This is a genomic window from Stecheria intestinalis, assembly GCF_009696165.1.
GTDB lineage: Bacteria > Bacillota_I > Bacilli_A > Erysipelotrichales > Erysipelotrichaceae > Bulleidia > Bulleidia intestinalis.
In genome coordinates this window covers 1-57,671 of the sequence record NZ_VUMN01000001.1, presented here as the reverse complement: position 1 = coordinate 57,671, position 57,671 = coordinate 1, and the positions used below count along the sequence as shown (strand labels likewise).

The 57,671-nt window shown below is 51.6% G+C and carries 53 protein-coding genes, 1 tRNA gene and 2 other annotated features (1 of these 56 running past the window's edge); of the genes, 8 read left to right on the top strand and 46 right to left on the bottom strand.

Annotated features, from left to right (window positions below; genetic code table 11):
- The 3 genes in view from rlmN to priA are tightly spaced (at most 9 nt apart) and all read right to left on the bottom strand, a layout consistent with a single transcriptional unit that may run on beyond the window.
- Positions 1 to 567: the 5' portion of a 23S rRNA (adenine(2503)-C(2))-methyltransferase RlmN gene (gene rlmN, locus FYJ51_RS00270; protein WP_154502016.1), read on the bottom strand. 477 nt of this gene lie to the left of the window's left edge; only the first 567 of its 1,044 coding nucleotides appear in the window; its start codon is at positions 565 to 567; the stop codon falls past the left edge of the window.
- 9 nt (positions 568 to 576) lie between these two features.
- Positions 577 to 1,821: a 16S rRNA (cytosine(967)-C(5))-methyltransferase RsmB gene (gene rsmB, locus FYJ51_RS00265; protein WP_154502013.1), complete on the bottom strand. Its 1,245-nt coding sequence runs from the start codon at positions 1,819 to 1,821 to the stop codon at positions 577 to 579.
- A 1-nt stretch (position 1,822) separates the two neighbouring features.
- Complete coding sequence (gene priA / locus FYJ51_RS00260; RefSeq protein ID WP_105303609.1) at positions 1,823 to 3,988, bottom strand: replication restart helicase PriA; 2,166 nt, start codon at positions 3,986 to 3,988, stop codon at positions 1,823 to 1,825.
- 84 nt (positions 3,989 to 4,072) lie between these two features.
- Here priA and proC point away from each other — a divergent pair, with 84 nt between their 5' ends.
- Both proC and asnB read left to right on the top strand, forming a co-directional pair.
- Positions 4,073 to 4,885 (top strand): pyrroline-5-carboxylate reductase, encoded by an 813-nt coding sequence (gene proC, locus FYJ51_RS00255; RefSeq protein ID WP_105303608.1) that lies wholly within the window; start codon positions 4,073 to 4,075, stop codon positions 4,883 to 4,885.
- Positions 4,886 to 4,940: 55 nt separating this feature from the next.
- Positions 4,941 to 5,186: a binding site (T-box leader), on the top strand.
- A gap of 41 nt (positions 5,187 to 5,227) precedes the next feature.
- Positions 5,228 to 6,814: an asparagine synthase B gene (gene asnB / locus FYJ51_RS00250; RefSeq protein WP_154502010.1), complete on the top strand. Its 1,587-nt coding sequence runs from the start codon at positions 5,228 to 5,230 to the stop codon at positions 6,812 to 6,814.
- 80 nt (positions 6,815 to 6,894) lie between these two features.
- On the opposite strand, the gene FYJ51_RS00245 is transcribed toward asnB, so the two are convergent.
- From FYJ51_RS00245 to sufC, 10 genes are all read right to left on the bottom strand, one after another.
- Complete coding sequence (locus FYJ51_RS00245) at positions 6,895 to 7,053, bottom strand: hypothetical protein (protein ID WP_154502007.1); 159 nt, start codon at positions 7,051 to 7,053, stop codon at positions 6,895 to 6,897.
- A gap of 94 nt (positions 7,054 to 7,147) precedes the next feature.
- Positions 7,148 to 7,921, bottom strand: a complete 774-nt coding sequence (locus FYJ51_RS00240; protein WP_154502004.1) for an HpcH/HpaI aldolase family protein — start codon at positions 7,919 to 7,921, stop codon at positions 7,148 to 7,150.
- Complete coding sequence (locus FYJ51_RS00235; RefSeq protein WP_105303606.1) at positions 7,918 to 8,166, bottom strand: hypothetical protein; 249 nt, start codon at positions 8,164 to 8,166, stop codon at positions 7,918 to 7,920. Before FYJ51_RS00235 ends, FYJ51_RS00240 begins: the two co-directional genes overlap by 4 nt.
- 100 nt (positions 8,167 to 8,266) lie before the next feature.
- Positions 8,267 to 8,341, bottom strand: a tRNA-Val gene (locus tag FYJ51_RS00230).
- Between the two features lie 46 nt (positions 8,342 to 8,387).
- Complete coding sequence (locus FYJ51_RS00225; RefSeq protein ID WP_154502001.1) at positions 8,388 to 8,924, bottom strand: 5-formyltetrahydrofolate cyclo-ligase; 537 nt, start codon at positions 8,922 to 8,924, stop codon at positions 8,388 to 8,390.
- Positions 8,917 to 10,341, bottom strand: a complete 1,425-nt coding sequence (gene sufB, locus FYJ51_RS00220; RefSeq protein ID WP_154501998.1) for a Fe-S cluster assembly protein SufB — start codon at positions 10,339 to 10,341, stop codon at positions 8,917 to 8,919. The genes FYJ51_RS00225 and sufB overlap by 8 nt, the downstream gene beginning before the upstream one ends.
- Entirely contained in the window at positions 10,338 to 10,802 is a 465-nt protein-coding gene (sufU, locus tag FYJ51_RS00215; protein WP_420808596.1) for a Fe-S cluster assembly sulfur transfer protein SufU, read from the bottom strand. The genes sufB and sufU overlap by 4 nt, the downstream gene beginning before the upstream one ends.
- Before the next feature lie 10 nt (positions 10,803 to 10,812).
- Entirely contained in the window at positions 10,813 to 12,033 is a 1,221-nt protein-coding gene (locus FYJ51_RS00210) for an aminotransferase class V-fold PLP-dependent enzyme (RefSeq protein ID WP_105303603.1), read from the bottom strand.
- A complete protein-coding gene (locus tag FYJ51_RS00205; protein ID WP_154501995.1) occupies positions 12,027 to 12,827 on the bottom strand; it encodes a SufD family Fe-S cluster assembly protein in 801 nt (266 codons plus the stop codon). The genes FYJ51_RS00210 and FYJ51_RS00205 overlap by 7 nt, the downstream gene beginning before the upstream one ends.
- Positions 12,824 to 13,672: a Fe-S cluster assembly ATPase SufC gene (gene sufC, locus FYJ51_RS00200; protein ID WP_105303601.1), complete on the bottom strand. Its 849-nt coding sequence runs from the start codon at positions 13,670 to 13,672 to the stop codon at positions 12,824 to 12,826. Before sufC ends, FYJ51_RS00205 begins: the two co-directional genes overlap by 4 nt.
- A gap of 172 nt (positions 13,673 to 13,844) precedes the next feature.
- On the opposite strand from sufC, the gene FYJ51_RS00195 reads away from it, so the two are divergent.
- The 3 genes from FYJ51_RS00195 (at position 13,845) to FYJ51_RS00185 (ending at position 16,551) form a co-directional block, all read left to right on the top strand.
- On the top strand, positions 13,845 to 15,098 hold the full coding sequence (locus tag FYJ51_RS00195) for a peptidylprolyl isomerase (RefSeq protein WP_154501992.1): 1,254 nt from the start codon (positions 13,845 to 13,847) through the stop codon (positions 15,096 to 15,098).
- 15 nt (positions 15,099 to 15,113) lie between these two features.
- Positions 15,114 to 16,076, top strand: a complete 963-nt coding sequence (locus tag FYJ51_RS00190) for a peptidylprolyl isomerase (protein ID WP_154501989.1) — start codon at positions 15,114 to 15,116, stop codon at positions 16,074 to 16,076.
- Between the two features lie 79 nt (positions 16,077 to 16,155).
- A complete protein-coding gene (locus tag FYJ51_RS00185) occupies positions 16,156 to 16,551 on the top strand; it encodes an HIT family protein (protein WP_105303598.1) in 396 nt (131 codons plus the stop codon).
- Between the two features lie 13 nt (positions 16,552 to 16,564).
- Here the strand turns inward: FYJ51_RS00185 and FYJ51_RS00180 are convergent, their stop codons facing one another.
- The 8 genes from FYJ51_RS00180 to FYJ51_RS00145 all read right to left on the bottom strand — a co-directional run bounded on the left by FYJ51_RS00180 (position 16,565) and on the right by FYJ51_RS00145 (position 27,794).
- On the bottom strand, positions 16,565 to 17,311 hold the full coding sequence (locus tag FYJ51_RS00180) for a type 1 glutamine amidotransferase (RefSeq protein ID WP_154501986.1): 747 nt from the start codon (positions 17,309 to 17,311) through the stop codon (positions 16,565 to 16,567).
- The gene (locus FYJ51_RS00175) at positions 17,301 to 18,626 is read right to left on the bottom strand and encodes a Mur ligase family protein (protein ID WP_105303596.1); all 1,326 of its coding nucleotides are present in this window, start codon (positions 18,624 to 18,626) and stop codon (positions 17,301 to 17,303) included. The genes FYJ51_RS00180 and FYJ51_RS00175 overlap by 11 nt, the downstream gene beginning before the upstream one ends.
- Before the next feature lie 3 nt (positions 18,627 to 18,629).
- Positions 18,630 to 19,571, bottom strand: coding sequence for a 3'-5' exoribonuclease YhaM family protein (locus tag FYJ51_RS00170; protein ID WP_154501983.1), 942 nt, complete (start codon positions 19,569 to 19,571; stop codon positions 18,630 to 18,632).
- A gap of 3 nt (positions 19,572 to 19,574) precedes the next feature.
- Positions 19,575 to 21,563: a glycosyltransferase gene (locus FYJ51_RS00165; protein WP_154501980.1), complete on the bottom strand. Its 1,989-nt coding sequence runs from the start codon at positions 21,561 to 21,563 to the stop codon at positions 19,575 to 19,577.
- 90 nt (positions 21,564 to 21,653) lie between these two features.
- On the bottom strand, positions 21,654 to 22,631 hold the full coding sequence (locus tag FYJ51_RS00160; protein WP_154501977.1) for a lysylphosphatidylglycerol synthase transmembrane domain-containing protein: 978 nt from the start codon (positions 22,629 to 22,631) through the stop codon (positions 21,654 to 21,656).
- Between the two features lie 16 nt (positions 22,632 to 22,647).
- Complete coding sequence (locus FYJ51_RS00155) at positions 22,648 to 23,685, bottom strand: glycosyltransferase family 4 protein (protein WP_105303592.1); 1,038 nt, start codon at positions 23,683 to 23,685, stop codon at positions 22,648 to 22,650.
- Between the two features lie 174 nt (positions 23,686 to 23,859).
- Complete coding sequence (nifJ, locus tag FYJ51_RS00150) at positions 23,860 to 27,411, bottom strand: pyruvate:ferredoxin (flavodoxin) oxidoreductase (protein WP_154501974.1); 3,552 nt, start codon at positions 27,409 to 27,411, stop codon at positions 23,860 to 23,862.
- A 167-nt stretch (positions 27,412 to 27,578) separates the two neighbouring features.
- Positions 27,579 to 27,794, bottom strand: a complete 216-nt coding sequence (locus tag FYJ51_RS00145; RefSeq protein WP_105303590.1) for a YneF family protein — start codon at positions 27,792 to 27,794, stop codon at positions 27,579 to 27,581.
- A 109-nt stretch (positions 27,795 to 27,903) separates the two neighbouring features.
- Here FYJ51_RS00145 and FYJ51_RS00140 point away from each other — a divergent pair, with 109 nt between their 5' ends.
- On the top strand, positions 27,904 to 29,235 hold the full coding sequence (locus FYJ51_RS00140) for a D-alanyl-D-alanine carboxypeptidase family protein (protein WP_205946078.1): 1,332 nt from the start codon (positions 27,904 to 27,906) through the stop codon (positions 29,233 to 29,235).
- Positions 29,236 to 29,290: 55 nt separating this feature from the next.
- Here FYJ51_RS00140 and FYJ51_RS00135 read toward each other — a convergent pair whose 3' ends face one another.
- The 23 genes from FYJ51_RS00135 to FYJ51_RS00025 form a co-directional block, all read right to left on the bottom strand.
- Positions 29,291 to 30,226, bottom strand: coding sequence for a DUF4097 family beta strand repeat-containing protein (locus tag FYJ51_RS00135; RefSeq protein WP_205946077.1), 936 nt, complete (start codon positions 30,224 to 30,226; stop codon positions 29,291 to 29,293).
- 22 nt (positions 30,227 to 30,248) lie between these two features.
- A complete protein-coding gene (locus FYJ51_RS00130) occupies positions 30,249 to 30,590 on the bottom strand; it encodes a PadR family transcriptional regulator (RefSeq protein ID WP_105303587.1) in 342 nt (113 codons plus the stop codon).
- Positions 30,590 to 30,730 carry a hypothetical protein gene (locus FYJ51_RS00125; protein ID WP_154501967.1) on the bottom strand — a complete coding sequence of 47 codons (141 nt, stop codon included), beginning with the start codon at positions 30,728 to 30,730 and terminating at the stop codon, positions 30,590 to 30,592. The genes FYJ51_RS00130 and FYJ51_RS00125 overlap by 1 nt, the downstream gene beginning before the upstream one ends.
- A gap of 733 nt (positions 30,731 to 31,463) precedes the next feature.
- Positions 31,464 to 33,215: an aspartate--tRNA ligase gene (gene aspS / locus FYJ51_RS00120; protein WP_154501965.1), complete on the bottom strand. Its 1,752-nt coding sequence runs from the start codon at positions 33,213 to 33,215 to the stop codon at positions 31,464 to 31,466.
- Between the two features lie 4 nt (positions 33,216 to 33,219).
- Positions 33,220 to 34,485, bottom strand: a complete 1,266-nt coding sequence (gene hisS / locus FYJ51_RS00115) for a histidine--tRNA ligase (RefSeq protein WP_154501962.1) — start codon at positions 34,483 to 34,485, stop codon at positions 33,220 to 33,222.
- 39 nt (positions 34,486 to 34,524) lie between these two features.
- Positions 34,525 to 34,735: a binding site (T-box leader), on the bottom strand.
- Between the two features lie 43 nt (positions 34,736 to 34,778).
- Positions 34,779 to 36,989, bottom strand: a complete 2,211-nt coding sequence (locus tag FYJ51_RS00110; RefSeq protein WP_154501960.1) for a RelA/SpoT family protein — start codon at positions 36,987 to 36,989, stop codon at positions 34,779 to 34,781.
- Between the two features lie 77 nt (positions 36,990 to 37,066).
- Entirely contained in the window at positions 37,067 to 37,588 is a 522-nt protein-coding gene (locus tag FYJ51_RS00105; protein WP_167836617.1) for an adenine phosphoribosyltransferase, read from the bottom strand.
- A gap of 76 nt (positions 37,589 to 37,664) precedes the next feature.
- On the bottom strand, positions 37,665 to 39,257 hold the full coding sequence (locus tag FYJ51_RS00100; protein ID WP_205946076.1) for a single-stranded-DNA-specific exonuclease RecJ: 1,593 nt from the start codon (positions 39,255 to 39,257) through the stop codon (positions 37,665 to 37,667).
- The gene (gene murD / locus FYJ51_RS00095; RefSeq protein WP_154501956.1) at positions 39,247 to 40,554 is read right to left on the bottom strand and encodes a UDP-N-acetylmuramoyl-L-alanine--D-glutamate ligase; all 1,308 of its coding nucleotides are present in this window, start codon (positions 40,552 to 40,554) and stop codon (positions 39,247 to 39,249) included. Before murD ends, FYJ51_RS00100 begins: the two co-directional genes overlap by 11 nt.
- Complete coding sequence (locus FYJ51_RS00090; protein ID WP_154501954.1) at positions 40,545 to 41,921, bottom strand: hypothetical protein; 1,377 nt, start codon at positions 41,919 to 41,921, stop codon at positions 40,545 to 40,547. Before FYJ51_RS00090 ends, murD begins: the two co-directional genes overlap by 10 nt.
- Positions 41,922 to 41,948: 27 nt before the next feature.
- Positions 41,949 to 42,638: an HAD family hydrolase gene (locus tag FYJ51_RS00085; protein WP_154501951.1), complete on the bottom strand. Its 690-nt coding sequence runs from the start codon at positions 42,636 to 42,638 to the stop codon at positions 41,949 to 41,951.
- A gap of 57 nt (positions 42,639 to 42,695) precedes the next feature.
- Complete coding sequence (gene secD / locus FYJ51_RS00080; RefSeq protein ID WP_154501948.1) at positions 42,696 to 44,984, bottom strand: protein translocase subunit SecD; 2,289 nt, start codon at positions 44,982 to 44,984, stop codon at positions 42,696 to 42,698.
- A 2-nt stretch (positions 44,985 to 44,986) separates the two neighbouring features.
- Positions 44,987 to 45,277 (bottom strand): post-transcriptional regulator, encoded by a 291-nt coding sequence (locus FYJ51_RS13415; RefSeq protein ID WP_105303576.1) that lies wholly within the window; start codon positions 45,275 to 45,277, stop codon positions 44,987 to 44,989.
- Between the two features lie 157 nt (positions 45,278 to 45,434).
- On the bottom strand, positions 45,435 to 46,109 hold the full coding sequence (locus tag FYJ51_RS00070) for an ABC transporter ATP-binding protein (RefSeq protein WP_105303575.1): 675 nt from the start codon (positions 46,107 to 46,109) through the stop codon (positions 45,435 to 45,437).
- A gap of 10 nt (positions 46,110 to 46,119) precedes the next feature.
- Entirely contained in the window at positions 46,120 to 47,685 is a 1,566-nt protein-coding gene (locus tag FYJ51_RS00065) for an ABC transporter permease (protein ID WP_154501942.1), read from the bottom strand.
- A 238-nt stretch (positions 47,686 to 47,923) separates the two neighbouring features.
- Positions 47,924 to 48,889, bottom strand: a complete 966-nt coding sequence (gene mraY / locus FYJ51_RS00060) for a phospho-N-acetylmuramoyl-pentapeptide-transferase (RefSeq protein WP_154501939.1) — start codon at positions 48,887 to 48,889, stop codon at positions 47,924 to 47,926.
- 63 nt (positions 48,890 to 48,952) lie between these two features.
- Positions 48,953 to 51,136: a penicillin-binding protein gene (locus tag FYJ51_RS00055; RefSeq protein ID WP_154501936.1), complete on the bottom strand. Its 2,184-nt coding sequence runs from the start codon at positions 51,134 to 51,136 to the stop codon at positions 48,953 to 48,955.
- Between the two features lie 3 nt (positions 51,137 to 51,139).
- Positions 51,140 to 51,451, bottom strand: a complete 312-nt coding sequence (gene ftsL / locus FYJ51_RS00050) for a cell division protein FtsL (RefSeq protein WP_105303572.1) — start codon at positions 51,449 to 51,451, stop codon at positions 51,140 to 51,142.
- Positions 51,452 to 51,458: 7 nt separating this feature from the next.
- On the bottom strand, positions 51,459 to 52,394 hold the full coding sequence (rsmH, locus tag FYJ51_RS00045) for a 16S rRNA (cytosine(1402)-N(4))-methyltransferase RsmH (protein ID WP_154501933.1): 936 nt from the start codon (positions 52,392 to 52,394) through the stop codon (positions 51,459 to 51,461).
- Positions 52,394 to 52,825, bottom strand: coding sequence for a division/cell wall cluster transcriptional repressor MraZ (mraZ, locus tag FYJ51_RS00040; protein WP_154501930.1), 432 nt, complete (start codon positions 52,823 to 52,825; stop codon positions 52,394 to 52,396). Before mraZ ends, rsmH begins: the two co-directional genes overlap by 1 nt.
- Before the next feature lie 158 nt (positions 52,826 to 52,983).
- A complete protein-coding gene (gene rpmF / locus FYJ51_RS00035; protein ID WP_105303569.1) occupies positions 52,984 to 53,175 on the bottom strand; it encodes a 50S ribosomal protein L32 in 192 nt (63 codons plus the stop codon).
- Between the two features lie 17 nt (positions 53,176 to 53,192).
- On the bottom strand, positions 53,193 to 53,699 hold the full coding sequence (locus tag FYJ51_RS13840) for a YceD family protein (RefSeq protein ID WP_135358182.1): 507 nt from the start codon (positions 53,697 to 53,699) through the stop codon (positions 53,193 to 53,195).
- 75 nt (positions 53,700 to 53,774) lie between these two features.
- Positions 53,775 to 54,647, bottom strand: coding sequence for an alpha/beta fold hydrolase (locus FYJ51_RS00025; protein WP_167836502.1), 873 nt, complete (start codon positions 54,645 to 54,647; stop codon positions 53,775 to 53,777).
- Positions 54,648 to 54,713: 66 nt separating this feature from the next.
- Here FYJ51_RS00025 and FYJ51_RS00020 point away from each other — a divergent pair, with 66 nt between their 5' ends.
- Positions 54,714 to 55,829, top strand: a complete 1,116-nt coding sequence (locus FYJ51_RS00020) for a tRNA(Met) cytidine acetate ligase (RefSeq protein WP_205946075.1) — start codon at positions 54,714 to 54,716, stop codon at positions 55,827 to 55,829.
- Here FYJ51_RS00020 and tagD read toward each other — a convergent pair whose 3' ends face one another.
- On the bottom strand, positions 55,830 to 56,231 hold the full coding sequence (tagD, locus tag FYJ51_RS00015; RefSeq protein ID WP_105303564.1) for a glycerol-3-phosphate cytidylyltransferase: 402 nt from the start codon (positions 56,229 to 56,231) through the stop codon (positions 55,830 to 55,832). It lies immediately after the preceding gene.
- 117 nt (positions 56,232 to 56,348) lie between these two features.
- Positions 56,349 to 57,074 carry a YebC/PmpR family DNA-binding transcriptional regulator gene (locus FYJ51_RS00010; protein ID WP_105303563.1) on the bottom strand — a complete coding sequence of 242 codons (726 nt, stop codon included), beginning with the start codon at positions 57,072 to 57,074 and terminating at the stop codon, positions 56,349 to 56,351.
- Positions 57,075 to 57,295: 221 nt separating this feature from the next.
- Here FYJ51_RS00010 and FYJ51_RS13895 point away from each other — a divergent pair.
- Positions 57,296 to 57,671: helix-turn-helix domain-containing protein (locus FYJ51_RS13895; RefSeq protein ID WP_154501924.1), on the top strand; the 376-nt coding region annotated here is incomplete at its 3' end.

Sequence of the window (57,671 nt, the reverse complement as noted above, 5' to 3'; positions counted from 1 at the left end):
GATATGTCTGGCGCCGATGGCAAGGCCATGGTCGCTGTTGATGATGCTGCAGAAATCCATGATATTGTCATAGTTGTCAAATGGCTCGCCGGTTCCCATCAGCACGACATTGTCAACCCGCTTTTCTTCGGCATCCAGTTCTTTCTGGATATACATGATCTCCCCGGTGATTTCGCCAGCGGTCAGATTGCGCTGCTTCTTCAGAAGACCAGATGCGCAGAATGCACAGCCCATGCTGCAGCCGACTTCCGTGCTCACGCATACGCTTTCACCGAACACGAAATGCATCAGGACGGTCTCGATCGTCGAGCCATCCTGAAGTTCAAACAGATATTTCGCTGTGCCGTCCTTGGCAGTCTGCTTCTCCAGCAGCTTCACCGGCATGATGCAGTAGCGCTCTTTCAGCGTCTCAATCAGAGATGCCGGCAGATCCGTCATCTCGGAAAAATCTTCTGCCCGCTTGCGGTAAAGCCAGGTATACAGCTGTTTTGCCCGATATGGTTTCTGGCCCAGTTCCTTCAGCATTACCGTCATCTGGTCCGGTGTCAAATCATAGATAGTCTGCATAAGTGTTATTTATTTTACCATAGCACTCCCCGTTTTGGTGAGGACTGCCGCATAGAAGCCATCACTTTCCAGTTCATACGGAAACCAGGTTTTTTCTGAGATCCTCTCGAATTCCGGATGCCGTTTCAGAAACGTATTCACCTGGTTCTCATTCTCCTTGCGATTCAGCGTGCACGTGCTGTACACCATTCTGCCGCCCTTCTTCAGATACGCAGCCGCATTCTCGAGAATCGAAGCCTGCAGCTTCGTCAGCTCATCCAGGCTCTCCGGCGTGACATGCATGCGGATCTCCGGCTTATGCGAAAGATCGCCAAGCCCCGAACATGGCGCATCGACGAGAATCCGGTCCATGGATTCCGGCTCCATTCCCATAATCGGCTTCGAGGCATCCGCTGCTCGGCAGGAAACGATCGAGACTCCGGTCTTCACCATAAGCTGTTCAATCAGCTTCACCCGCTCTTCATGGAGATCCAGGGCTGTGATCATTCCCTGGTTCTTCATCTCAGAGGCAATCTCCTGGGTCTTGGTGCCAGGGGCTGCACAGGCATCCAGCACGCACATGCCTGGTTCCGCTTCCAGCAGCCGTCCGACTGCCTGCGAGGCCCGATCCTGGATGAGCACCTTCCCTTCATCAAACCACGAAGTTTCCGTCAGGATGCCGTCATACGTAAAGCAGTCTGCTTCCAGAAAATGAACCTTCCGGTCTGAGAACAGTTCTTCCCGGCTGATCTTCAGCGGATTGCGGCGGCCGTAGACAATTGGCCTCTGCTGATCTGCTTCGGCAATCTTCACTGCATTCTCCATCCCGTAATGCGCGCTCCACAGCTTCAATAACCAGAGCGGATGAGAAGTCTCAAATGCCATCCGTTCCAGTTCATCATGAAACTCCGGGGCGATCATGCCCCGCTTCTGCACCTTATGAAGTACGGCATTGACGAATCCCTTCTCTTTTTCTGAAACCAGAGAACACGCCTCATTGATCACAGCATAATCCGGAATGCGGTCGAGAAAGAACAGCTGGTACACACTCATATTCAGAAGTACTGCCGTCTTCTGCTTCACATGCGAAGCAAGGTCTTCCCATTGATAGCTGAGTCTTGTGTAATTGCGCAGCGTTCCGTAGACGATCTCGCTGATCAGCGAACGGTCTTCTCTGGAATAGCCCTCCATTCCTCTCAGGATCAGACTTGCATAGCCATGTTCCAGAACGATGCGGTTCAATGCCTTCCAGGCATAAGCTCTTGCACTTTCCATATCAGTCCAGGGTCATCGGATTCACATCGATCCGGATGTCCTTTGCCTTTCTGTATTCCTCCGTACGGAATAATGCCCGTACGTCTTTTCTCATCTCTTCAAGATCTCTGCCCTTCAGAAGAATCCGGAACCGGAAGCGATCCTGGATTTTCAGAAGCGTGATCACGCCGATCGTCTTGTAAGTCCCGTGCAGAGAATTCTTCAGCCAGAGCGCGGTGCGGTTTCCGGCAGCCTCATCTGCATCAGATACCGTGATTGCGATCAGATACGTATACGGCGGATACATGCCCGCATGGCGGAACTGCATCTCTTTGGCAAAGAAGGTGTCATAGTCCTGATGAGCAGCACACTGCACGGCATAGTGATCGGGGTCGAACACCTGCAGGACCACTTCGCCCGGTTCTTCGCTTCTGCCGCTGCGGCCGGATGCCTGCATCAGGAGATCAAACGTCAGCTCACAGCTGCGATAGTCCGTATGGCTGAGGCCTTCGTCTCCATTCAGGATGCCGACCAGCGTCACATCCGGATAGTCCAGTCCTTTGGCAATCATCTGGGTTCCGAGCAGAATATCTGCCTCATGCCGGCCGAAGGCATTCAGGATCTTCGCATGGGCATTCTTCCTGCCGGTCGTATCTGCATCCATGCGCAGAATCGAAGCTTCAGGAAAAGCAGCCTGCACTTCCTGCTCGAGTTTCTCCGTGCCGAAGCCGTAGGCAGAATAGCCTTCCCGGGCTCCGCAGGATGGGCAGACAGCGGGAACCCGCATCTGATAGCCGCAGGTATGGCATTTGAGCAGATGCTCCTGACGATGATAAGACAATGCAAGATCGCAATGCGGGCACATCAGAACTTCCTGACATGCGCAGCAGCGCAGCGAAGTGCTGTAGCCTCTGCGGTTCAATAGGAGAATCACCTGCTGATGGCGGGCAAGCCGTTCCTGGATCTTCTGCTTCAGTTCATTGCTGAGGATATACGACTCCCCTCTTTTCATAGCTTCTTTCAGAGGGATAATCGTGACTTCCGGCAGGGTATCGTTGATCCGATGATCCAGCGTGACCAGATGATAGACATGCTTCAGGGCTCTGGCATAGCTTTCCAGAGCCGGTGTCGCTGAGCCGAGGACGACTTTGCAATGATGATAGGCACCGCGGTGAATGGCGATATCGCGGCAATGATAAGCCGGCTGATTTTCCTGTTTGTAAGACGTATCCTGCTCTTCGTCCATCACAATGAGTCCGAGATTCTGAAATGGCAGAAATACCGAAGATCTCGTGCCGACCACGACTCTGGCGCGGCCGGAGCGGACCATGCGGTACTGCTCATATTTCTCCTGGGGGTTGAGGCCGCTGTGGTAGATGGCAAGCTCTGTCCCGAAGCGGCTGCTGACGCGTTCAATCATCTGCGGGGTCAGGCTGATCTCCGGCACGAGAATCAGCACCTGCCTGCCTTCTGAAAGCGCGTCTTCCGCCAGGTGCAGATAGACCTCGGTCTTGCCGCTGCCAGTAACTCCGCGCAGCAGGAAAACCATATCCGGACTCGTTCTGATCTCATCATAGACACTTTGCTGGTCTTTCGTCAGAGGCAGCGGCTCTGAAGGATGTTCCGAAACAGTTTCTGCTGCTTCTTTTTCTTTTGTCTCGAGATGAATGGCACCCTTTTCGATCAGCGCTCTGGCCTGGTTCGGATACTGCTTTCTGAGATCGCTGTAGCGAAGCGGCTGATGGTTTTTCACATACTGAAAAGCCTCCAGCTGCTTCGGAGTCAGACTGAACTCTCCCTCGGAAAGCACTGCCCAGTGTTCCATGACGACCCTGGCATTGCTGGTGATGGGCTTGATCTTTCCCGGCAGCATTGCCTGGAAGCAAGATATCGTCGTCGAAAGCGTCGTGTTCTTCATCCATAAAGCAAGGTCATGGAGTTCCGGAGTGATCAGGCTTTCCTGATCGAGAACAGACAGCACCGGTTTCAGACGGCAGTGCAGCCTGGCCTCGGCCTGCTCAAGAGTTTCATCGGTTTCTTCGCACGATTCCACAAATCCTGTCACTTCGCGGTGAGCAAAGTTCACGCGAACGCGCATACCGCATTCTGCAGGTTCGTCTGAAGTATATGTAAATGGCTGATCGATCTGCCGGACAGGATGTTCAATCCAGCAGGAAATGAGATACATAGGCGTCCTCCGGAACTATTCTAGCGTAATTGCATCACGCCTGCATTCCGTTTTATACTTAGGCATTATCGGAGGTATTCTCTTATGGAACAGAAACGCAGATTCACGATCGGGTTTATCGGTCTTGGACATATGGGGCTTGCCATTGCCAGAGGAGCTGCAACCAAAGAGTACGTGGAACGCTATGAGATTGCGGTCTATGACCCCTCTGTCCGCACGGCGAAGCTCTGTCAGGAAGAAAGCTTCACGCAGCTGAACAGCGAGAAAGAAGTGGCAGAGAGCTGCCATATCGTACTGCTGGCAGTCACTCCTCAGCATATTGAAGAAGTGCTGGATCATCTGAAAGGGGCAGACATCCAGTGCCTGCTTTCCATCGTGACCGGCGTATCCATCGGCCATCTGCAGGAGAAACTCGGCAAGGTTCCGGTGATCCGGGCAATGCCGAATACGCCGCTGCAGATCGGGGAAGGGGCTACCGCTCTCTGCATGTCAGAGAACTGCCCGGCAGATGATTATGACTTCGTATTCAAGCTGTTTTCCAGCATGGGGCTTGCCCGCACGCTGAAGGAATCGCAGCTGACCGAAGCAGTAGCGCTCAATGGCAGCACCCCTGCTTATTTCTACTATGTGGTGCAGTGTCTGATGGAAGATGCGGTAGAACGCGGCATTGATGAAGAAGCTGCCCGGGCGCTGATCGTGCAGACGATGATCGGTTCCGGAAAGCTGCTGCAGGAGAACAGAACAAAGCCGCTGGCAGATATGATCGATGAAGTATGCACGAAAGGCGGCACGACGATTGAGGCAATTCAGTCTCTGAAAGACCAGAACCTGAAGAACGTATTCCATGAAGCGGATGAGAAGTGCATTCATCGGGCAGAAGAACTTGGAAATCACTGAGCGAAATTTTTTCAGAAAATGCTTGACATGTTTCTGAAAAATAATTATAACAAACGCAACAGCAATGATGAGGAAAAGTATCCAGCTGAAGCAGCAAAGTGAGCAGCGGAACAGTGAGAACCCTGCCTGCTGACCTGGTGAAAGAACCCCTCGGAGCTTCGGCTCGAACGAGTGCATGCTCTAGTAGAACCCGACGGAGGCAGCCCGTTAGCAAACTGCTTGGCTATGGTAGTAGGCAAAAAGTGATCGGCATTGCCGGTAATCTGGGTGGCACCGCGGAGTACAGTCCTTCGTCCCAAGTATCAGGGATGAAGGACTGTTTGTTTTTTCCGGAGGTCAGATATGTGCGGAATACTGGTAACAACCGATCCGAAAACGGATCAGAAAGCATTTGAAAAAGGATTGGCAGAACTGAAGGACCGCGGCCCGGATATGGGCAGGATCATAGTTCTGAAAGGAAAAGGCATTCTCGGATTCCAGCGACTTTCCATCATGGGACTGGATGAAACCGGAATGCAGCCATTTGAGAAAGATGGTTCGTATGTCGTATGCAATGGCGAGCTGTACGGATTCAGACCAGTCAGGAAAGAACTGGAAGCGGAAGGATACGCCTTCCGTTCGGACAGCGACTGTGAGATCATTCTTCCTCTTTATGAGAAATACGGAACTGGCATGTTCAATCATCTGGACAGCGAATATGCCATGGTCATCTATGACGCGAAGAAGGACTCCTTCATCGCGAGTCGCGATCCGATCGGAATCCGGCCGATGTTCTACGGCTATACCGAGAACGGAAAGATCTGCTTCGGCAGCACGCCGGCAAGTCTGATGCCGATTGCGCATGACATTCATGCATTCCCTCCGGGAACGTATTATGAAGATGGCAGATTCATTCCTTATACGACCATCTGGCATGCGGAAGAGACTTCTTCCGATGATCTGGAGACCGCATGCAAGAAGATTCATGACAAGCTCACGGATGGGGTTCTGAAGCGTCTGGATGCGGATGCCCCGATCGGGTTCCTGCTCTCCGGCGGTCTTGACAGCTCGCTGGTCTGCGCAATTGCGCAGAAAGCCTGCAGCAAGCCGATCAGAACCTTTGCGATCGGCATGGATGTTGATGCGATCGACCTGAAGTATGCAAGAGAAGTCTCTGAATATATCGGCAGCGATCATACCGAGATCACGATGACGAAGCAGGAAGTTCTGGATGCCCTGCCGGAAGTGATCAGGGTTCTGGGAACCTGGGATATCACGACGATCCGGGCCAGCATGGGCATGTACCTGCTCTGCAAGAAGATTCATGAAACCACGGATGTGCATGTGCTCTATACCGGAGAGATCAGCGATGAGCTCTTCGGATACAAATATACGGATTTTGCGCCAGATGCAGAATCATTCCAGCTGGAAGCGGAAAAGCGCATCCGGGAGCTGCATTACTATGATGTGCTTCGTGCAGACCGCTGCATTTCCAGCAATTCCATGGAAGGACGTGTCCCCTTCGGAGATCTGGCGTTTGTCCGCTATGTCATGAGCATCGATCCGGAGCTGAAGCGCAACCATTACCATATGGGCAAGTATCTGCTGAGACATGCATTCGAAAAAGATGAGATTCTTCCGAAAGATATCCTCTTCCGCGACAAAGCTGCCTTCAGTGATGCAGTCGGTCATTCCCTCGCAGATGATCTCAAAGAGTTCGCGGAACAGAAATACAGCGATCAGGCCTTTGAAGAAGGATGCCGGAAATACTCGTGGTGCCCTCCTTATACCAAGGAATCCCTGATGTACCGTGATATCTTCGAATCATTCTATCCAGGCATGGATGATATGATTCCTGCTTACTGGCTTCCGAACCAGACCTGGAAAGGATGCCAGGTTACCGATCCGAGTGCCCGCTATCTTTCTAACTACGGTGCTTCCGGAATCTGATCAGTCCGCCTTCCCTCGAAAAGACTCCGGAGAAATAATCCGGAGCCTTTTTTCTGATTCTGTTCCTGAAAAATCAATCCCTATTTCCGGATCGATGCCTCATATTCATCCAGCAGGTTCTGAGCTTCTGAAAGGTTCCGCAGGTATTCTGAGCCGATTGTCATCAGCTGATCGCCCATTCTGACGCAATGATGCCTGGCAATCCGGATCATCGCCCCCGCAGGCAGATCAGGCTTCATAGCCGCCAAAAAGCGGAATGATCAGCTGCTCATTTAAAAAAGCTGATCCATACAAAAGATCAGCTTTCATTAATTCTGCCCATGACAGCCAAAGCTAATGCTTCTCAAGAATCGCATCATAGCTTCTTCTGCAVCCTGCAAAGCTTTCCTGCCAGAGATGCGTCTCGATCGCAGAGACCATCAGATTCAGACTGCCGGCAAATTGTGCAAGCAGTGAAGTGCTGCCGATGATGCCGAATCCTTTCCCGTATTTCCGGCAGAGATCCGCAACCTTCCGGATCCCCTCAATCTCATCTTCACTCTGAATCACATCCGGATGTCCAGATGAAATCGCAAGATCTGCCGGACCGATGATGGCTGCATCAATTCCTTCCGTTTTCAGAATAGCTTCTGCATTCCGGATCCCTTCCACCGTCTCAATCTGCGCAATTGCAATGGTCCGCTGGTTGTCTTCCTGCATATGGAAAGAGTGGTTTCCGGAACTGGCATAGCCAGTATGTGCACCGCCGGAATAGCTTCTTCTTCCAAGCGGCGGATACTTCGCCCAATCGGCCAGTTTCCTTGCCTGTTCTGCACTTTCCATCATCGGCACCATAACGCCCGATGCCCCGAAGTCCAGGATTCTGGATACCCATGCCCTGCTCAGTTCCGGGACTCTTACAATTGAGGGAAGATCCAGGGCATTTCCGCAGAGCATCAGATCATGCAGTTTCTCATACGGAATGATGCCATGCTCGCAATCATACAGGACGAAGTCCAGACCGGACTGTTTCGCGACATAGAGCACTGCGGGGCTGTCAGAGAACTGAATCAGAACCCCTCCGAGCGGCTTTTCCATCATCCGCTGCTTCAGATTGATCTCAGTCATTTTTTCTCAGAATCCTCCAGGTCATCGTTTTTCATCATTGCATAAAGCATCAGAAGAATTCCCGGCACCAGCATGGTGACCGCATTCGTCAGAACGATTGAAGATAAGGACTGACTTGCAGTCAGCGGATTATACGTACGGAAATCACGGAAGGTAACTGCCGAGAAGATCACGAACAGAATAGAACTCAGGAGATACATCATGTTGATCTGCAGGCGCAGATCAAAGCTGACTTTCTTTTTCATTATGGTCTCCTTTCTGATTGATTCATTATATTACAAGAAAACAATTTTCCTTCATCGAATGCCCGGAATATGCAAAAACCGCATTTCTGCGGTTTCGTGATGGTGGTCGGTATGGGATTCGAACCCATGACCCCACCCCTGTGAAGGGTATGCTCTCCCGCTGAGCTAACCAACCATGCCTAGATAGTTTACCATAGACAGGATGGTTTTGCAGGACTTTTTCACTTCAGTTTTCCCTTTTCGGTCACGACATGATCCAGGGTCACATCCCATGGATCAGGCTCAATGGAAGACATGCACTGACAGGAGAAGGCCAGGCCGATCTTCTTCTGGCAATGAGAAAGAATGCTGTCATAATACCCTTTCCCGTATCCGGTGCGATGTCCTTGTGCATCAAAAGCAGAAAGCGGAACCAGGATCAGATCGAACTGATCCGGAGAAAGAATCTCTCCGCCTTCCGGTTCGAGAACTCCGAACACGCCCGGCTTCAAATCGTCCCTGGAGTGAATGACATGGAATTCCAGAGTATGCTTCAGCGTTTTCGGAACCGCCACCGTTTTCTGATGAGAGAAGCACCAGTCCAGAATCTCTGCGGTTGATACTTCATCGCGCATCGAGACAAAGCAGGAGATGATGTCTGCCTGTTCAAGTTCCGGCAGTACATGCAGAAAGATCTGATGGCTGAATTCTGCACGATCCTCAATAGAAAGAGAAGCACGGTTTCTCAGTCCCGTGCTTCTTGCACTCTGCTTATCCAATAGAATTGGTCATGTCGAGTTTCAGCAGCTGGTTCAGCTCCACTGCATACTCCATCGGCAGCTCCCTGGTAAACGGCTCCAGGAATCCCATGACAATCATCTCCGTTGCCTGGGCTTCCGTGAGACCTCTGCTCATCAGATAGAAGAGTTCTTCTTCACTGATCTTGGAGACCTTCGCTTCATGTTCGATCGTCGAAGTATCGCTTTCATTGATATTCAGCGGAATCGTATCGCTGCGGCTGAGATCATCGAGAATCAGCGTATCGCATTCGATCTTCGCCTTGGAATTAGCGGCTTTCTTCGAGAAACGGATCCAGTCGCGGAAGTTCGTGACACCGCCGCCTCTGGAAACGGACTTCGAGACAATCGAAGAACTCGTATGCGGAGCCAGATGAATCATCTTGGCACCGGTATCCTGGAACTGTCCTCTGGAACCTACGGCAATCGAGATGCAGAGACCATGGGCATATTCCCCTGCCAGAATGCAGGCAGGATATTTCATGGAGATCCGGGCACCGATATTTCCGTCTACCCATTCCATCGTGCCATGCGCATCTACCTTAGCCCGCTTGGTGACAAGGTTCAGAATATTGCCGGACCAGTTCTGCACAGAGCTGTAGCGGCACTTTGCACCTTTGCCGACAAACACTTCGACAACGGCTGCGTGCATGGAGTCCTTGGAATACTGCGGGGCCGTGCATCCTTCAACATAAGAGCATTCCGCACCGTCATCGACGATGATGATGGAGCGCTCGAACTGGCCCATGGATTCCGAATTGATGCGGAAGTAGGACTGCAGCGGCTTCTCAAGCTTGACACCCTTCGGAACATAGATGAAGCTGCCGCCGGACCACACCGCACTGTTGAGCGCTGCGAGCTTGTTATCAGAAGGCGGAACGATCGTTGCGAAGTACTTCCGGAACAGATCCGGATATTCTTTCAATGCACTATCGATGTCAAGAAAGACGACGCCCTTCTGACGTACTTCATCAAGCATGTTGTGATAGACAGCTTCGGATTCATACTGCGTCGTGACGCCGGCCAGATACTTGCGTTCTGCTTCCGGAATGCCGAGACGTTCGAATGTATTCTTGACTTCCTTCGGAACTTCATCCCAGCTCTTCTCTGCTTCCTGGGAAACACGCTTGAAGTACGTGAAGTCCTGGAAGTCGATCTCAGACAGATCCGGTCCCCAGGAGGGCATCGGCATGGACTCGAAGGTCTTCAGGGCATTCAGGCGGAATTCGGTCATCCATTCCGGTTCATTCTTCAGCTTGGAGATTTCGCGGACGACATCTTCATTCAGGCCTTTTCCGGTATCGACGATAGAGACATCCTTTTCCCGGAATCCGTATTTGTAATCATCCTGGGAAGTGATGACATCGTTCTGCTCATTTGCGATCGTTTCCTGGCTCATGATGCTTTCTTCTCACTTTCATCGATCATCTGCTGCATGGCTTTCCAGCCGATGGTCGCACACTTGATCCGGTTTGCCTGCTTGTAGACATTCTTCATGGCCACTGCTTCTTCCAGAAGCTCCGGATCATATTCCTTCTCATCAATCATTGCGAAGTAATCGGCGATGATCTTCTTGGCATCTTCGACGCTCTTGCCTTTGACCAGATCGGTCATCATCGAAGTGCTTGCTGTGCTGATCGTGCAGGCAATGCCGTCAAAGCGGACGTCTTCGATCTTGCCGTCCTTGATGAGCGACTGCACCGTAATGTCATCGATGCAGGAATCGCTTGCCATATGCACGGACTGATAGCCTTCTGCATCTTTCTTCAGTCCGTGGTTATGCGGGTACTGATAATGATCCATGATGAGCTCCCGGAGCACCGAGGGATCATTCAGCATTGTTTCCATTTCACTGCTCATATCAAACCTCCTAGAAGAAGATACCGACTGCGTTCTCAAGATTCGTGTCCTTCACGGCAGCGACGCAGCGATCAACTTCTTCTTTCGTGTTGTAGAAGTACAGCGATGCCCGGATTGTGGAATCGGTGCCGATCACATCATGCAGAATCTTGGCACAATGATTCCCGGAACGGACCGCGATATTGCGGCTGGCCAGATAACCTGCCGCATCCTGGCTGAATACGCCCTTCACATTGAAATCAATCGGGCCGTATTCATTATCCGGGTTGTAGACTTCGACATTATCGAGCTTCTGCATTTCCGAAAGGAAATATGCACGAAGCTCTTTCTCGTATGCATGGATATTGTCCATGCCGATGGACATCAGATACTTTGCCGCTGCACCCAGTCCGATCACGCCTTCGATATTCGGAGTGCCTGCCTCGAACTTCGTCGGAGCTTCTTTCAGCTGCATCGTTCCGCAGGACTGAAAGCGGGCATTCATATCCCCGCCCAGGAAGATCGGATCCATCTGCTGCAGAAGATCATATCTGCCCCACAGGACGCCGACCCCATCCGGGCCGCACATCTTATGCGCGCTGAAGCCGAGGAAGTCGATACCGAGTTCCTTCACATCCACTTTCATGTGCGGAATGGACTGCGCACCGTCGACAGCGACTAACGCACCGTTTTCATGGGCGATCTCGGCAATCTCTTTGATCGGCTGAACAGAGCCGAGGACATTCGTCACCTGGGCAAGCGCGACTGCCTTGACGCCCGGGTGCATTGCCTTTCTGAAGTTCTCAACGGTCAGATTAGCTTCCTTGTCGAGAGGAACATACTCAATGTGAATACCGTAGTCTTCCTGCAGCCGGAAGAACGGCAGCAGGTTCGAGGCATGCTCTGCTTCACTTGTCAGCAGCACATCGCCCGGCTTCAGAAAATTCCTGGCCAGGCCATAGGCAACCTGATTCAGAGAAGCAGAGACATTATGCGTGAACACGACCTCCTTCGGATCGCAGTTGATGAACTTGGCGATGATGGAACGTGTCCCGTCATAGAGACGGTCGTTTTCTGCGGCAATGGCATAGTCGCCGCGATGGACGTTGGACGTATGATGCGTATAGAAATCCGTGACGGCATCAATCACGCACTGCGGCTTCAGAGAAGTCGCGGCGCTGTCAAAATAGACTAGATCCGGATTGTTCCGGAACATCGGGAAATCAGCCCGGATTTTCTCGACATCTAGCATAGGCTGCTGATCTTCCCTTCCAGTTCCTTGCGCAGCGTATTCCGCAGCTCCTCCTGATCGATGACATCTGTGATCGGCATCAGGTACCCCGTGGAGATCAGACTCGTGCACTGCTGCATGGTAAGGCCTCTGGACATCAGGTAGTAGAGCTGATCATCATCAACTCTGCCCATGGACATGGCATGAGATGCCTGCACATCATTCTCATCGATGAGCAGTTCCGGCAGGATCTCCGCATTCTGTCCTTCCTCAAAGGCAAGAGCACGGGAAGTCTGATGAGACTCGCTGGCCTTGGCGCCTTTGACGATCTTGCCGATGGCATCGATCATCAGCTTGCCGCCCTTCAGGACGACTGCGTAGTTCTCGATATTGCCGAGCGTATGCGGTGCGAAGTTCACGACTTCCATCGAGTAGTTCTTATCAGCTCTGACCAGCGATGCGCTGGATACTTTGCCATGGGCGCCGTTTTCCCGGAGGGTCATATAAGTCTTGCGCTTCGAAGCTGCTTCATTGCATTCGCCATAGGCAACGGTCACCTCAGCATCGCCCATGACTTCGTGCGACTCATCGCAGTTCAGCGGTTCTTTCATATCATTCCAGAACAGATAGGAAACTTTGGAGTCTCTGGCATTGAAGGTGCGGATTCTCAATGGTCCGCAATGGATGATCCGGACAAATACCTGGACATTTCCTGAAGCAGAGAAGGTCAGTTCCAGGCTGCGATCCGTATCGATCTCATATTCATGATATCCGTCAGACAGCTGGATATCCTGGTTCACACGAATCGGCGTCATGCGTTCTTCGGACCCTGGACTGCTTCCTTGACGGCACACGTGCCGATACTGCTGAGAACCGGACGCTTGTTCTTCTCTTCTGCTTCTGCGGCCGGTGCTACATTGTATTCCTTGTAGATCCAGTCATAGCCTTCCTTATCGATCTTATCCGCGAGTTCCGGACCGCCTTCCAGCACGATGCGGCCATTGACGAGCACATGCGTGAACTGCGGACGGATCAGCTGATAGAACCGTTCATAATGAGAAACGACAATCAGCGCAAGATCCGTTTCATCATGCATATGATTGATCGCATCTGCGACGATATGCAGAGCATCGACATCGAGGCCGGAGTCAATTTCATCCAGCATGCCTAGAGTCGGCTTCAGCATTTCCATCTGCACGATCTCATTGCGCTTCTTCTCGCCGCCGGAGAATCCTTCATTCAGGAAGCGGTGAGCAAGGTCTTCTTTCATCTGCAGGTCATTGATCGTCTTCTCCATGGCCTTGATGAACGTGAACAGCGGTACCGGTTTGTCTCGGCGCACATTCATCGCAGCCCGTAAGAAGTCGCTGTTGGTGACGCCCGGGATTTCCTGCGGATACTGCATGCCCAGGAAAATGCCAGCCCGGCTGCGCTCATCGACGCTCATCTCGAGAATATTCTGGCCATCATAGGTAATCGATCCGCTGGTCACCTGATACTTCGGGTGTCCCATGATTGCAGCAAGCAGAGTGGATTTGCCATTCCCGTTCGGTCCCATCAATGCATGCACTTCTCTGTCTTTTACCGTGAGGTTGAGTCCCTTCAGTATTTCTTTTCCCTCCACGGAAACGTGGAGATCTTCCACTACAAGGTTCTTCATGTTCTAATCACCTTCCATTTTTCCTTGAGGATTATATCATGTAATGATTTTCTGCGGTTGTCAGATGATCATGCCATGGTTCACAGAAAGTTCAGATTTCATGCGGTTTTCTCAAATTGCAAATGCGTATTCCCTGGAATATAATAGGAAAGCGTTTTTTCAAGGAGGAAGTATGGGAAATTTTCTGAAAAAGAACTGGTTTGTCTCCCTCTTGATTGTCGTATTCGCAGTGATCAGCGTCTACTACATCTACGACACCAACAAAGGCAAGCTGAAAGGAAAGACTGCAGACGGCGAAGACGTCGTCTATGAAGTCAATGGCGATGATGTCACCGCTTCCGAGTTCTACGATTCACTTTACAAGAACAATGGCGGATCTGCCCTGTACCGCGCATTCGCTTCTGCGGTCACCAAGTCCGTGGATACGACGGATGAGATGAAGAGCGAAGCACAGAGCCAGGCTTCACAGATCATCTCGAACTACTATTCACAGTATGGTTCCAGCTATCAGAGCACGCTGAACAGCCAGCTGAAGAACATCGGCTACAGCGGATATGATGATCTTCAGAACTACCTGATCGACTATCTCAAGGAACAGCAGATCACCGCTGACTACGCAAAGGCCAACTTCGATGATCTGAAGATCCGCGACATCTCGTATATCCTGATCAAGTTCGAAGATTCCTCGAAAGCAAATCCGGTTCCGACTGAAGATGAGAACAGCCGCATGACCGCAGTCGATAATTCCCTGGCATCCGGAACGGATTTCGCTCAGGTCGCTGCAGATTATTCGGAAGATTCTTCCACTGCTTCCAAGGGCGGCGTGCTCGGCGTCATCGACAAGAATGTCACGAGCCTCGATGCCGACTTCCTGGCGGCTGCGCTCGAACTGAATGAAGGCGAAGTCAGCGACTGGGTCTACAGTGAGAACTTCGGCTGGTTCAAGATCAAGTGCAACTCCGCAAGTGCTGATACGATAGCGGCGGTGTATGCTGCAGAGCAGAATGCCACCTACACCTCTTCCGCAGAAGCAACTGCTTCTCCGACACCGTCTGCTTCTGCATCTTCAGAACCGGCTGTGATTGATGAAGATGCTCCGTATAACGATCTGGTTTCCAATTATGATACCAAACTGATGCCGACAGCTCTCTGGGCTAAGGCACAGGAGCTTGGCATGACCTTCACGGACAGCGAGACTGAAAGCCGTCTGAAGTCCTACCTCGGTCTCTCTGACAGCACTGATTCTTCGGATACCGAAGCTTCTGCTTCTCCGGAAGCGACTGAAGAAACTGCTTCCCCGGAGGCTTCCGCATCGGCTGATGCGAGTGCTTCACCTGAGGCTTCTGCAGGTGCAGATGCCACTGCTTCTGCTGAGGCAAGCGCTTCCGCAGAACCTTCTGCCAGCGCATCGGCAGAGTCGAACTGAGGAGGCGGAACGAATATGAAGAAACTTACAGCAATTCTCGCGTCCGGATTCATGCTGGTATCGCTCACCGGATGCTCTGATGCAAAAGCAAAGCTCAAGGACAGCAGTGATGTCGTCATGACCATCGGCAATACCAAAGTCACTAAVGGTCAGATCTATGAGACAATGTTCAATTCCGCTGCTGAATCCACTGCGATCAATGATGCCAAGAATGCCATTGCCGCACAGGAAATCGAGATTACGGATGACATGCGTTCCTCGGCCAAGAGCACGCTCTCCTATTACACCTCAATGTATGGCTCCACCTTCACTTCCTACCTGGAAAGCTCCGGCATGACGGAAGATGATTATGTCAACGATGTTCTGATTCCTGCACAGCAGGCTGATGAGCTTCTGAACAAGTACATCGAGGAGAACTTCGACAGCCTCTGCGATTACTACAATCCGATTCAGGCTACGGTCCTCTCCTTCACTACGGAAGATGATGCCAATGCGGCACTGTCTGAACTGAAGGATGGCACCTCCACTGCTGCTGAAGCAGCTTCCAGCAACAACAGCTCTTCTTCCGGAAAACCGGAAATCATCACGATTAACACCACTTCCTATGATTCCACTGTCCTCTCAGTTCTGCGCAGTGCTTCTCCGGATGACGGCTGGACGATGCTGCCGGGAAGCAGTGAAGACACCTACTACGTTGTCCGCGTTGAATCCAATACCCCGGAAGACTACAAAGATGATGTGATCAGCACCCTGTCTGGCATCACTGCTGTCCAGGATGACTCGAATACCTACTGGTTCCGCAAGTACAACTTCCATGTCTATGACATCGATCTGTACAATGCGATTGAATCCGCTGACAGCAAGTATCTGGTTCAGGCAATGGCTGATCCGACTCCTACCCCAGCAGCTGCATCTGAAGCAGCAACCGCTGAGGCTACTGCTGAAGCATCTGCTTCTGCAAGCGCTGAAGCTAACTAATTTAATTCAGCAAACGCCCTTCCGGCTGGCCGGAAGGGCTTCTTTCTTCTATAATACAGTGGAGGAGGCAAATCTATCTATGTGCGTATTCTGCGATATCATCGATCACAAAATTCCATCCAAGGTAGTCTATGAAGATGAGAATGTTCTGGCTATCCTGGATATCTCCCAGCTGACCTACGGCCATACGATTGTCATGCCGAAGAAACATGTCCGCAACTTCGTCGAAGCAGACGAAGAAACCATCGAACAGGTCATGCATGTCGTGCACATGCTGGCAGGTCAGATCATGAAGAACACCGGTGCGGGAGGAGTCAACGTCATCACGAACTGCGGCGCCGCAGCCGGTCAGAGTGTCGATCATCTGCACTTCCACATCATCCCCCGCTATGGCAAAGATGACGGCTTCGGTTTCAGGGAAACTCCGACCAAGCAGGATCTGGACGAAGTGCTGGCAAAAGTCACGGCAAAATAAAAGGCTGAACGAATCAGCCTTTTGTTTCGTCATGTACATGCAGACGTTTCAGCATGACTTCTCTTGCCTTATTTTCCAGCGTATCATCAAGCGGTTCCAGCGTGACTTCGCCGAACCGCTTTTTCAATGCACGCCTCGTCACAAGATCGGCGATCTTCGGATTCTTCGGCAGCAGTGGTCCATGCATGTAAGTAGCCAGAACCTGGTCATTCACAAAACCCTCATTGCGGCCGTCAAATGTATTGCCATGGCCGCTCAGCACTTTGGCCAATGGCGTTGCGACATTCCTCGTCTGGCCGCCATGGTTCTCGAAGCCGACTGCCTCAAACGTATCGCCATCCATATGTGCTTCTACCGCAATATTGCCGATGCAGCGATGATCGCGATCTGAAGCTTCCGTATAATAATCAAACAGATTCAGACCAGGGACCTGATTCCCATCCTGATCGCGGTAATACTTTCCGAACAGCTGATAGCCGCCGCAGATCAGTAAGAACGCAGTTCCCTGGGCCATCGCTTCTTCAATCAGAGGCTTCCGGGTCAGAAGATCCTGGTAGATCATCTCCTGCTCCCGGTCTGCTCCTCCGCCTAAGAAGAACAGATCATAATTCCTCGGATCCCGTTCCTCGCCGATGCCGCAGGTATCGACGATACACGGAATCTTCCGTTCGGCGCATCTAGTCTTCAGGACCTGGATATTTCCCTTGTCGCCATAGAGATCCATCAGGTCATGATACATCCACAGTATCTTAAGATCCATGATGTTTCGCAGCCTCCCGTTTCAAGATTGCCCTGGTCGGATGCAGAGCTGTATACGTGGAGATCACATAGCTCTGAAGATTCTGCTCATCCAGCCAGCGGATTGCCTCTGTGCTGTCCTCGATGACGCGGATGCGCGACATCGGAATATCCTCATACTTCAATCTCAGTGCCATATCATAGGCCCTCAATCCCGAGCAGACGATGGTTCTGATCAGCGGATCCCCGAGCCGCTCGAAATGGGCATCCCAGATCCAGGAGATGTCATGTCCATCCTGATCATTGTCATTCAGGAAAATACAGAGATTCTTTTCTCCAGGCTGGGCGCAGATGAATTTCATAACTTCATTGGCCCCCGTCGGATTCTTGACCAGGTTGATCGTGCATGGCTGGCTGAGCTCGAATACCTCATTGCGGCCTTCTTTGAGCTGATAGGTCGCAAATACCTGATTCGCCGCAGAAGGATCCAGCTTCAGCGTCTTCATGAGACAGAGCACTGAAGCACAGTTATATACGGCATAGATCGTATTCAGGAACGAATGATAAACCGTTCCATCGGCCGTGAATGTGCCATGATCATAATCTACTTCTGTTACCTGAAGATCCGGTCGGATATTGCCGAAGCCATCATACGGACAATGGAACCGTCCAATATGAGAATACTGATAATAGTCATAGATCAGCGGTCTGCCGCATCGCGGGCAGAACTTGCCCTCACTTGCTTCATCGCTGACATTGCGGCTGATCATATTCTCGCCGACCGAGAAGTAATGAATCCTGGCTTTCTTCGCGTTCTCCCCGATCCTGAGAACATTGGGATCATCCCCGTTCAGAATCAGATCGCCCTCAAAGTTCTCGGTGACTTTCATGATCTTGCGTATGATGGTCTCCATCTCACCAGCCCGATCAAGCTGATCGCGGAAGAAGTTCGTCACGACAAGAGCCGTCGGATGCAGGTTTGCAAACTGGCGGTACAGGGTCAGTTCATCAACTTCGATGACCGCTGCATCTGCCTGCACATGAAAATGCGAATCGCTGCTGCTAGCTAAAAGCGTGGCGATTCCGACATTCAGATTGTCGCCGCGATGGTTGTTCACGACCTTCAATCCCGAAGCCCTCAAGCTTTCCGCAATGAGATTTGAAGTCGTTGTCTTGCCATTGGTTCCCGTGACCAGGACAACGATCGGCGGCATGCGGAATTTTTCCAGAAAGTGCGGATCCAGTTTCAGCGCAAGCGAGCCGGGAAGCGATCCTCCCCTTCCTGTCTTCGAGAGAACCGCATGCATTGCCTGAACGATGCCTAAACGGATATCCATACGCTACTTCTCCAGTTTCGAACGATAGAACTGCCGGTTCTCCAGCGCAAACAGCCGCTGGCTCCACTGCCCGGGCTTTACCGTGGAAAGTGTCTGGTTCAGCGTATTCATCCGAGCATCCATATTATCAATTAACGAAAGTGCCTCCGCCTCCGGAACCTCCGGAAGCACAGGGGAACCGAATTCCTGCTTGCCATGATGGCTCAGGATCATATGCCTTAACAGCAATGCTTCTTCCGTGTGCTCAAGTCCTTTCTGCTCGGCAACCTCCATCAGCCAGCCATGGCCGATCGAGATATGTCCGGTCAGTCTTCCTTCTTCGGTATACTCTGAAGAAATCACGCCGCCAAGCTCTGCCGTCTTGCCAAGATCATGCACGAGAACTCCGGAAATCAGAAGATCCCGGTTCAGAAACGGATACAGCCCGGCCACATCCTCGGCCAGCGCCGCCATGCCAAGTGTATGCTCTGCCAGCCCCCCGAGATAGTTATGATGAATTCTCGAAGCCGCCGGATAATCATAGAACTTCTTTCCGACCTTGTCATACATGCCCTGCACCAGCGTTTTCAGATTCGCATTGGAAATCGAGCAGATATAGCCATTGATCTTCTGTTTCTGCTCTTCTCTGCTCATGCGCGAAGACATCACATACTCGCTGAGATCCACTGCATCCTGATCGAGATCCCTGATCCGGTTGACCCGTAACTGCAGGTTGTTATTGTACTCCAGCACCTCAAAGCTCAGCTCTGCCACATGGCCGGCAACCGCATTCTGCATGTCTTCCGGCTTGGCATCCCAGAGCTTTCCGTCTATGATGCCGGTATTGTCCTGAAGGGCCAGATTCAGATAAGGAGCCCCTTTCTGCGTGACTCCCTTCACGCAGCTCTTGATCAGAAGAGGCTGCGTCAGCCGGTCCTTTTCCCGAAACTCTCTGACTTTCGTCATCTCTTATTTCCACTCCATTTCATCCAGTATTGCGTAGATATCTTCCGCCTGATAACCCTGGGCCACACAATAGCGGAACACATGATTCCTTAACTGCGTGGAGTCATACTTCTTCTCATAACGCTTTCTGGCCTTCTGGGCACAGCGGCGCAGATTTTCCAGCTCATTATGCTCATCCTCCGTGAAATCCATCTCCCGGATCACGGAATCTGAAATCTCTGAACTGAAACCCCTCTGCATCATCTTCGACTTCAGCTTCTTCTGCTTCATCAGCACACTGTCATCATGAATCGAATTCGAAGCCTTCTCCGCATACTCTCTCGCATGTTCCAGTTCATCGGCAGGCCGTTCCGCAAGCTTCTGCTGAATCATCTCTGCCGGTATGCCGCGCTTGCGCAGTTCGCGCAGAATGCGCTCTTCGCCTAGAAGCGCTACCTTCATGCGGCTGATGTTCTCTTCGCAGTACCGCTCATCGTTCAGGTAGCCCTTCTGCTCCAGGCGGTCGACGATGCGGTTGATTGCCTCAATGCTGCAATCCGTATTCTGGGTCAGCCAGTCATAGATTTCCTTGCGGGTGCGATCTTTGGCAAGGATCCGCTTCAGGCAGCCTTCATAGGCCAGGACTGCCGACTCATTGTTCCGGATCTCTTCAATCTTGTGGCTGGAAAGCTTTCCGCCTTTGCGGATGCCTTCATTGTAATAGTCATCCAGAGTCATGGAAAGACGGATATCCTCGCTGCCGCCCTGCATATCAGAAAGGAACAGCTGAACGATATCATCCTTGACTCTGACGTCTTCGACAATGAGCATATGCTCATAGGAATCAATCGCATCATGGTAGACCTGCAGCACCTTCTCATAGAACGTTTCGCTGCTGTATGGCTTCACCTGATTCAGTGCCGCTGCACTCATCTCCTTCAGAGCCTCATCAGAGGTATTGAGGAAGATCTCGAGATGATCAGCAAGACTATGCGCATCGCTGAAATACCAGCCGGTCTTCCCATCGAGCAGCAGCTCTTCAAGTACGACATCTTTTCTTGCAAAGAGCGGCAGACCGCTGGCCATCGCTTCAATGAACGTCATGCCCTGTGTCTCGGACAGAGAGGCGGACACAAACGCATCGGCAGACCGATAGTAATCCGCAACCTCTGAGGAAGGAACTGCACCGGCAAAGATGATGCGGTCAGACAGACCGAGCGATTCGACTTTCTGCTTTTCCTTCTCGGCATCCGGGCCGCTTCCGACAATCAGGAAATAGATATGATCCCCGCGCTGATCTGCCTCGGCAAATCCGTCGATGACCATATCCAGCGATTTCTCTTCGGCAATGCGGCCGACATATACAACCAGCTTCGCATCCAGCGGAATACCGAACTTCGTGCGGATTTCCGTCCGCTTTTCCGGATTCTTTCCTGGCGCAAACTGATCCAGTTCCAGACCGGTAGGAACAATGTGAATGTCAGAACGGACATGATACTTTTCCAGCAGCTCCTTCGTCTTCATCGAAGGCGCAATGACCTCAACCGAGCTGTCTCCGTAAAGACGGGACAGATAGGCAACCGCTTTCTTGGCTTCCTGATCAAACCGCTCAGAATTGAACAGGTTGGCATAGTGCGTATAGTCTTCGTACGTCGTATGGTACGTGCTGACCAGCGGAATCGAAAGATTCTTTGCGCAGATCCGGGCAAAGATGCCGACTCCGAATTCGGTCTGAGCATGGATCACATCAAGATTCAGCTTGCGGATCTCATTGAGGGCATTGATATGGAACGGACTCGTCATCACATAGCCATAGAGCTGCTTGAGCTCAATGCCTGCTAAACGAAGAACCGTATGGTCTTCATTCCATTCTGCCCAGCCTCTTCCGGCTCTTGGCGCAACGACATAGACCTCATGGCCATGTTTCTTCAGTTCATTGCGCAGGATGGAGGTGCTGTTAGCAACACCATTGATATCAGGCGGGAAAGTGTCTGAAAATAATCCGATTCTCATTTGATTCTCCTTTACTCTATCCGTTCCTGCATCGTCGGAACGTCTTTCTGATTCCTGGCGATCAGGAAGACAATGCCCCCGAGAGCCATATCAAAATAATACGTCATGAAACGCCAGATCAGCATCACCGCACTGACATGATTTCTTCCGAAAATCGTTGAGAACATCAGCACGAATACGGCTTCGCTTCCCCCCGCTTGCCCCAGGCAGCGGCACAAACGAAGTGACCATCGAAACAAACGAAGACAATGCCAGGACATCGAGAAGCGCGGAGATGTCCACCGGCATGTGCAGCGCTTTGGCACAGAAATACGGAATCGCATAGTACAGCATCAGCCGCAGCAGATGCGTGCTGACAACCTGCGGAATCTTTTCCTTATGATGGCGCAGAATATCAACTTCCCTGCCGAACCGGTCCAGCTGCTTGTTCAGGCTGTCGATTGCCTTGTCCTTGTCCTTGATCAGATGAAGCTTGCTGCCGATCATGACGCCAGTCGTGCATACCCAGGTATAGAACTTCGGAAATCTGCCCATAGCCCATAGTCCAACGATGACTGCCGAATTCACGATGAAGCCGAGAATGACAATCAGGAAGAACTGGGAATAAGTCGTATAGAAGTGATGGAACCGCAGCAGGATCAATAGAAACACCGATCCGACCATCGTGCTCTGGTACAGGATGAAATTCATCCACAGTACTCCCGCAGCGCTGCTGGCCGGAATTCCCTGCTTGCGGAAGATATATACCTGGGCAAACTGTCCGCCCGTAGCACTCGGAGTGATCTCATTGAAGAAGCCTCCGGTAAAGGCATTGACCACGCCCTGCAGCCAGGTATACTGCGGAAAGCTCAGGTTGCATTCCCATTTGATGGCAAGCCCGTTCAGAAGACGGATTCCGATCACCATTGCGGCAACCAGAATCAGCCACCCGCGGTCCGCATTCTTCAGCATCTGCAGCACTTCTGCAGAATTGTTCTGCAGGGTCAGATACAGCACCAGGACGGCAAGGCCCACAATCAGGAGGGAATTGAACCAGTAGCTCGAAAATAATTTCTTGAGACGCTTCATAGAAAGAATCCGCTGCTCAGCCAAGCAGAGCAGGATCTTCCGGATCGAACTGACCGCTCAGCACGGTTTCATAGACATGTTTCAGCTGCTGGCCGATGCGGTCAATCGAACGGGTCTTCGCAACTTCATAGCCGGCATCGCATGTATCCGGAATCTGATGTTCCACGCACTGGCGGATCAGATGGATGAATTCGCTGTTGGAGGTTCCCTTATAGCAGTTCACGCCGCTCTTGAGCCATGGATCAAATGCGCCGATATCACGCACGATGACCTGCTGGCGGCTGGCAAGTGCTTCTAGAACCACAATTCCTTCCGTTTCTTCATAAGACGGGAAGAAGAAACAATCCGCCGCAAGATAGGCTCCCTGGATGATCGGTCCTTTGACATAGCCCGGGAACAGGCAGTTGATCGGATGATTCTCAACGACTTCATTGATTTTTGCAGGGACAGCCAGCGGATTGATTTCACCGAACCAGATGAACTTATATTCCGGCATCCGCTTGGCAATCTCGACGAAGTCCAGAATGCCTTTGCGTTCAAATGGCAGACCAACCGAGAGGATCACTTTATCCCCTTCCTTCAGGCTGAAGTACTGGCGATAAGCCTTGACCTTCTCTTCATCCGGCTGGAACTGATCCAGCTCAATGCCGTTGCTGACCGGATAGATGGGAAGCTTGATGCCATAGTTCATCAATAGCTTTCTGGAATACGGAGTCGGTGTGATGATCGCATCCGCCTGCGTATACAGAGAGACAAGACGATTCTTGAACACCGGTGCCATCAGATTCGACAGCACGAAACTGTTGCGGAAGTCTTCCTCCGTGGAATGCGCATGGTAGATCACCTTCTTGCCGAGCTTTCTTGCATGGCTGATGATCGCATTGGAATTGACTCCGTAGGTATTGATATGAAGAATGTCGTAATCCTCATCCCACGGATCTGTCGTATATTCGATTCCAGCCGAAGTCAGAGCTTCTTTCTGATGCTCAAAAGCCCTTCCGATTCCGGAAGTCTGAATCAGACTTTCACTTTCAAAATACAGGAGAATTTTCATAAAACATTCTTTCCTCGTGAACATGTCTATTGTACTCCGTAGTATCTGCAAAAAGATAGTCAAGGATCATTCCCGGAATCTGTAATCTTTCTTAAGAATTGCTGAATTCCTGCTTTTCAGGCATAAAAAAAGACACCTCCCATTTCTGAGAGATGTCTCTTCGTGATTCAGGAATTACTGTTCGTTCTGCAGCTTGACCTTGCTGACAAGCTTGTTGTAACGGACCTGTGCATCGGAGAGTGTCTTTGCGAACATCTTCTCTGCAACTTCCTCGCCTCTGACTTTCGGCAGATTGAAGTAACGAGCCTCATTCATCAGGAAGGCATTGAACTTCGTCCAGTCAGGCTCCTTGGAGTCGATGGTCAGCGGCTTCTCGAGACGCGGATCATAACGGTACAGAACCGTGTAGCCGCACTCTACTGCTGCCTTCTGGACAAGCGGAGCCTTGATCAGGCCGCCCTTGATACCATGCTCTGCGCAAGGGCTGTAAGCGATGATGATGGACGGACCATTGTAGCTCTCAGCTTCCTTGAATGCACGGATGGTCTGAGTCTGATTTGCACCCATGGATACGGAAGCAACATAGCAGGTACCATATTCCATGAAGATCTGGCCCATGTCCTTCTTAGCAGTCGGCTTGCCGCCAGCAGCGAACTTCGCGATTGCAGAAGCCTGGGAGGACTTGGAAGCCTGTCCGCCAGTGTTGGAATAGGTCTCGGTATCGAGAACGAGAACGTTGACGTTCAGGTTGTTAGCCATGATGTGATCGAGTCCGCCGTAGCCGATATCATAGGACCAGCCATCGCCGCCGATGATCCAAACGGACTTGCCGACGAGATCGCGTTCCATATCGAGCAGTTCCTTGACTGCTTCGTTGGAGCTTGCCTTGAGGTCAGCAACGAGCTTGTCCTTGACAGCTCTCTGCTTCTCACGGTCATCGTTCGCATCGATATAAGTCTGGAAGTCTGCCTTAAGTTCCGGTTCAACCTTATCGAGGTTCTCTTCCATGATCTTCAGGATACGAGCTTCCTTGTAAGTCTGTGCAACAGCCATACCGAAGCCGTATTCAGCGTTGTCTTCGAACAGGGAGTTTGCCCAGGTGACACCCTCGCCATTCTCATCCGTAGCAAACGGAGTAGAAGGAATAGCGGAGCAGTAGATCATCGAGCATCCGGTAGCGTTAGCAACCATCATGTCCTTGCCGAACAGCTGGGTAGCAAGACGATAGTACGGAGCTTCGCCGCAGCCCGGGCAGCAGCCGGAGACTTCGAAGTACGGACGCATCAGAGATATGCCAGCTTCGGTAGCAGGGTTGCCATACTGAGGCTTGTAAGAAGTCTTCTTGTAGAGGTAATCAGCAACCGGCTCTTCGTTGCGCTGGGTGTTGACATCCATAGCAGAGAGTGCCTTGGTCGGGCAGACGGTAATGCAGACGCCGCAGCCTACGCAGTTCATCGGGCTGATCTGGATACGGAACTTCAAGCCGGCATCCTTAGCTCCCTTGTACATCGGGGAAGCATCCTTGACGGACCACTCAGCACCATTTTCCTTAGCGATCTCAGCAGCCTTAGCCTCTTCTTCCGGAGTCAGCAGGAAGGAACGGATCGTAGCATGCGGGCATGCAAATCCGCACTTGCCGCACTCGATGCACTTAGCAGAATCCCATGCCGGAACCAGAGCAGCAATGTCTCTCTTCTCGCGGAATGCGATGTTCTCAGGAATCGATCCATCGATGACATCTTCCTTCATGAATTCGGATACCGGCATATCTTCACCTTCGAGGGCGTTGATGCGCTGGACGAAATCATCATAGTGGCGATCGCCTGTGGTCGTGTACAGCGGAGCGCTGCAGTCGAGATCAGCCCATTCCGGCTTCACATCGACCTTGACCAGTCCGGAGCCGCCCATCTCAATTGCGGAGATGTTGGCATTGACGACATCCTCACCCTTGCGAGCATAGGTGTGTCTAGCACTGTCCTTCATGAGCTCGAGGGACTTGCTGTACGGCATGATCTGCTCGTTGAGCTTGAAGAATGCGGACTGCAGGATCGTATTGGTATGACGGCCCATATGGCACTCGATCGCCAGACGGGTAGCGTTGATGATGTAGAAGTTTGCATGCTTCTTAGCAAGACCTGCGAGCATGCGGTTCGGCATCTTGGAAGCAATCTCGTCTGCAGAGAAGGTTGTGTTCAGAAGGAACGTGCCGCCTTCCTTCAGCTGACGGACCATGTCGAACTTGTAGCAGTAGCTGTCCAGCGAGCAGGAGATGAAGTCTGCCTGATCGATGTAGTACGGAGAATGGATCGGGGACTTGCCGAAACGCAGATGCGAACGGGTAACGCCGCCGGCCTTCTTGGAGTCGTACTGGAAATAAGCCTGGGAATACAGATCCGTGTTGTTGCCGATGATCTTGACGGTGGACTTGTTCGCGCCGACAGTTCCATCAGAACCAAGACCGAAGAACAGGCAGGAAGTATAATCGGACTTCACCTTCAGCGGAACCGGATCCAGAGACAGATGCGTCACATCATCGTTGATGGACAGCGTGAACTCTTCCTTCGGATTTTCCTTCTTGAGTTCTTCATAAACTGCATTGATGTCAGACGGGTTGGTATCCTTGGAGGACAGTCCGTAGCGGCCGCCGATGATGGTCAGGCCTTCATGATGCTTGAGGGCATCGCAGACATCCAGATACAGCGGCTCTCTGGAGCCGATTTCCTTGGAACGATCCAGAACAGCAATCTTCTTGACCGTCTTCGGGAGAACTGCTTCGAGATACTTGACGGAGAACGGACGATACAGATAAACCTTGATCAGACCTACCTTCTCGCCTTCTGCAGTCAGCGTATTGATCGTCTCGGTGATGGTATCCGTAACGGAACCCATAGCGACGATGACACGCTCAGCATCCGGAGCACCGACATAGGTGAACGGTGCATAGTTGCGGCCAGTGTGCTCGGAAACAGCCTTCATGTACTTAGCAGCGATATCAGCAACTGCTGCATAGTGCTCATTCTGAGCTTCACGAGCCTGGAAGAAGACGTCATCGTTCTCGTTGCCGCCGCGGACAATCGGATTGGTATGCGGGTTCATCGCATGCGCACGGAATGCCTCGAGCTTATCAACCGGCAGCAGAGACTTCAGATAGTCATAGTCCATGACTTCGATCTTGTCGATTTCGTGAGAAGTACGGAAACCGTCGAAGAAGTGCATGACCGGTACAGAACCGTCAATGGCAATCAGGTGAGCAACGCCAGCCAGGTCCATGCAGTCCTGAACGGAGTGAGAGCACATCATGACAACGCCAGTCTGACGGCATGCATAGACGTCCTGGTGATCGCCGAAGATGGAAAGTGTATGAGTTGCTAATGTACGAGCTGCGACGTGAAGAACGATCGGCAGCATTTCTCCGGACCACTTGTAGAGGTTCGGGATCATCAGCAGAAGTCCCTGGGATGCAGTGAACGTTGCCGCAAGTGCACCGCCCTGAGCAGCTCCGTGAACGGCACCAGCAGCGCCGCCTTCTGCCTGCATTTCAACCACCTTAACCTTATCGCCGAAGATGTTGGTGCGGCCTGCTGTAGCCCATGCATCAACGTTCTCAGCCATCGGTGAAGACGGTGTGATCGGATAGATTCCTGCTACTTCAGTAAACGCATAAGCACTATGCGCAGTAGCGGTATTTCCATCCATTGCTTGGAAAACCTTTTTCTCTGAACTCATATGTCCTCCTGTTATGTTACGGGTTCATTATATGACAAATTTTTATGAAATATGAACTTGTTTTCTGCGGGATTTCCCGCATGAATCCATGAAATATGCAATTCTGTATATTATTTCAGCAATTTCTGAAAAAATGAAAAAGCCTTCCGGAAGGCTTTCTCCTGTTGTTATTTCTGCTGCATCGAGCGCATGACCGCTTTGATCTGCGCTTCGCTAGGCTTTCTGCCCATCTGCATGAACATTGCCCGGATCATCTTCTCCGTAACCGGAGGATTCTCCTTCAGCTGCTTCTCGAAATTCTTTCTTGTGAAATAGAAGCTGATCAGCGCGCCGACGGCGCCGCCTAATACAAACCACAAAAGGGAAGACCAGAATACTGACATAACCTCACTCCTCTATCTGCCTTGAAACATGCTTTTATTCTATCTTGAAACATTCCCCTTTTCAATCCTGCGTTGCCTATCAGGTGTCTTCGGTTCTAGAATAAAAGTCATGAAATTACTGCGATTAGCCTGCTGTCTCGTGCTGCTGTCGGCCAGCACATCTGTTCCTGTCTCTGCCGAAGAATCTGCATCTCCTCCTGAAACTTCCATCACGGATTACGAAGAAACCAATGCGCCTTCCATCACCAGCACGTACTGCTATCTCATGGATGCCGATACGAACCAGGTGCTGCTGGACCGCAATGGCGAAGAGCGGATGGAACCTGCTTCGATGACGAAGATGATGACTGCTATCCTGACAATTGAGCATCTCGATCTCAATCAGGAAGTCACGATCACCGATGCGATGTGGGATGGCCTCATTGAGGCCAATGCCAGCGTCGCCGGCTTCTGGCCAGGCAATACGGTAACGGTGAAAGACCTGCTGTATGGAATTCTCTTGCCCAGCGGTGCCGATGCCGTGCAGGCAGCTGCGATCACGGTCAGCGGCAGTGTCTCCTCCTTCATCGATCTCATGAATGAGAAAGCTGCAGAACTCGGCATGAATGATACGCACTTTGCCAATGCGACCGGTCTTCATGACAGCGATCATTACAGTACCGCCCATGATATGGCCATCCTGCTGCAGTACTGCATTCAGAACGATACGTTCTGTCAGATTCTCTTAACCCCTTCCTATACGACCGGACCGATTGATGCGTCCGGCACGACGGTAACGCTCTCCTCCTCTGTCTGGTCCATGGTCAACAATGGCGAGAACAGCTATTCCATCGATGGCTTCCTCGGCGGGAAGACCGGCTATACGACAGAAGCCGGCAGATGTCTCGCCAGTCATGCCGAAGTCAATGGGATGCATCTGATCCTGGTCACCGGACAGAGCGAAGGAACCGGCCATGTCGCCGATGCGGCCACGCTTTATAACTGGTATGCCCAGAACTACAGCCGCAGAACCATCTTAGAAGCCGGCCAGTCCATCGCCTCGATCCCGGTCGTCTATTCCCTGCCGGAGGCAACCTTAGAAACTTCCGCAGCAGATACCGTGACCATGGATCTTCCGTCAGATGCAGAAGTCTCCATTGTCTCAGATCTTCCGGAAACGATCGAAGCACCCATCAGCGTAGGTCAGCAGCTTGGTACCTATTCTGTGTCAGTGAATGATCAGATTCTCTATACTGCTTCAGCAGTTTCAGATCAGTCCGTATCCAGAAGCACGCTTGCCGTGATCCTGGCCAGGCTGGATGATCTCTGGACGAATCACCGTGTCTTCGCCATAGCCCTGATTGTTCTGATTCTTCTCTTGATCCGCATCATCCATGTGCAGATCCATAATGCGAGAGTCAGAAAAAAGCGCCGCAATCGGAAACATCGGCGCCACAGCTGAAGCAAGGAATCATGCATGCAGGGAGCAGCCATTCAGCTGCTCCCTTTCTCTGTCATCAGAATACCTGCAGATCTCCGCTGGTCGTCGTGACATCAATCCGGTTGGTTCCCTGGATCAGATGCGTGCGGATTTCCGCATCTCCGGACACCGATGTGAAGTTCACTTCTGCTCCGGAAATACGGGAAGTATCAATCTCATAATCACCGGAAGCAGATTTGATCCTGAGATCCTGAAAATCATTCTTCAGGTTCAGATGTCCATCGCCGCTTGCGGACGTGATCGATCCTTGTTCAAACCCGGGGAATGACAGATCGAGGTCACCTGAAGCAGTCCTGATCGCAAAGCGTTCTGCCTGAGCAAGTTCCCCGTTCAGATCCCCGGAGGCAGACGTAACAGACCATTCCTCTGCCATCGGCTTCTCAAAGTTCAGGTCGCCGGAAGCAGTATGAATCGTGACCTTCTGAAGTCCTTTCGGAAAACGCACGATCAGATCTTTATCGGAACCATCGGAGATGCTTAACCCGAAGAACCTGCTGATGCGGGTATGTTCCTGGATCGTCAGCTTATTCCCGGACACATGCTGGTCCATATTGCTGCCGCATTCCACTTCCAGCAGACCGCTGTCCGTTCCGACCAGAACAACATCAGTGCTGGTAACATTGATTTCCAGTTCCGTGATTTCTTTCGGATAGTTTTCCGTAGTTTCTGATTCATCTGATTCCTGCTGAGAGGCAGCCATCACCTGCAGGGAGTTCCGGAGATTCATCGGGCTTCTGCCCTCCTTTTTCCGGATTTCTTCAAGAATTCCGGAAAGATCTCCGATGGAATCGATCACGGTCATGAATGCTTCTGCCTCACTCTGCCCGCTTCCGATGCATTCCTGATACCGGTCCTCGCAATTGGCGAGCAGTTCTTCCTTAAGCTCTTCTACTTCCTTCGAAGAATCAAAGCTGGCAAATAATCCCTCAATATAAACTCTGAGACGATTCATATCATTGTCCTTTCTTTGTCGCTCACTTCTGATCATCCGAGCGGATCAGCTTTTCAATCAGGTTCTGGGCATCTTCCCATTCCTGAATTCCCTGTTCATACCTTGTTTTTCCTGAATCCGTGATCCGGTAATACCGTCTTCTTGCTCCGTTGTTTTCATCACCCCAGTAGGATTCAATCAGCCCATCCTGCTCGAGTCTGCGGAAGGCGGTATACAGGGTAGCTTCCTTCAGTTCATACTTTCCCTCTGACAGTTCCCGGATCTTCTTGTTGATTTCATAGCCATAGCTATCATGATCCTTCAGAAACCGGAGAATGATGAGATCAGTATTCCCACGGATCAGATCTGCAGCAATTCCAGCCATCAGCTTCTCCTTCCAGTATAATCAATCACGCCATGAACCTTTGCCAGGTTATTCTCCCATTCCGTTACCGGCACATGGTAGATGCGGATTTCTTTCTGGTCTTTCCGCAATGCTTTCTTCTCGGTTTCATTCTTCTTCATGGCCTTCACCTCACACCCATAATATATTCTTAGTCACCTCATCTGTCAATGTATCTTTATATAGAATATATTGTGCTTATCGTTGATACTTAAATGTCTATCAGAAATCGGTCTGCGGAGAATAGATGATCGTTCCGCAGATTGAAAAACTGCAGTCCTGAAGATTCAGAACTTGCAGAAATATGTTTCCGCAGAATGCTCTGAAGAAGATTATTTTTTTCTGAAGAGTCAGAATTTCTGCTCAGTCTTTCTGCAGAAATACTGCTATGTTTCCTACGTGACAATCAATGGAAAAGGCACAGCAGGCCCATGATCCGCCGCCGTTCTCAGAAGGCAGTGCACTACCAGCATCAGCTCTGAATCGTACTCAATCATGCACGCTGGGATCGTATTTCCAATCATATTATGCAGAATTCAGAACTATGCGGCGAAAGAAAAGCGGGCACCATACTGATGTCCGCTCATTTCTCAATATTACCGGAAGGTTGATATGTTCCCTCTTAAGTAGAGGTGGGTGTCCTTGGTCTTCCATCAGGATTCCCGGGCGCACCGGGCATTCACAACAGGCGTCGCCAGTCAGAACTCCCTTATATCAATGTGTTGGAAAAATATGTGTTCCCTCCGGCAATTAAACTATATCAGATCCCTGTTCTTCATGTATAGTCTTGACAACCGGCAATGATGTGAGAAGAGAGGTTCCTGATCCAGGTCTTCTGTAATAGTTTTCAGAAGATTACTGTTTCTTTGAAATCTCGATGCCGAGTACTTTCAGCTGATCGTCATCGACGACATTCGGAGATTCACTCATCAGATCCAGCGAGCTGTTGGTAGTCGGGAAGGCAACGACATCACGGATATTGTCCGTTCCGAGAATCACCATGCAGAGGCGTTCCAGACCGATTCCGACTCCTCCATGAGGCGGAGTGCCGAACTTGAAGGCATCCAGGAAGAAGCCGAACTTCTGCTTGGCCTGTTCCATCGTGAGGCCGATGGCTTCGAAGACCTTCTCCTGCAGTTCCTGATCGTGGATACGGATGGAACCCGAGAGCAGTTCATAGCCATTGAGCACGAGGTCATAGGCACGGGAGCTGACGTGTTCCGGATCCGTGAAGAGCTTGTCGATATCAGACTCTTTCGGAGCAGTGAACGGATGATGTGCCGCAACCCAGCGCTGATCGCTTTCAGACCATTCGAACATCGGAAATTCCGTAACCCACAGGAACTTGAAGACATTATTCTTCACGAGTCCGAGTTCATGGGCAAGCTTCACACGCAGTGCACCGAGAGAGGTTTCTGCAACCCGCGGCTTGTCCGCAACAACCAGGACGAGATCATTGTCCTTGAGGTCCAGTCTGGAAATCACTGCCTGCTTCTCTTCTTCGGAAAGCCCCTTGGCAATGGAACCGGAGAGCACTCCGTTCTCCATCTTCAGGTAAGCGAGCGCATGTGCCTTGAAGCCGGAACGGATGAATTCCTGCAGCTTATCAAGAGCTTTTCGGCTGTACTTGTCAGCTGCGTTTTCAAACTTGATCGCATCGATCTCACCGCCGTTGCTCAGGCAGTCCGCAAAGATATGGAACTGCGTGTCCTTGAACAGATCAGAGAGATCCTGGATCTCATTGCCGAAGCGCAGATCCGGCTTATCGGATCCGAAGCGCTTCATGCATTCATTCCAGGTGATGCGGATGAAGTGGTCTTCGAGTTTCACATGGCGGATATCGCGGAAGATTTCCTTCATCAGATGCTCGACAACTGCGAAGATGTCTTCTTCATCGATGAAACTCATCTCAATATCAATCTGAGTGAATTCCGGCTGACGATCTGCACGCAGATCCTCATCGCGGAAACAGCGAGCAATCTGGAAATACTTCTCCATGCCGCCGATCATCAGCAGCTGCTTGAAGATCTGCGGGGACTGCGGCAGCGCCCAGAAGCGTCCGTTGTAGATTCTGGAAGGAACGAGATAGTCTCTTGCCCCTTCTGGGGTCGAGCGAGCCAGGATCGGAGTTTCCACTTCGACGAAGCCTTCGGAATCCAGGACATTGCGGGCAATCATGCAGATGCGATGGCGCACCATCAGATTATGCTGAAGAGACGGTCTTCTGAGGTCCAGATACCGGTACTTCAGACGGACATCTTCCGAAGCGTCGGTGTCGTCGCTGATTGTGATCGGCGTCGTATTGGCGGTGTTGATGATCTTCACCTTCTCAGCATGGACTTCGATCTCGCCGGTTGCCATCTTCGGATTGGCATCTTTGCGCAGCTGTACGTTTCCCCATACCTGCAGGATGTATTCCGAGCGGACGTCTTTTACCTGCTCAGCCATCGTCTCATCAAAGACGATCTGGCAGATGCCAGAGCGGTCTCTGAGGTCCACGAAGACCAGGCTTCCGAGGTTTCTTCTCTTGCTGACCCAGCCGATCAGCGTGACAGATTTGCCGGCATCTTCTTTTCTGAGAGTGCCGTTTCCACATGTGCGTTCCATTCTGTTATTTCCCTTCTTCCCACTGCTTCAGGATATCGATCGCCTGATCGAGGCGGACATTCACCTGTTCGCCGCCTGCTTTCTTCAGGTTGACGGTGCCGTTCTGAACTTCTTCTTCGCCCATGATAGCGATGTACTTCGCGCCGCTGCGATCCGCGCTCTTGAACTGCGCCTTGAGGGAACGGCCGACAAGATTTCCTTCGGTGACAAAGCCTGCCGTACGCAGCTGTTCAGCAAACGGCAGCACTGAGGAAGCAGTATTGCCGATGCCGATGACATAGACATCGGTCGTATTCTCATCCGGAAATACATGGCCTTCATCTGCAGCCAGAGACAGCAGACGCTCCATGCCGATCGCAAAGCCGATGCCGGACATCTCGGGTCCGCCGAAGTATTCGATCAGATGGTCATAGCGGCCGCCGGCGAAGATCGTCGACTGGGCGCCGGCATCCGGACGGACGGATTTGACTTCGAAGACCGTATGCGTGTAGTAGTCCAGGCCTCTTACCAGGCGGTCGTCAACTTCATACGGAATGCCAAGCGCATCCAGCGAAGCAAGCACTTCCTGGAAGTACTGTCTCGAGGCTTCGTTGAGATAGTCGCTGAGCCGCGGAGCACCTTTGAGAATCGGGCTTTCGGCATCCACCTTGCAGTCGAGAATTCTCAGCGGATTCTGTTCCAGGCGGCGGTGGCAATCGCTGCAGAGCTCATTGATATGCGGCGTAAAGTATTCCTTCAGAGCAGCCCGGTAGGCAGCTCTTGACTCATCATCGCCGAGTGTATTGATGCATACCTTCACAGAACGGATGCCGAGGGCTTTGACAATGTCAATGCCAAGGGCAATGCACTCCGCATCGAGCTGCGGAGAACGGACACCCAAGGCTTCGACGCCGAACTGCGTGAATTGTCTCTGTCTGCCCTTCTGCGGACGCTCATGGCGGAACATCGGTCCCATGTAATAGAACTTGGCCGGCATTTCCATCGAGCCGTAGAGCTTGTGCTGATCGAAGGCACGGATGACGCCTGCCGTTCCTTCCGGTCTCAGGGTATAGCTTTCGTCGCCGCTGCCGAAGCTGTACATCTCCTTGTTGACCATATCGGAGCTGTCGTTTTTGCGGGCAAAGACGGAGGTAGATTCGAAATAAGGCGTGCGAATCTCATGGTAGCGGTACAGACGGCATTTCTCGCGGATCAGGGCTTCGGCTTCATGCCAGCGGCTGATCTCATCAGGCAGAATGTCATACGTGCCTCTTGGAGTCTGATAATTCATGAATGGATCCTCCTTACAGAAAAATAAAAGCGTCCTTCAGATGAGGACGCTGGATTGCGCGGTACCACCTCGATTCATGAACCGGAAGGTTCATGCACTCATTGGTCCTTAACGCGGAATACGGAGCTCCTTACTGAGTTCGGGAGTCTTCTCGGAAGTGTCGTTTTCCTGTTTCGGGAACCATTCCTTTCACCAGCCGGAATGTCTCTGCCAGTCCTTCTTCAGGAAATTTCTTCGTCTAGGAATTTGTACGACTGCATTATACATGCGCAGATCGGGTTGGGCAAGCGTTTCTAGTGCACCGCCCGCTCGACAGAAATCACGCTTTCCACCTTGCGCAGATTTGCGATCAATGTGGTGAGCTGGGCAAGATTATGAACCTGGATCTTCAGCTTGATGAGGGTCATCAGGGTTTCCTGGTTGGCATCCGCACTGACCTTGATCAACGGTGCTCTTGATTGCGAGACAGCTGTCACGATATCCGTCAGCAGGAAGCTGCGGTCATGGGCAGAAATCGTCAGATCGCTGTCATAGACACGATCCGGATTCTCCTCGTCCCATTCGACATGCATGATGCGGGCTTTTTCCGAGGCGACATTCGGACAGTCGGCCCGATGGACTTTGACGCCCTCGCCTTTGGTCACGAAGCCGACAATGTCATCGCCATATACCGGCAGACAGCACTGGGCAATCGAAAGCTTCATGGCTTCGATGCCAGGAATGATGATGCCGGTACGAGTCTGGACGTGCTGCTTGCGGGAAGGTTCCCGGGAGAGCAGCTTCTGCATGGACTCGTTGTCATTCAGCGAGCGCTTCTGGTTTGTCAGCTTCTCGCAGACAGAGGTCGGGTTGATCGTCTTGACAGCTAAGCCGTACATCAGATCGGTATAAGTCTGGGCAGAGAACTGGTTCGAGATATTCTCGAGCTTCTTCTTGTCCATCCAGTCTTTCGGATCGAAGCCGCGCTTGCGCAGTTCATCGCTGAGCACTTTCTCGCCGGCATCGATCAGCTGCTCGCGCTTTTCGGTTTCCTTCTTGGCGAAGTAGGCTTTGATCTTCTGCTTAGCCTGATTCGTCTTGACGAATTTCAGCCAGTCTTCGGAAGGGCCGGTGCCCTTCATCGTCTTGATCTGAACGACATCGCCCGTATGCAGCTCGGTATTCAGCGGCACCATCGCATCATTGACGATCGCACCGACGGCGGTATGGCCGACATCGGTATGGATGCGGTAGGCAAAATCAATCGGGGTGGCGCCATTCGGAAGGTCAATGACCCTGCCCTTCGGCGTCATGACATAGACGTTTGCCTCAAAGACATCCTTCTGCAGGGTGGCCATGTATTCCGAAGCAGATTCGTTCTCGTTCTCACCGGTGAATACGGCGAAGTCGCGGAACCAGGAGAGCTTGTCTTCAATCTCTTTCTGCTCGGTCTTCGGATCGTATCTGGAGCCTTCCTTGTAGCGCCAGTGTGCGGCAACGCCTCGTTCAGCGATGGCATCCATCTCTTCGGTACGGATCTGCACCTCGAAGATCTTGCCTTCATCACCGATGATCGTCGTATGCAGGGACTGGTACATGTTCGTCTTCGGAACGGCGATATAATCCTTTAGCCTGCCCGGGATCGGCCGGTACTTTGCATGAATGTATCCGAGGATCTCATAGCAGTTGAGCTCAGTCTTCGTGACGATGCGGATCGCCAATAGATCGAGGATCTCATCGAAGCGCTTGTTGCGGATGACCATCTTGTGATAGATGGAGTACAGATGCTTGGAGCGGCCGAAGATGCGGAATTCCAGCCCATGTTCTTTCAGCATCGCCGAAATCTCGGCAATCATCTTCTGCACGGACGCATCGCGTTCGGTCTTCTTGGCCTCAACGAGATGCGCGATGCGGTAGTATTCTTCGCGGTTCAGGTAATAGAAGGAAAGATCTTCGAGTTCGTTCTTGATGGAACTGATACCAAGCCGGTGGGCAATCGGCGCATAGACATCGAGCGTTTCTGCGGCAATGCGCTGCTGGCTGGCTTCCGGCTGATATTCCAGCGTCCGCATATTATGGAGACGGTCGGCGAGCTTGATCAGGATGACGCGGACATCCTTGGCCATCGCAATGAAGATCTTGCGGTGATTGGCTGCCTGGTATTCCGGATCATCTTTGCCTTTGTATTCGAGGGTTCCGACTTTCGTGACGGCTTCCACGAGATCTGCGATCTCCGGATCGAATTCGGCGGCCAGTTCTTCTTTCGAGACGCCGGTATCTTCAATCGTATCGTGCAGGAAGCCTGCGGCAATGGTCTTCGGTCCGCATTTCAGCGTGGCCAGGATGTAGGCTACATTATTCAGATGAACGGTATAAGGTTCGCCGCTGCGCCGGAACTGGCCAGCATGGTGTTCTGCCGCATAGTTTGCCGCATGCTGGATCAGCGCCAGATTCTCCGGTTTATGAATATACTTCCCCGCTTCCTCCAGCACGTCGCTGACGCCTGCATTCTTGACTTCTGCCATTGACCCGCACCCCCTTTCTTTACAAAAAACCGAAGAGAAGAGCTCTTCGATTTTTCAGTGCATTCTTAAAAGCCAGATCAGTGATCGGAGAGATTCATGATGCGGAAGACATCATAATCCTTCAGTGTTTCTCTGCCAGGCAGACCATCCAGTTCGATGACGAATGCGCAGCCCGCAACGACGCCGCCCATCTGTTCTACCATCTGAGCAGTTGCTTTCGCAGTTCCGCCCGTAGCCAGTAAGTCGTCGATGATGACGACACGCTGTCCCGGCTTGATGCTGTCCTTGTTCATGAACAGCTCATTGGAACCATACTCCAGATCATACTTGCAGGAAATGGTCTCGCGCGGAAGCTTGCCCGGCTTGCGGACAACTGCGAATCCGACGCCCAGGCTGATCGCAACCGGGCAGCCGAAAATGAATCCGCGGCTTTCCGGACCGGCAATCATATCCGCATTCACGCTTTTTGCATAATCAGTCAGCTGACGTACTGCCTCCTGGAATGCCGGACCGTTTTCCAGAATCGGGGTTACGTCGCGAAACAGGATTCCCTTGGTCGGGAAATCAGGAATGCTGGCAATGTAGTCTTTCAGATCAATGGCCATGAATGTGTATCTCTCCTCCCTCATGTGAATATCGTTATTATACAACTTTCCGGTCTATGTCAAACAGGCGTTACTCAATGGCTTCCAGGTCCATCTGCACCCGGACCAGACTGCGCCAGCGATTGATCGAAAGCGGTCCTGCCGCAAAGACCGGAGACTCCGGAGCCGGAATCCCTTTCCGCGTGTACAGCACCCCGTCAAACCCGGTGCTGTCATTGCCGAACGAATACTTCACGACCTTCGGACTGCGGAACACATGCTCAGTCACAGGCCGCTGAATCGCAAAAACGGCAGGAACCATCTCCTTGGGATACGGAGACAGAAGCTTCAGATCCGCGACATGATCCAGCGTGATCAGATCCGATGGAATCAGCACTGCTTCCGGAACCGGTTCTTCATAGATGAACGAAGTCTCCTTCATCTTCTCCTTCACATGCCGGCAGAATGGTTCATACTGTTCTTCCGGAACCGAAAGCCCGACGGCCATCGCATGACCCCCGAAGGCAGAAAGCTCGCTGAAGTCGGAGAAGAAGTCGTACAGATTGAAGCCGGCAACGCTGCGGCCGCTGCCCTTGTAGAGATTGCCGCTTCTTGCCAGGATGACCGTCGGGTGATGCGTTTCCTGGGCGATTCTCCCCGCCACCAAGCCGCAGATACCTTCTTCAAACGACTCATCAAAGATCAGCTGGAAGTCTTCTTCATCCACCATCTTCTCTGCTTTCAGGCTCATCGAACGGGAACGGTTTCTGCGTTCTTCGTTGACCTGATTGAGCTGAGCAGCATAACGCAGGATCGTGTCCGGATTCCTGCTCAGCAGGAATGGCACGAGCGTATTCACATTCGAGATGTCATTCATCCTTCCGACACTGTTAAGCTTCGGGATGATCTGGAAGGAAAGCGAAGTCTCATCAAAGACAGAGCCCTCCCGAAGCAGTGCGGATGCCGAAGGCAGCGCATTCTGATTCAATAAGCGCATCCCTGCTTTCACGATCCGCCTCGTCTCTTTCCATAGCGGCATCACATCTGCAATTGCCGCAATTGCGGCAAGACAGGTATGAGGCGCATAGTCGCCGATCAGCGTCCTGGAAATCTGCAGGGCTACCCCGGCTCCGGAAAGCGTTGTATAATCCGGCTCCATGTAATCCGGATGGACGACAATCTCTGCCGGTACGGGATCCTGGATTTCATGGTGATCGGTGACGATGATGGATAATCCGAGTTTCTTTGCCTTGGCGATCGCATCAAATGCCCTGACGCCGTTATCGACGGTCAGGATCAGCGTATAACCCTTCTTCGCCGCAGCTTCCACCGTCGAGGCAGATAGGCCGTAGCCCTCCTTGAAGCGGTTGGGAATGTAGTAGCCATTGGGGATGCCTAGTTTGTCGAGCGTATCTTTCATGATCGCAGTGCTGCAGATGCCGTCGGCATCATAATCACCGCCGATGAATACTTTCTCGCCGGCTTTCTTTGCGGCAAGGATTCTGGCAGCAGCTTTCTGCACGCAGATCGCCGAAGAGACCGTCGGCGTATCAGAGCCGTGCAGCAGTTCTTCAATCTGTTCTTCTGAAAGCGAAGAAGAAGCGATCAGCGCTGCAACTAATGGCGAAGTCGGAAAGCGTTTTGTGATGGAAGCGAGATCCGGGGTGTGAAGGTTATAATTCATCCTTGGCCATCCTCGCAAATACATCGCCGCGCTCTTCAAAGTTCCTGAAATGATCATAGGAACTTGCGGCAGGAGACAGCAGGCAGATATGATGCGGGCGGGTTGCCGTTCTGGCAATTGCCATTGCCGAAGAAAGATCGTCAGTCAGCACCATATTGTCNGTCAGTCTGCCCTGTTCCTTCAGTTCTTCATAAATGCGCTTTCCGGTCGCATACATGAAGATGATATGAAGATCATTACGGGAAGCGAGATAGTCTTCCAGTTCCTGATATTCAATGCCGCGGTCCATTCCGCCGACAAGAACCGTATCGGTTTCCGGAAGCGTCTTCAGGGCCTGGATGCACGACTGGCCGATCGTCGAGATCGAGTCGTTCACATAGCGGATGCCATGAAATTCTCCGAGGTCCTCCAGCCGGTGATGCAGAGGCTGGAAATTTGCAGCCGCATGGAGGAACTGGCTGTCCGAGATGCCATAGCGAAGCCCGATCTCATAGGCCACCGCCAGATTCAGATAGTTATGCGAACCGATCAGACGGCAGTCGTTCACATCGATCTCATGTCCCGGGACAATGAGATGATTGCCTTCTGCCCGGATGTCTTTTCCGATCAGAATGGCATCCGCAACTTCCCTGCAGTACGGGAGATTCTGATTCAGGATCGTGAGATCGCCTTTCTGCTGGTGGCGGAAGATATTTGCCTTCGCGGCCCCGTAGCGTTCCAGGGTTCCATAGTGATCGAGATGTTCTTCAAACAGATTCAGATAGACTGCCGCATGCGGGCTGTACGGGCAGAATTCCAGCTGGTGGCAGGAAAGTTCAAATGCAGCGAGATCCCCTTCCTGCATGTCCGGAGTCACGTCGAAGCATGCTTTTCCGATATTGCCGACGAGATGCGTCCGGTACTTCTCAGATAATACTGCATGGACGAGGCTGGTCGTCGTGGACTTGCCTTTCGTGCCGGTGACGCCGATTACCTGATTGCGGTAATGCTTCAGAAACAGCTGGGCTTCGCCGGACAGATGTTCTTTCGGAAATCCTTCCGGAATGACGATGCCCGGGGATTTCAGAATCAGATCATACTCAGAGAAATCCACGGCAGCGTCTGAAAGGACTTCCGTATCTGACGTTTCCTTCCTGATATTTTCCAGACGGTCTTCGTTTCCGGAATCTGCGATCATCAGCTTCTGATCGGGAAGCAGGGACCGGATGAAAGCATAGGAAGACTTTCCTTCCATGCCATAGCCCCAGATCAGGACTTTCTTTCCTTCGAATTCAGCTTTCCAGGATTCTAATTCCATATGCGTTGTGCCTCATTGAGTTTTTCATGAATCAGTTCTGCATACTCTGCCGGCACCTGATTCTCACGGTTCCACATCTGATAGTCCAGCGTGCGATTGCGGAAAGATTCATAGTAGGATGTGCCCTTGTAATATTCGTAAAGCTTCGGCAGCGGCGTGCCGGAAGCCTCGTGATGGCGGATCGACATCGCGATCGCCACATTGACTTCTTCTCTTGTTCCGACGCATTCAAACGGCTTGTCATCGAGAATGCCGGTGAGCTGCTCGAAGAGATCCTGCATCGTTTCATCATTCAGCATGTCCGCATGGAAGATGTTCAGCAGGTCTTCGTCTTTCAGGAACGCACTCAGCATGATGCAGACGAACAGGCATTTCGCGCAGTGCCCGCACCATTTTTCTTCTTTCTGCCCGACATTGCAGGAGCGGAACACGGAATGGTACTGCTTCAGGGTTGCGAAGATGCTCGTGATCTGCAGTTCGGACAGCGGTCTCAGCAGACTGAAGTAGTGCACCTGATCCGTGACATACCTGGAAAGATACCGGGTAAAATTCTGCTCGAACTCAAACGTCTTCGAGTACTGATGGTTGACTTTCGAGCCATGGATGGTCGACTCATTGGCACTTGCCTCATTCGAGAGGCAGACATACTTCCGACCGTAGATCACTGCCGTCAGGCAGCTGGCAAATGCGGCCAGCGCGGAGAATGGCGTATGGCCATTCAGATAGCCCTGCTTGTTGAATTCCAGCATGCGCGGATCCAGCGAACGTTCCGCCTGGATCAGATGTACACCGGTGTAACCAGCTGCTTCGGCAGAGTGGATCGCCGAAGGAACCCGGCCGATGACGAACGCATCGTTATCTGCCTTCATGCCCTTCAGAAGCTCCAGGCTCACGAACGAATCCTTGCCTCCGCCGACTGGGATCAGATTGCCGTGATAGGTTCTTGGATCCTCTTCGCCGATTGCCCGTTCGCCGATGGCCGTTAGATCCATGAAATTCTCCTCGGTCAGATCAATGTGATTGCGGTAGAAGAATTCTCCGAGTCCGCAGTAATACAGATGCTTCCACCAAGCAATCTGCTTCTGATCGAGGAAGCCGCATTCCACGATCACCTGATGGCTGCAGGTCAGCTTCCAGTAGGAGATGAGCTCGATCATGCCGAGCGAGAAAGCCATCTCTCTTACTACCCTGAGATTGCCGGCATTCACGGAGCCTTCCGGCTTCTTCAGCGTGAACTCCGGATTGAAATGACTCAGTCCTTCGATTTCAAAATCAAAATGCACCTGCAGTTCCGTATCGCTCTCGATGATTGCAAAATCATGGTAGCAGAATACCGGATACTTCCCCTTCAGATCTTTCCATTCCATAAAACACTCCCCGCTGCGCTTCGAAAATTATATAGTTCTTTCCTGCGGCAGGCAATTCCCCTGCCTGCTCTGTTTCAGAAGATCAATCACCTGAGAAAGATCGCTGCACTGAAACTCCATAGCTTCCTTCATCTCTTCATCCGGAACGATCGTATCCGGAATGAAGCACCGGTGCATGCCTGCCCGCATGGCCGCCAGGATACCCTGCTTGGAATCTTCCAGAACCAGGCAGTGTTCCGGCGATACAGAAACAGCTGCTGCCCCTTTCAGGAAAATCTCCGGGTCCGGTTTGGCGTGAGACACCTGATTGCCGCCGATCAGCGCATCATAGGAAATCGGCTTCGACACCGTTGACAGCAGCGCCTTCACATAGTCCTCAGAGCTGCTGGAACAGATGGCAATTTGATACTTATGAGTTTCCAGATAGGAAACCAGTTCCAGCAGCCCCTTCTTGTTCAGGCAGTCTTTCTGGATATGACCCCAGAACGACAGATCGAAGCGGCGCTGGTAGATTTCCGGAAGATGTTCTTCCAGACCCGGAATCGAGCGCATATACGCATCGCTGTCATTTCTGGAAGCACCGGTGATCTTCAGAAAGAAGTCCGGCGGCAGCTTCACGCCGTATCGGTCCATGAGATTCTTCCACATCAGCTGGGAGACAATCTCCGTCTCGAACATCAGTCCGTCGCAATCAAATAGTACTGCCTGGATCTCCATAAACTCTGTCCTTTCTCAAAAACAGACAGCAGATTCTTCCGCTGTCCGTTGGATTCCTTATGCGTTGATTCCCTTGATCGTGTACTCGTCAAGCTTTTCTTTCTGTTCTTTCTTCGGCTTGCGGTTCTTCGGCTTATGATGCGTGCGGATGTAATACCAGACATCCGGAGCCAGGAACAGGGAAGAGAACGTTCCGGCGATCATGCCGATGAACATGGCAAACGTGAAGGTGAAGATCGAATCCGATCCGAAGATCAGAAGGAAGATGACCGGCAGCAGCGTCGTCAAGGAGCTGTAGACCGACATGCTCAGCGTCGAATCCAGAGACGTATCGATGACCCTGCGGTAGTCTTCCGGCTTCATATTGTTCTTCTCGCTCTTCATATTCTCGCGGACCCGGTCGAAGACGACGATCGAGTTATTGATCGAATAGCCGATGATCGTCAGGAGCACCGAGATAACTTCCGTATTCACTTCAAGCCGGAAGATCGCAAACACGGCCAGCGTGATCAGGACATCGTGAATCAGGGCGACCAGACATCCGATTGCGTAGTCCCATTCATAGCGGAACGCAATGTATGCAAGCATGGCGATCCAAGCGACGATCGTCAGAATGAAGGCATTGCGCACGAGTTCTCTGCCGACGACCGGAGTGACGACGTTGTCGCCAGGCTCTTCGCCGTACAGATCCTTGAACGCACTCTTGATCGATTCCAGATCCTCAGTGCTGAGAGAATCCTTCGTCGTCGCATAAACGGTCGTATCGCCTGCTTCCTGGTAGCTGAAGTTCGTATAGCCGAGGCTTTCCATCTCGGTCTGCACATCGCTGATCGTGACTGCCGATTCGCTCGTGATGGTCAGCTTCGTACCGGAAGAGAAGTCGATGCCGAGGTTCATGAAGCCATTGCCTTTTGCCGTGTTGACGATGCCGAAGACCAGAGCAACCGCAAGAATTGCAAGTGCCGTACGGATTTCATACTTGGCAAAGCTGAGATAATCCACGCCATGGAAGCGTCCGAAGTAGAACTGTTCCTGACCCTTCGTGATGTCCGGAATCTGATTCTTCTTCACGCCGAATGCCTGCGGCTTGTCGTCAAGGACACCGCTGTTCACCACGAGATTCAATAAGAATCTCGACAGAGCGACGTTGACGATCAGAGTCATGAACACAGTCACGATGAGCATCGTCGCAAATCCCTTGACGGCGCCATTGCCCCAGATATACATGATGAGACCGGCAAGCAGCGTCGTGAACTGCGCATCGAAGATTGCCGAGAAGGAAAGCTTCTGGCCTTCTGCAACCGAAGCACGTACGGAACGTCCCTTCCAGAGTTCCTGGCGGATGCGTTCATAGTTGATGATATTCGCATCTACGGTCATGCCGACGCCGAGCACCAGTGCGCCGATGCCAGGCAGCGTGAAGACTGCCCCCATCAGAGCATATACTCCGAATACTGTCCAGAGATAAGCCGCCAGCATGATCGAAGCGATGACGCCCGGAATGCGGTAGTTCCAGATCATGAAGATGATGACCGCAATGACGCCGATCAGTCCGGCAAATGCGGTTCTGGACAGGGCATCCTGGCCATATTCCGCACTGACCACGTTGGAGCTGATTTCCGTAAGCTTCACCGGCAGTGAGCCGGAGTTGATCAGATTGGCAAGCGTGGTAGCTTCCGTAGCGGTGAAGTTTCCTTCGATGATGCAGTCGCCGCTGATCGTGCTGTTGACGCTCGCAGCGCTGATGTACTTCGGCTCTTCTCCCTGGGCTGCTTTGGCAGCTTCGGTCTTGTAATCATCGCCATCTTCATAATCAAGCCAGATGACCATGATGTTGTCGCCGCTGCTCATCTTTGAGACGGTGCTCGTGATTTCGGCAAACTTTGATTCATCCGCGATCTTCAATGAGACGACCGGCTTGCCATCCTGATAGGCAAGTGATGCGCCGCCCTCCTGGATGATGGAAGAATCCGCCAGCAGGTTGTTATTCACATCACGGAATGTCAGATTGGCAGTCGTGCCGATCATCTCACGGGCACTTTCCTGATCTGCAACACCCGCCAGCTGAACCCGGATCCGGTTGTCTCCCTCTACGGTGATGACCGGTTCCGAGACCCCGAGCACATTGACACGCTTCTGAATGCTGTTGGTGACTGCGGTCATATCAACCGTTCCGCCATCTTCCAGCGGCGTGACTTCGTACAGGATCTCAAATCCTCCGACCAGATCCAGACCGAGATTCAGATGTTCCCGGATCACGCCGAAAGTACTGCCGATCAGCACGGCAATGACTGCCAGGACCGCCCAGAACCCGGCCAGACCTTTCTTTTTCTTCTTTGATTCCATGACTACTTTCCTCCAATTACATCTGCGAAGTCAGACAGCTTTCCGCGTCTTCCTTCAAACAGTGCCTTCCTTGACATATAATGCACGATATCATCAGCAGTGACTCTCAGGATCTGATCAGCCGCGTCATGAAGCGAAGAAGGAAGCTTGTCCTTCCAGAGCTTCTCACTGACATATTCTTCCAGGCATCCATAGGTCAAGGTCGGCAGGACTTCCCTCTGAAGCTGCTGCAGCTTGACTACCAGGATCATCTGTACCTGCGTATTATTGATATCAAACTGCTCACTTTTCATGAAATGTCCTATCTCCCTGTGCAACCTGTATATTATACCGGAAAAGCACCGTTTGGTAGAAATAATTGAAACCACCCGCTCAGAACACTCAGAACCGCATGCCGCACACAAAGACCCCGAAAAAAAGCCGGACCTCAAAATGAGATCCAGCATCCGTTCAGAGATCCTGCAGCACGCCATTCTTCAGAAGCACCCGATGATCACTGAGCTTGGATACTTCATTGGAATGCGTTACTGCGATAATCGTCTTTCCGTATTTCTCGCTGAGCATCTGGAACAGCTTGATGATTTCCTGTTCTGTTTCCGTATCCAGGTTTCCAGTCGGCTCATCGGCGAAGATCAGATCCACGTTTGCGGCAATGGCTCTGGCAATTGCGATACGCTGCTGCTCGCCGCCGGAGAGATGCGTCACCAGACGATCTGCCTTCGTATTGGCAATGCCAACCATGTTCAGCAAGGCATATGCCATGTCTTTATGGTTCCCCGGAATATCATTATCCGTCTCCGTCATCGCTACCAGGATATTCTCAAGACCCGTGAGATACGTAATCAGGTTATAGGACTGAAAAACCACCCCGATCTTGTTTCGGCGGTACTGGTAGAGTCCCATCTGATCGATGTCTTCATCCTGATAGTACACATGCCCGCTTTCCTGCTTATCCAGGCCAGCCATAATTGATAGCAGAGTGGTCTTTCCGGATCCGGAAGGACCAAGAATCGTATAGAACGTTCCTTCTTCAAAGCTGTAGGAGAGGTGTTTCAGAATCTCACGCTTATAGCCGCCGTCAATGTAGCCATAGCAGAGATCTTCCAGTTTCAGTATCGCTGACATAAATACCTCCTCAGTTCTGTTCCAGCAGAATCTGTTTCGGATTGAGACGCATGATCATGAAGGAAGGAATGATGATGGCAATCAACACCACACCCGTTCCAAGCATATAGATCTTTCCGATCAGAAGCGGCGATACCGACACATGATACTGGGACAGCAGATCTTCCTGCGTTACTTCCGTGAAGTAGTCGACATCCCCGCTGAAATAGTAGCCCATATCATCGTCATCACTTGCATACTGCGCATCATTTGCCGTCTGATAGCTGAGCACCCTGTCCCCCACTTTCCCGGCAAGCAGGGATCCCGAAACCGACGCAAGTGCAAAGCCCACGATCGCAATCAGGAACAATTCTGCAAACAACTGCAGCACTACCTTAAATTTCGATACGCCCATCGAAAGCAGCACGCCGATCTCAAATTCCCGTGTCTTCAGTGTCAGTGCAGTCACCAGGGTGATGATCACCACCGCATTGACCACGACAATCCATACCACGATGTCCGAGAAGAAACTCAGTGTATCCAGCGGTCTGGACAATTTCCTGAACTGTTCATTGTTCGCATTGAGCAGCGTATAGGAGGTCAGAGCACCGCTATGATCTTCCACAAACTGATCCACATGCAAAGGATCATCCAGCAGATAGACCACAGAAGTAGGCGTCTCTTCAAACGAGGACAGAACTTCCTCCAGGGTCGTATCTTCAAAGTACTCCGGATGAATCCGATAGACCGTGGAGACATATTGTTTTATGTATTCGGTATAAGCATTCATCGGAATAAGAATGATATTCTTCGGCGACTCATACGGATACATCCACTGATAGTATTCGGAAGAAGGATCCACATCATTTGCCGTGGTATAGATTCCGGCAATCTCCAGTTCCATATCCAGGTCTTCTTGTGCTGCCCCATTTGCCAGAGCATCACGTTTCGTATCATCATCCAGTGTGGAAACAGAAATCGTATCCCCGACATGAAGCGCATTCTGATCGGCCAGTTCCTGCGTGATGACAGCGACGTTCTTCGCGTCATCGATATCACTCTGCGTGAACATGGAACCGGAAACGATCTGGAACGTCCCTTCCGCAAACTCAATCAGATTCGGATACTTGATGGCATAGATCATGAGATTCGGATTCCGGTATGTAACCTCATTGCCATTCTCATCGGTATAAGTCGTCATATCGGAGCGATTTTCTTCATTGCCGACCGGCACATTATCAAACCCATTGCTGTAGGCAATCGAGGTGGTCATGTAATTGAATGCAGTTACCCGCTCATCCTTGGCAAATTCCTGGGCAGCAGCAGGATCAATCTGCGGGTAGTTCTCATAGGCCGCATTGATCTCATCCTGATCCGTGAGCGTATTGATATAGCTGTAATAGCCATCGTAATCCACCTCATAGCTCACTGCTGCCCGCATCGACTTCCGGGTCAATGTCTTGGCATTGTCTGCAGCCTCAGAGATTCCAAGTCCCAGAATCACCAGATTGCCGATCAGAAAAAACGTAATCATCAGAAGAATGGTTTTGGCAGGTCTGCGCCGGACATAGGCCCAGGCACGTTTCAGTGCATTCATAAAGCCCCCTTCTCTATTGTGGATGGTGTTCAACTGCCATGGATGCTGGCATGTTTCCGGATGCTCTGAAATTGCCAGTCAGAGATCCGGAAATGACGGCTTGTTCGCTTTCAGTATAAAAAAGAACCGTCATTCCTGCAATGAGGCTGACGGTTCTCTCTTCGCTCAGAGATGAGAATAATGGCTTAATGATGCGGTTTCAGAAATAATCCTTCAGAAATTCCTAAGAATGCATGGATCAGTTCAGGCCAACCCATAGACCTGCAAGCATGAACAGGAATGCGGCCAGCCAGAACAGATGGACGACCTGACGTTCGCCCATGCCCTTGATCACAAAGGCATAGTGAATCGGCGTATACGGGAATACTTTCTTATGACGGAGCTTCACGCTGGAAATCTGGATGATGACGCAGAGCGTCTCAATCACGAAGACGCCGCCGATCACGATCAAGGCCAGTTCTTTCTTCGTGACCATGGCCAATGCGGCAAGCACTGCGCCTAAGGCAAGACTGCCGGTGTCGCCCATGAAGATTCTGGCCGGCTTCACATTGTAGTGAAGATAGCCAAGCAGTGCGCCTTCCAGTGCGCAGATGAACGTAGCCAGCGTGAACTTCGACTGCTGCAGGCAGAAAACCAGGAACGGAATCAGAGAGAATACCATGCAGCCAGCAGCCAGACCATCCATGCCATCGGTCAGATTGACGGCGTTGGATGCACCAGCAAACATGAACAGAATCAGCAGACCATAGAACCCGCCGAGCACCCAGGCATGATCCGTGAACGGAATATGGACCGCAAGGTCCGCGTTATTCCGGTAGATCACGTAGAACACGATGGCCATGAAGATCTGCATGCCGAATTTCTGCCATGGCTTGAGGCCGTCGTTGTTATGCTTGATGACAATCAGGAAGTCATCGATGAAACCGATCAGACCATACATCAGAAAGGTCATGAACACGATCGTATTCTCCAGTGCAAATGCCCCTTTCGGATCGAATAGAATCGTCACGAGAATCGGAATCACGATGAACAGCACGCCGCCCATGATCGGCGTCTTTGCTTTTTCCTTATATTCTTCCAGACTGTATTCGCTCACAGTCTGGTTGAAACTGAGCTTTTTCAGATAATCGATCCAGTGCGGCATCAGGATCAGCACGGCTGCCAGGCTGATTGCCCAAGCCAGAAGAAGTTTCAGTGCTATCATCGTTTTCCCCTTATCTTATCTGCAGATATCGCTGTTAAAACGGGACCATTATAACTCCCGGAATCAGCCGAACTCAACTTCTATTTCGGTACCCTTGGTCACAGTCGTGCCGGCAGCGATATTCTGGCTCGTCACAACGCCTTCGCCTTTCAGGCGGAAGCCGAACTGAGTGACCTGCCAGAGGGCCGCGACGTCTTTTCTTGTCCAGCCGGTCAGGTCAGGCATCGTGAAGCTGTTCGTATCGGTGACTAAGAACACGCGTTCGCCATTGCTGAGTGATTCGCCTTCTTCCGGATACTGAGCGATCACGGAATCGCCATTGCCTAGCGTATACAGCGTGATATCCAGTCCGTTCAGCTTCTCATCTGCATAGCTCAGAGAATGGTTGACGAGATTTGGCATCGTTCCGGATACGAGAACCGCATCGCCGTCTCCGGCAGAAGATTCAGAAGAGCTGCCTGCGGAGGTATTGCTTGCAAAGCCAAGTTCAATGGCCGTTCTGCTGAGCAGGTTCTTCACGGCATCGGTCTTGTAATGGGCATCATGGTTGTATGGTGCTTCAAAGCAATAGTAGACAAGGACCTGCGGATTGTCTGCAGGCATGGCGCTCATCAGAGAAGCAATCGTATAGCCGGACAGGTAGTTTCCGTTGGAAGCGACCTGCGTGGTTCCGGTCTTGCCGATGATTTCTGTTTCATCGATCTTATAATATTTTGCCGTGCCGTACGTATCGTTATTGACAACCTGATACAGCAGGGCCTGCATCTGCTTAGCGGTGTCTTCGGTGATCGGGGTTCCGGTGACTTTCGTGGATGCCTGGTAGAGAACCTTGTTGCTGTCATAGCCATCGCGGATGGATTCGATGTAATACGGCCGCTTCATTGTGCCGTCGCCGAAGATGGCGCTGTATGCCTGCAGCATCTGCAGCATGGTCACGGTAGAGCCCTGGCCGTAGGAAAGCGAGATCTTGTCGCCTGGCCATGTAAACTGCAGATAGCCGGATTCTTCCGGCATGCCATCGGAGCGGACCGGCTGGAAGAAGCCGAACTTCTTCTCGTATTCCAGCAGGATATCCGGCGTGATCAGCGAGGTTTCAATGGTTGCGGCAGCGACGTTGCTGGACAGCATCAGGCCCTGGTCATAGGTGATCCAGCCCCAGTTGTTGCCGGAAGCGTTCGTGATGACAAAGTCCTTATGATAGTCAACCCGGTATGGGTTCCGGTTTTCATCCCAGTCGTAATAGAACGGGCCGGAATACAGCGTATCTTCGCCATTGTAGACGCCTTCATTGATGGCTGCCGACCAGGTGATGCCTTTGAGCGTAGAGCCTGGTTCGTACGGAAGCTGAGAACCGTAGTTGTTGTAATCGGTGATATCGAGCGTATTCGGGTCAAAGGATGGATACTGGCCCCAGGCAAGGATCTTCCCGGTGGAGATTTCCATGACGGCACCCCAGATGCGGATCGCGCCGAATGTGTCTTCCGTCATCTGGAACGAATCTTCCAGGGCCTGCTGAATGGAGACATTCAGAGTTGTATAGACATCATTGCCATTGACGGCAGCCTGGGTATCTTCTTTCATGCCGGGCAGTATATAGCCGTTCTTATCTGCCTGATACGTGCGATAGCCATCGGTTCCGGTGAGGTAGGAGTTCAGGTAGAGCTCTGCTCCCATCTTGCCGACGACGGATCCGTTTTCATCAGACTGCGCAAAGCCGATCAGATTCGAGGCAAACTGGCCGAGCGGATAAACCCGCTTGATGGAATTCGTGAATTCGATGCCAGGCAGGTTCAATGCTTCGATTTCATCCTTCACGGATTCGGAGAGATTTCTGCCCGCCGTTCCGAGTTCGGTCTGATAGACGTCCTGATTCAGGTAATTCAGGCACGTATCGTAATCGATCTTCAGAATCTTCGAAAGCTGTTCTGCCGTTCCTTCCTTGTCCTGAACATAGCTGATCGTATCGCCGACCGACGGACGGCTGGAATCGAGGATGCAGATGATGTTGTAGGTGCGGCTGTCCTCGGCAATCACGGTGCCGTCAGAAGCATAGATATTGCCGCGCATGGCTTTGGTGACCTCGGTGCGCAGATTATCCGAATCAGCATAAGCGGAAAGATCCGTGCCGGAGCGGAGATGTTTTTTCTCGATAGCAACGAAAAAAACATCGGCTGCGAGCAGAATCATCACAGCCAATGCCAGCAGAAATATGCTTCGCACCGCCCGATCTCCGCGGTTTTTTTTCATTCGTCAGTCTCCGCTGTCACCCTGCTTCGTGATCGTGACGATGTTGTCCTGGTTCAGGGACAGTCCGTCTTCCTCGGCAATCGAGGAAACACGATCCTTGCTGTTAAGGGTATTCACTTCTACCGCAACGGCCTCATTCTGAGTTTCCAGCGTCGAGATCTTCGTTTCGAGCTCCTGGCACTGAGTGCTGAGGCTGTTGTTGAAAGAGCGCAGAAATAATGCGCTTACGAGATAGCATATCACAGATATCATGAAGCAGAAGAACGTAAAGTTCACCAGCTTCAGACTCTTCTTTTTTCTCTTGCGTGCTGCCATAGTTCATTTACCCCGTTTTCCGTTCAATGCCCCTCAGCCTGGCGCTGTGCGAGCGGTGATTTTCTTCAAGCTCTTCTTCGGATGCAGTGATCGCGTGCCTGGTAAGAAGTACAAAGGAGGCCTGCTCCAGTTCAGATTCCTTCAGCGGAAGCTTCGGGTCTCTGAATGGAGCAGAGGATAAGCTTCTGAAACAGTTCTTGACCATGCGGTCTTCGAGCGACTGGAAGGTGATGACGGCGCAGCGTCCGCCCGGATTCAATAGATCGCAGGCTTTGCGAAGTCCTTGCTCAAGCGAATCGAGTTCGTGATTGACTTCAATGCGCAGTGCCTGGAAGGTCTGTTTAGCAGGGTGTCCCTTCTTCCGCAGCACCTTTTCCGGAAGTGCGGATTTAATGACCTCTACCAGCTGCAATGTTGTCTCGATCGGTGCTTCTGCCCTTGCGCGCTCGATGGCACGGGCAATCTGCTTTGCATTCCTCTCTTCTCCATACCGGAACAGAATCCGGCACAGATCTTCATAGGAATACGTATTGACCACTTCATAGGCAGAAAGGCTCTGGCTCTGATCCATGCGCATATCCAGCTTCGCATCGAAGCGGTAGCTGAAGCCGCGAGAAGGATCATCGAACTGCGGGCTGCTGACCCCGAGGTCCATCATGACCCCATCGACTCCGGTCACGCCGTACTCGGAAAGACGTTCCTTCATGGTGCTGAAGTTGTCGTGGATCATCGTGACCTTGTCCATGTCCCCTGCAAGCACCTTGCGGCTTTCTTCGATCGCAGTCTCATCGCGGTCAAATGCATACAGATGACCGGTCGTGAGCTTGGACAGCAGCAGTTTGGAATGTCCGCCTCTTCCCAGGGTGCCATCCACATAGATGCCATCCGGTCTGACCTTCAGAAGATCGACAGTTTCATGCAGCAGCACACTCTTGTGTTCCATCACTTCAGGTACTCCGTCAGCGACTCTGCCAAATCATCGAAGTTCTCTGCCGTATCGGCGTTGTACTTCTGCCAGCGCTCTTCGCTCCAGATTTCAACGTAATCGTTTGCCCCGATGATCACGCAGGAATGATTAATCCCTGCATAAGTGACCAGGTTCTGCGGCAGCTGGATTCTTCCCTGGCTGTCACAGGAGCATTCGGCGGCACCACTCGTCATGAAGCGAATATACTGGCGGGCTGCACGGTTCGTGGTCGGCAAGCCGTCCAGCTGTTTCTGAACCTTGTCCCATTCATGGCCGGTATAGATGGTCAGACATCCATCCAGCCCTTTGGTGACAACGAAAGTATCCCCTAGTTCCTCGCGGAGGCGGGACGGAATGATGAGCCGGTTTTTCGCATCGAGACTATGCTGGTATTCACCGATGAACATCAGGCTCTACTTCCCTCCACTTTCTGATACTTTCTACCACAAGTCTACCACAGGAGGACCGTTTTACAAGAATCTCTCTTAAGAAAAACTTAAGAAACAGCAAAAAAAACCATCTCCATGAAGGAAATGGTTTCAGAAAATCCGGACTTCTCTGTTTCTTATGCCTGTTCTTCAGCCGGCTGTGCGGTCTTCTTCGCATCGCCGACGGAACCGCAGACCGGGCAAGCATGATGCGGCTGCTTATATGCACCGCAGACCGGGCATTTAACCAGAGTCGGAGCAGCGAGCTTATAATGCGTTCTTCTCTTATCTCTTCTGGTCTTGGAATTTCTTCTCTGCTGTACTGCCATCTGTCTGACACCTCCTGTTATTCTTTACCGTAATCTCTGAGCTTTGCCAGACGCGGATCACCCTTCTCTGCCTGACTCTTCTCGAACTCCTCTTCGGAAATCACCCGCCAGCCATCGCCGCTCGGATAATCTTCAGGAGAGGCCTCCGTCACCTGCAGCGGCACTTCGGAGAGGATCTCTTCGATCACGACCGGAAGCAGCTCGATGACTTCATCCTTAACGACCCAGACGTCATCTTCATCAGTGTCTTCAAATGCGAAGACCTGTTCTCGTTCCGTCTCGAAGGGGCATTCAATCTCCAGACCGGTCACTGCATCCGGGAGACACATGATGCCATGAATCTCCATCTTCACATAGAACCGTTCTGAAGCTTCCTGATACAGCCCAGTTCCGGATACCCGGACATCCTTGACTCCATTGATGCGGGAATTGGATGCGAATACTTCCGGGTCAATCTCAACAGCTTCATCAAAGCGAATCTCTTCAGATGAAGAACCGCTCAGCATAGACCTCGTCCACTTCACCGCCAGGGCCTCCTTCGCTCGTTAACGCCACAATTATAGCAGACCATGAAACAAAGTCAATGCACGTTTTCAGGCTCAGCAATGCTCGTCCAGCCAGTTCCCGACGGCCTCAAATACCTGCATGCGATCGGTTTCGTTCAGAATCTCATGACGCATGTTCGGCCATAGTTTAGCATCTACATCCTGATAGCCTGCTCTGCGTAGGGTGGAAATGCTGTCATTGAAGCCTTCATCTCCTCCGCGGCACGGATCGCCTTCGCCGCTGATGAACCAGATCGGAAGATCCGGCTTCGTGACATGATACCCGGAGACATTGTGCATGCGCTTCATCAGTTCCATCTCATCGAGATAGCCCTGGATCGTGAACGGGAAACCGCACAGCGGATCAGCCAGATAAGCATCCACATTTGCCGTGTTGCAGGACAGCCAGTCAGACTGGGTGCGGGGATTCTTGACACACTTGTTGAACGATCCTGTCACTGCCTGATCCATGAAGCGGGAGTGTCCCTTCTTTCCCTTGAAGAAGCGGATCACCTTTCCGGCAGCGATGCCGCCGTCTGCGGCTTTCTGCCAGCATGGTGCGCCCGAGAGAATCAGGCCGTCCAGTTCCTGATCATGATCCTGCAGCAGGCAGCGGGAAATCATCGTGCCCATCGAATGTCCGAAGAGGAAGAGCGGAACATCCGGGAATGTTTCCCTGGCCTCGCGAAGGCGGTCGACCGCACTGTCAATCAGCATATCCGCACCGCCGCTTTCTTTGAACCACCCGAGTTCTTCGGCGTGTTCGCCATGTCCAGGCAGGTCATACGTAACTGCGCCATAGCCCCGATTCTTCAGGTATTCGGCAAAGTCCCGGTAGCGCTTCTGGTGCTCGCTCATGCCGTGAACGATGGCAACTGCACCTTTTACCTCCCCTTCCGGACGGTAAATCGTATCAAATGAATTCATATTATGGAAATTCCTTTCGCTGAGTTCAGTATAATACAATTCGAAAGACGAGGGATCAGACAGATTATGACAAGTGTTCTGGCCATAGCTGCAGAATATAATCCGTTCCACAAGGGACATCAGTATCAGATTGAAGAAGCAAGAAAGAAGACAAACTGCGATGTCGTGATGGCAGTCATGAGCGGCAACTGGGTGCAGCGCGGTGAGCCGGCGATCCTGGATCAGTTTGCAAGAGCAGAAGCTGCGGTCCGGGGCGGGGTGGATCTGGTGGCGGAGCTTCCTTATATTTATGCGACTCAGAGTGCCACGGGCTTTGCCCATGGCGCAGTTTCGGTCATGAAGGCGGCGGGCGTGAACTATATCAGCTTCGGCAGCGAGTGCGGCAATCTCGAAAATCTCAAAGAAATTGCAGAGACTCCGGTAAATCCGGATCATCTGCATCAGTCCATGGATACAGGCATGAGTTTCCCGAGGGCTTACAGTCTATTGACTACAAGCATGCGTCCGAATGATATCCTTGCGGTCTCCTACCTCAAGGAAATTGCCGGTACGGCGATTGAGCCGGTTCTGATTCCGCGCACGACTTCCTATCTGGATCCGGAGCTTCATGAGACCAGCAGTGCGCTCGCCATCCGGACTGCATTGAAGGAAGGAAAAGATCTCGGAGAAACAACGCCGATGAAAGAAGCATTGCTGAATGGGCATCGTGTCTATATGGAACAGTTCTACCCATATCTCAGAACGTTCCTGCTGACGAGCAGACCGGAACGGCTTGCCGAGTTCTTCCTGTTCCGGGAAGGAATTGAGAATCATCTGATTGCCAACGCAAAGAAGGAAAGCACCTGGGATGGCTTCCTTTCGGCATGCGTGAATTACCGTTATACGVCCGGACGGATCCGCAGGACATGTCTTTCCGCAATGATGCAGTTGGAGAAGAAGGAAGTAAACGCCCTTCCTCCTTATGACACCATCCGTGTCCTGGCATTCAATGACAGGGGACGGCAGTATCTCCATGACATGCGCAAAAGCGGCGTGAGATTTGCCAGCCGCTTTGCGGATGTCCCCTATCCGTACCGGGAGATGGAGTACCGTGCATGTCTGCTTTATACTTCAGTGCTTCCGGAAAAAGAACGCACCCGCATTCTCAGAGAAGAGATTGCAGGTGCTCATTATGTGAAATGATTAGCCCTTTCTGCCTAACAATTCCAGATCATGCTTGATCTTGGTGGTGGAGATGCCTTCGGTGCGAGGGAGATACACAACTCGGCAGAGATCGGAGAGATCGTCGAACTTTCCTTTCCAGTCATCGCCCATCACGAAGATGTCTGCCTGGTATTTCACGATATCGGACCGTTTCTGTTCCCAGGTTTCTTCCGGGATCACGAGATCGACATAGCGGATGGCTTCAAGCATTGCTTTCCGTTCTTCATAAGGATGGTAGGCTTGCTTGCCTTTTCCGGCATTGAATTCATCTGTGGAGAGACCGACGATCAGATAGTCGCCGAGGGATTTTGCCCGCTGCAATAGACGGATATGTCCCCAATGCAGCAGGTCATAAGTTCCATAAGTAATTACACGTATCATGGCTCCAGTATAGCAGAATCAGAAACCCGGGCAACCCAATTACTCCGGTCCTGAAGGGCCGTGGTTTCAGATCGAATGAATAGTCAAATGAAAACCCGGCAGATGCCGGGGTTTGCTTCAGCCTTCCTGTACGTTGGAATAGACTTTGTTGACATCATCGATGTCATTGAGTGTATCCATGAGCTTCTGGAATGCGGCCTTGTCTTCGTCGGAGTCCAGAGTGACCCATTCATTCGGATACATCGTCACTTCGCAGGTAGAGAATTCCACATTCGGAAGAAGCTTCTCGATTGCGTCCTGAGCTTTGCCGAAGTCCTGGAATGAGGTCTTGACCTGCATGATGCCGTCTTCAACGCTGATGTCCTTGAGATCTACGTCTGCATCCATCATGGCTTCCATCATCTTGTCTTCGTCTTCATAAGGGAATTCGAAGAGGCCGATCTGCTCATAGCCGAAGGAAACAGAACCTGCATTAGCGATCTTGGAGCCCTTGCAGCGGTTGAATGCGGTCTTCACTTCAGTATAAGAACGGTTTGTGTTGTCGGTGAGGCAGTCGATGATGACGGTGCTTGCGCCAGGACCGAATCCTTCATAACGGCACTCCGTATAGTTCTCGTCTGTACCGCCCTTTGCTTTCTCGATTGCTCTCTTGATGACGTCTGCCGGTACCTGGTTGGACTTTGCTTCCTTGATTTTTCTTGCCAGAGCAAGGTTCATATCAGGGTCAGGCACGCCGGATTTTGCTGCAATATAAAGTTCCTTTCCGAAGCGAGAATACAGCTTGGACTTTGCAGCAGCTGTTTTAGCCATTGAGGCTGCGCGCACTTCATGTGCTCTTCCCATATAATCAATACCACCCTTCAGTTTTCCTAGAGAAATACCTGTGACATTATAGCAAAGACCTCCATTGATGAAAAGAAAAAATGCTTATTCATCAGTGATTACTCAATTGCAGAAGTGAACGCAAGGGATCTGTTGCATTAACTTAATCGAAACAGAAACCATGATGCTGTTGCAATCAGTTGCTTTGATTCCGAATAATGATTTCAGGTCAGGTATAGCCGATGAAAGAACTAGGAGGAACTTTCATCATGACTGCTTTTTCTAAGCTGGATCTTAATAAAAGAATGCAGATCCAATCATTTCTTTCAGAAGGATTATCTCTTTCTGCCATCGCTCGTAAGATTGGTGTTACCACTTCTACCGTTTCAAGAGAGATCAGGCATTTCCGAGTTGAAGATGGCCGCCCTGGACGTTTCAGCAGGAACAGCTGTGCGTTTCGCAAAGAATGCAAGCGTTGCAATCTCTGCGCAGCAATGGAAACCACATGCCGAAGAAGAGGGAAATCCTGTGCTCACTGCAGATCGATCAACTGCAATACCGTCTGCAAGGATTACAGAAAAGAAGTATGCCCCAAACCGGATCGCCCTCCTTATGTGT

Bases quoted from the DNA above. Each gene is read 5' to 3' on its own strand.
- rsmH (WP_154501933.1), bottom strand. From the start codon at position 52,394: ATGGAACACAAGAGTGTGCTGCTGCATGAAACTGTCGATCTTCTGAAG.
- sufC (WP_105303601.1), bottom strand. From the start codon at position 13,672: ATGAAGAACCTTGTAGTGGAAGATCTCCACGTTTCCGTGGAGGGAAAA.
- FYJ51_RS00025 (WP_167836502.1), bottom strand. From the start codon at position 54,647: ATGAATTCATTTGATACGATTTACCGTCCGGAAGGGGAGGTAAAAGGT.
- FYJ51_RS00180 (WP_154501986.1), bottom strand. From the start codon at position 17,311: ATGGATCTTAAGATACTGTGGATGTATCATGACCTGATGGATCTCTAT.
- hisS (WP_154501962.1), bottom strand. From the start codon at position 34,485: ATGAATTATCAGACTCCAAGAGGCACGTATGACATTCTGCCTGATGAG.
- proC (WP_105303608.1), top strand. From the start codon at position 4,073: ATGGAACAGAAACGCAGATTCACGATCGGGTTTATCGGTCTTGGACAT.
- FYJ51_RS00245 (WP_154502007.1), bottom strand. From the start codon at position 7,053: ATGAAGCCTGATCTGCCTGCGGGGGCGATGATCCGGATTGCCAGGCAT.
- FYJ51_RS00210 (WP_105303603.1), bottom strand. From the start codon at position 12,033: ATGCTAGATGTCGAGAAAATCCGGGCTGATTTCCCGATGTTCCGGAAC.
- aspS (WP_154501965.1), bottom strand. From the start codon at position 33,215: ATGGAACGCACATGTGGAAACGGCACTCTCAGAAAAGAAGATGCCGGC.
- FYJ51_RS00195 (WP_154501992.1), top strand. From the start codon at position 13,845: ATGGGAAATTTTCTGAAAAAGAACTGGTTTGTCTCCCTCTTGATTGTC.
- FYJ51_RS00110 (WP_154501960.1), bottom strand. From the start codon at position 36,989: ATGGCAGAAGTCAAGAATGCAGGCGTCAGCGACGTGCTGGAGGAAGCG.
- secD (WP_154501948.1), bottom strand. From the start codon at position 44,984: ATGGAATCAAAGAAGAAAAAGAAAGGTCTGGCCGGGTTCTGGGCGGTC.
- FYJ51_RS00010 (WP_105303563.1), bottom strand. From the start codon at position 57,074: ATGGGAAGAGCACATGAAGTGCGCGCAGCCTCAATGGCTAAAACAGCT.
- rpmF (WP_105303569.1), bottom strand. From the start codon at position 53,175: ATGGCAGTACAGCAGAGAAGAAATTCCAAGACCAGAAGAGATAAGAGA.
- FYJ51_RS00145 (WP_105303590.1), bottom strand. From the start codon at position 27,794: ATGTCAGTATTCTGGTCTTCCCTTTTGTGGTTTGTATTAGGCGGCGCC.
- mraZ (WP_154501930.1), bottom strand. From the start codon at position 52,825: ATGTTCATCGGTGAATACCAGCATAGTCTCGATGCGAAAAACCGGCTC.
- FYJ51_RS00165 (WP_154501980.1), bottom strand. From the start codon at position 21,563: ATGAGAATCGGATTATTTTCAGACACTTTCCCGCCTGATATCAATGGT.
- FYJ51_RS00130 (WP_105303587.1), bottom strand. From the start codon at position 30,590: ATGGCTGGAATTGCTGCAGATCTGATCCGTGGGAATACTGATCTCATC.
- FYJ51_RS00085 (WP_154501951.1), bottom strand. From the start codon at position 42,638: ATGGAGATCCAGGCAGTACTATTTGATTGCGACGGACTGATGTTCGAG.
- mraY (WP_154501939.1), bottom strand. From the start codon at position 48,889: ATGATAGCACTGAAACTTCTTCTGGCTTGGGCAATCAGCCTGGCAGCC.
- FYJ51_RS00170 (WP_154501983.1), bottom strand. From the start codon at position 19,571: ATGACGAAAGTCAGAGAGTTTCGGGAAAAGGACCGGCTGACGCAGCCT.
- tagD (WP_105303564.1), bottom strand. From the start codon at position 56,231: ATGATACGTGTAATTACTTATGGAACTTATGACCTGCTGCATTGGGGA.
- FYJ51_RS00160 (WP_154501977.1), bottom strand. From the start codon at position 22,631: ATGAAGCGTCTCAAGAAATTATTTTCGAGCTACTGGTTCAATTCCCTC.
- FYJ51_RS00100 (WP_205946076.1), bottom strand. From the start codon at position 39,257: ATGAATTATAACCTTCACACCCCGGATCTCGCTTCCATCACAAAACGC.
- FYJ51_RS00185 (WP_105303598.1), top strand. From the start codon at position 16,156: ATGTGCGTATTCTGCGATATCATCGATCACAAAATTCCATCCAAGGTA.
- sufU (WP_420808596.1), bottom strand. From the start codon at position 10,802: ATGAGCAGTGAAATGGAAACAATGCTGAATGATCCCTCGGTGCTCCGG.
- rsmB (WP_154502013.1), bottom strand. From the start codon at position 1,821: ATGGAAAGTGCAAGAGCTTATGCCTGGAAGGCATTGAACCGCATCGTT.
- FYJ51_RS00175 (WP_105303596.1), bottom strand. From the start codon at position 18,626: ATGGATATCCGTTTAGGCATCGTTCAGGCAATGCATGCGGTTCTCTCG.
- priA (WP_105303609.1), bottom strand. From the start codon at position 3,988: ATGTATCTCATTTCCTGCTGGATTGAACATCCTGTCCGGCAGATCGAT.
- FYJ51_RS00155 (WP_105303592.1), bottom strand. From the start codon at position 23,685: ATGAAAATTCTCCTGTATTTTGAAAGTGAAAGTCTGATTCAGACTTCC.
- FYJ51_RS00140 (WP_205946078.1), top strand. From the start codon at position 27,904: ATGAAATTACTGCGATTAGCCTGCTGTCTCGTGCTGCTGTCGGCCAGC.
- FYJ51_RS00135 (WP_205946077.1), bottom strand. From the start codon at position 30,226: ATGAATCGTCTCAGAGTTTATATTGAGGGATTATTTGCCAGCTTTGAT.
- FYJ51_RS13415 (WP_105303576.1), bottom strand. From the start codon at position 45,277: ATGAAAAGTGAGCAGTTTGATATCAATAATACGCAGGTACAGATGATC.
- nifJ (WP_154501974.1), bottom strand. From the start codon at position 27,411: ATGAGTTCAGAGAAAAAGGTTTTCCAAGCAATGGATGGAAATACCGCT.
- FYJ51_RS00125 (WP_154501967.1), bottom strand. From the start codon at position 30,730: ATGAAGAAGAATGAAACCGAGAAGAAAGCATTGCGGAAAGACCAGAAA.
- FYJ51_RS00055 (WP_154501936.1), bottom strand. From the start codon at position 51,136: ATGAAAAAAAACCGCGGAGATCGGGCGGTGCGAAGCATATTTCTGCTG.
- ftsL (WP_105303572.1), bottom strand. From the start codon at position 51,451: ATGGCAGCACGCAAGAGAAAAAAGAAGAGTCTGAAGCTGGTGAACTTT.
- FYJ51_RS00070 (WP_105303575.1), bottom strand. From the start codon at position 46,109: ATGTCAGCGATACTGAAACTGGAAGATCTCTGCTATGGCTACATTGAC.
- sufB (WP_154501998.1), bottom strand. From the start codon at position 10,341: ATGAGCCAGGAAACGATCGCAAATGAGCAGAACGATGTCATCACTTCC.
- FYJ51_RS00235 (WP_105303606.1), bottom strand. From the start codon at position 8,166: ATGAAAAAGAAAGTCAGCTTTGATCTGCGCCTGCAGATCAACATGATG.
- asnB (WP_154502010.1), top strand. From the start codon at position 5,228: ATGTGCGGAATACTGGTAACAACCGATCCGAAAACGGATCAGAAAGCA.
- FYJ51_RS00090 (WP_154501954.1), bottom strand. From the start codon at position 41,921: ATGGAATGGAAAGATCTGAAGGGGAAGTATCCGGTATTCTGCTACCAT.
- FYJ51_RS00205 (WP_154501995.1), bottom strand. From the start codon at position 12,827: ATGACGCCGATTCGTGTGAACCAGGATATCCAGCTGTCTGACGGATAT.
- FYJ51_RS00065 (WP_154501942.1), bottom strand. From the start codon at position 47,685: ATGAATGCACTGAAACGTGCCTGGGCCTATGTCCGGCGCAGACCTGCC.